The 55,733-nt window shown below is 67.1% G+C and carries 50 protein-coding genes (1 of these 50 running past the window's edge); 27 read left to right on the top strand and 23 right to left on the bottom strand.

Translation table 11 applies throughout. The annotated features are described in order from the left end of the window. On the top strand, positions 1–317 hold a 317-nt coding region (gene bamE / locus SLW56_RS14850; protein WP_320695056.1), incomplete at its 5' end, for an outer membrane protein assembly factor BamE. Between the two features lie 132 nt (positions 318–449). On the opposite strand, the gene SLW56_RS14855 is transcribed toward bamE, so the two are convergent. The 3 genes from SLW56_RS14855 to SLW56_RS14865 all read right to left on the bottom strand — a co-directional run bounded on the left by SLW56_RS14855 (position 450) and on the right by SLW56_RS14865 (position 3,137). Further along, on the bottom strand, positions 450–1,817 hold the full coding sequence (locus SLW56_RS14855) for an XVIPCD domain-containing protein (protein ID WP_320695057.1): 1,368 nt from the start codon (positions 1,815–1,817) through the stop codon (positions 450–452). 11 nt (positions 1,818–1,828) lie between these two features. After that, positions 1,829–2,434, bottom strand: coding sequence for a hypothetical protein (locus tag SLW56_RS14860; protein WP_320695058.1), 606 nt, complete (start codon positions 2,432–2,434; stop codon positions 1,829–1,831). Between the two features lie 139 nt (positions 2,435–2,573). Continuing rightward, on the bottom strand, positions 2,574–3,137 hold the full coding sequence (locus SLW56_RS14865; RefSeq protein WP_267084840.1) for a hypothetical protein: 564 nt from the start codon (positions 3,135–3,137) through the stop codon (positions 2,574–2,576). Positions 3,138–3,374: 237 nt separating this feature from the next. Between SLW56_RS14865 and SLW56_RS14870 the strand changes: the two genes are divergently transcribed. Both SLW56_RS14870 and SLW56_RS14875 read left to right on the top strand, forming a co-directional pair. Next, entirely contained in the window at positions 3,375–3,836 is a 462-nt protein-coding gene (locus SLW56_RS14870) for a DUF4262 domain-containing protein (RefSeq protein ID WP_267103331.1), read from the top strand. Beyond that, positions 3,836–4,132, top strand: a complete 297-nt coding sequence (locus tag SLW56_RS14875) for a hypothetical protein (RefSeq protein ID WP_295928584.1) — start codon at positions 3,836–3,838, stop codon at positions 4,130–4,132. The genes SLW56_RS14870 and SLW56_RS14875 overlap by 1 nt, the downstream gene beginning before the upstream one ends. Positions 4,133–4,305: 173 nt before the next feature. On the opposite strand, the gene SLW56_RS14880 is transcribed toward SLW56_RS14875, so the two are convergent. The 4 genes from SLW56_RS14880 to SLW56_RS14895 form a co-directional block, all read right to left on the bottom strand. Continuing rightward, a complete protein-coding gene (locus SLW56_RS14880; protein WP_320695059.1) occupies positions 4,306–6,510 on the bottom strand; it encodes a methyl-accepting chemotaxis protein in 2,205 nt (734 codons plus the stop codon). A gap of 383 nt (positions 6,511–6,893) precedes the next feature. After that, a complete protein-coding gene (locus SLW56_RS14885; RefSeq protein ID WP_320695060.1) occupies positions 6,894–8,486 on the bottom strand; it encodes a choice-of-anchor Q domain-containing protein in 1,593 nt (530 codons plus the stop codon). Between the two features lie 286 nt (positions 8,487–8,772). Next, positions 8,773–10,323 (bottom strand): cryptochrome/photolyase family protein, encoded by a 1,551-nt coding sequence (locus SLW56_RS14890; protein WP_267084843.1) that lies wholly within the window; start codon positions 10,321–10,323, stop codon positions 8,773–8,775. Between the two features lie 49 nt (positions 10,324–10,372). After that, the gene (locus SLW56_RS14895; protein WP_267084844.1) at positions 10,373–10,531 is read right to left on the bottom strand and encodes a DUF2256 domain-containing protein; all 159 of its coding nucleotides are present in this window, start codon (positions 10,529–10,531) and stop codon (positions 10,373–10,375) included. Positions 10,532–10,731: 200 nt separating this feature from the next. On the opposite strand from SLW56_RS14895, the gene SLW56_RS14900 reads away from it, so the two are divergent. Next, positions 10,732–11,640 (top strand): DUF6624 domain-containing protein, encoded by a 909-nt coding sequence (locus SLW56_RS14900; protein ID WP_320695061.1) that lies wholly within the window; start codon positions 10,732–10,734, stop codon positions 11,638–11,640. A gap of 36 nt (positions 11,641–11,676) precedes the next feature. On the opposite strand, the gene SLW56_RS14905 is transcribed toward SLW56_RS14900, so the two are convergent. Continuing rightward, positions 11,677–12,039: a hypothetical protein gene (locus tag SLW56_RS14905; RefSeq protein ID WP_017907949.1), complete on the bottom strand. Its 363-nt coding sequence runs from the start codon at positions 12,037–12,039 to the stop codon at positions 11,677–11,679. Between the two features lie 76 nt (positions 12,040–12,115). Here SLW56_RS14905 and SLW56_RS14910 point away from each other — a divergent pair, with 76 nt between their 5' ends. The 4 genes from SLW56_RS14910 (at position 12,116) to SLW56_RS14925 (ending at position 15,064) form a co-directional block, all read left to right on the top strand. Beyond that, positions 12,116–12,256, top strand: coding sequence for a hypothetical protein (locus SLW56_RS14910; RefSeq protein ID WP_320695062.1), 141 nt, complete (start codon positions 12,116–12,118; stop codon positions 12,254–12,256). A 55-nt stretch (positions 12,257–12,311) separates the two neighbouring features. Then, complete coding sequence (gene ttcA, locus SLW56_RS14915; RefSeq protein WP_320695063.1) at positions 12,312–13,187, top strand: tRNA 2-thiocytidine(32) synthetase TtcA; 876 nt, start codon at positions 12,312–12,314, stop codon at positions 13,185–13,187. A gap of 112 nt (positions 13,188–13,299) precedes the next feature. Continuing rightward, positions 13,300–14,205 carry a recombination-associated protein RdgC gene (locus SLW56_RS14920; RefSeq protein ID WP_017907953.1) on the top strand — a complete coding sequence of 302 codons (906 nt, stop codon included), beginning with the start codon at positions 13,300–13,302 and terminating at the stop codon, positions 14,203–14,205. A 67-nt stretch (positions 14,206–14,272) separates the two neighbouring features. Continuing rightward, positions 14,273–15,064 carry a SprT family zinc-dependent metalloprotease gene (locus tag SLW56_RS14925; RefSeq protein WP_148828610.1) on the top strand — a complete coding sequence of 264 codons (792 nt, stop codon included), beginning with the start codon at positions 14,273–14,275 and terminating at the stop codon, positions 15,062–15,064. A gap of 44 nt (positions 15,065–15,108) precedes the next feature. On the opposite strand, the gene SLW56_RS14930 is transcribed toward SLW56_RS14925, so the two are convergent. The 4 genes from SLW56_RS14930 to hemH form a co-directional block, all read right to left on the bottom strand. Further along, a complete protein-coding gene (locus tag SLW56_RS14930) occupies positions 15,109–15,321 on the bottom strand; it encodes a hypothetical protein (protein ID WP_320695064.1) in 213 nt (70 codons plus the stop codon). Positions 15,322–15,793: 472 nt separating this feature from the next. After that, the gene (locus SLW56_RS14935) at positions 15,794–17,989 is read right to left on the bottom strand and encodes a methyl-accepting chemotaxis protein (protein WP_017907955.1); all 2,196 of its coding nucleotides are present in this window, start codon (positions 17,987–17,989) and stop codon (positions 15,794–15,796) included. Between the two features lie 227 nt (positions 17,990–18,216). Next, positions 18,217–19,059 (bottom strand): alpha/beta hydrolase, encoded by an 843-nt coding sequence (locus SLW56_RS14940; RefSeq protein ID WP_320695065.1) that lies wholly within the window; start codon positions 19,057–19,059, stop codon positions 18,217–18,219. After that, the gene (gene hemH / locus SLW56_RS14945; RefSeq protein WP_017907957.1) at positions 19,056–20,015 is read right to left on the bottom strand and encodes a ferrochelatase; all 960 of its coding nucleotides are present in this window, start codon (positions 20,013–20,015) and stop codon (positions 19,056–19,058) included. The genes SLW56_RS14940 and hemH overlap by 4 nt, the downstream gene beginning before the upstream one ends. A gap of 167 nt (positions 20,016–20,182) precedes the next feature. Between hemH and SLW56_RS14950 the strand changes: the two genes are divergently transcribed. From SLW56_RS14950 to tatC, 4 genes are all read left to right on the top strand, one after another. Next, on the top strand, positions 20,183–21,082 hold the full coding sequence (locus SLW56_RS14950; protein ID WP_148828608.1) for a YSC84-related protein: 900 nt from the start codon (positions 20,183–20,185) through the stop codon (positions 21,080–21,082). Between the two features lie 125 nt (positions 21,083–21,207). Continuing rightward, positions 21,208–21,438: a Sec-independent protein translocase subunit TatA gene (gene tatA / locus SLW56_RS14955; RefSeq protein WP_010340619.1), complete on the top strand. Its 231-nt coding sequence runs from the start codon at positions 21,208–21,210 to the stop codon at positions 21,436–21,438. A gap of 15 nt (positions 21,439–21,453) precedes the next feature. Next, entirely contained in the window at positions 21,454–21,975 is a 522-nt protein-coding gene (gene tatB, locus SLW56_RS14960; RefSeq protein ID WP_320695066.1) for a Sec-independent protein translocase protein TatB, read from the top strand. Continuing rightward, a complete protein-coding gene (gene tatC / locus SLW56_RS14965; RefSeq protein WP_017907961.1) occupies positions 21,972–22,712 on the top strand; it encodes a twin-arginine translocase subunit TatC in 741 nt (246 codons plus the stop codon). The genes tatB and tatC overlap by 4 nt, the downstream gene beginning before the upstream one ends. Before the next feature lie 149 nt (positions 22,713–22,861). On the opposite strand, the gene SLW56_RS14970 is transcribed toward tatC, so the two are convergent. The 3 genes from SLW56_RS14970 to SLW56_RS14980 form a co-directional block, all read right to left on the bottom strand. Beyond that, positions 22,862–23,761: a BPSS1780 family membrane protein gene (locus SLW56_RS14970; protein ID WP_017907962.1), complete on the bottom strand. Its 900-nt coding sequence runs from the start codon at positions 23,759–23,761 to the stop codon at positions 22,862–22,864. A gap of 48 nt (positions 23,762–23,809) precedes the next feature. Then, complete coding sequence (locus SLW56_RS14975) at positions 23,810–24,580, bottom strand: glutamine amidotransferase (protein ID WP_081613595.1); 771 nt, start codon at positions 24,578–24,580, stop codon at positions 23,810–23,812. A 103-nt stretch (positions 24,581–24,683) separates the two neighbouring features. Then, a complete protein-coding gene (locus SLW56_RS14980; protein ID WP_267102771.1) occupies positions 24,684–26,504 on the bottom strand; it encodes a GspE/PulE family protein in 1,821 nt (606 codons plus the stop codon). Between the two features lie 76 nt (positions 26,505–26,580). Between SLW56_RS14980 and glyQ the strand changes: the two genes are divergently transcribed. Together glyQ and glyS are read left to right on the top strand one after the other, a co-directional pair. Beyond that, positions 26,581–27,489, top strand: coding sequence for a glycine--tRNA ligase subunit alpha (glyQ, locus tag SLW56_RS14985; RefSeq protein ID WP_010340858.1), 909 nt, complete (start codon positions 26,581–26,583; stop codon positions 27,487–27,489). 188 nt (positions 27,490–27,677) lie between these two features. Then, a complete protein-coding gene (gene glyS, locus SLW56_RS14990) occupies positions 27,678–29,849 on the top strand; it encodes a glycine--tRNA ligase subunit beta (RefSeq protein ID WP_320695067.1) in 2,172 nt (723 codons plus the stop codon). A gap of 941 nt (positions 29,850–30,790) precedes the next feature. On the opposite strand, the gene rep is transcribed toward glyS, so the two are convergent. Continuing rightward, positions 30,791–32,767 carry a DNA helicase Rep gene (rep, locus tag SLW56_RS14995; RefSeq protein WP_010340793.1) on the bottom strand — a complete coding sequence of 659 codons (1,977 nt, stop codon included), beginning with the start codon at positions 32,765–32,767 and terminating at the stop codon, positions 30,791–30,793. 132 nt (positions 32,768–32,899) lie between these two features. On the opposite strand from rep, the gene SLW56_RS15000 reads away from it, so the two are divergent. Then, positions 32,900–33,520 (top strand): thymidine kinase, encoded by a 621-nt coding sequence (locus tag SLW56_RS15000; RefSeq protein ID WP_017907968.1) that lies wholly within the window; start codon positions 32,900–32,902, stop codon positions 33,518–33,520. A gap of 165 nt (positions 33,521–33,685) precedes the next feature. Beyond that, entirely contained in the window at positions 33,686–34,450 is a 765-nt protein-coding gene (locus tag SLW56_RS15005; protein ID WP_017912190.1) for a sel1 repeat family protein, read from the top strand. 203 nt (positions 34,451–34,653) lie between these two features. On the opposite strand, the gene SLW56_RS15010 is transcribed toward SLW56_RS15005, so the two are convergent. The 4 genes from SLW56_RS15010 to SLW56_RS15025 form a co-directional block, all read right to left on the bottom strand. Beyond that, positions 34,654–36,258, bottom strand: a complete 1,605-nt coding sequence (locus tag SLW56_RS15010) for a glucan biosynthesis protein D (RefSeq protein WP_039726155.1) — start codon at positions 36,256–36,258, stop codon at positions 34,654–34,656. A 399-nt stretch (positions 36,259–36,657) separates the two neighbouring features. Then, positions 36,658–37,470, bottom strand: a complete 813-nt coding sequence (mutM, locus tag SLW56_RS15015) for a bifunctional DNA-formamidopyrimidine glycosylase/DNA-(apurinic or apyrimidinic site) lyase (protein ID WP_267084857.1) — start codon at positions 37,468–37,470, stop codon at positions 36,658–36,660. A 136-nt stretch (positions 37,471–37,606) separates the two neighbouring features. Then, the gene (locus SLW56_RS15020) at positions 37,607–37,948 is read right to left on the bottom strand and encodes an EF-hand domain-containing protein (protein ID WP_267084954.1); all 342 of its coding nucleotides are present in this window, start codon (positions 37,946–37,948) and stop codon (positions 37,607–37,609) included. Positions 37,949–38,007: 59 nt separating this feature from the next. Then, a complete protein-coding gene (locus SLW56_RS15025) occupies positions 38,008–39,204 on the bottom strand; it encodes a fatty acid desaturase (RefSeq protein WP_017907974.1) in 1,197 nt (398 codons plus the stop codon). A gap of 135 nt (positions 39,205–39,339) precedes the next feature. On the opposite strand from SLW56_RS15025, the gene SLW56_RS15030 reads away from it, so the two are divergent. Beyond that, positions 39,340–40,182: an ATP-binding cassette domain-containing protein gene (locus SLW56_RS15030; RefSeq protein WP_320695068.1), complete on the top strand. Its 843-nt coding sequence runs from the start codon at positions 39,340–39,342 to the stop codon at positions 40,180–40,182. Between the two features lie 121 nt (positions 40,183–40,303). On the opposite strand, the gene SLW56_RS15035 is transcribed toward SLW56_RS15030, so the two are convergent. Beyond that, complete coding sequence (locus SLW56_RS15035; RefSeq protein WP_267093186.1) at positions 40,304–40,756, bottom strand: helix-turn-helix domain-containing protein; 453 nt, start codon at positions 40,754–40,756, stop codon at positions 40,304–40,306. Between the two features lie 133 nt (positions 40,757–40,889). On the opposite strand from SLW56_RS15035, the gene SLW56_RS15040 reads away from it, so the two are divergent. From SLW56_RS15040 to SLW56_RS15085, 10 genes are all read left to right on the top strand, one after another. Then, complete coding sequence (locus SLW56_RS15040; protein WP_320695069.1) at positions 40,890–41,795, top strand: NAD(P)H-binding protein; 906 nt, start codon at positions 40,890–40,892, stop codon at positions 41,793–41,795. Between the two features lie 436 nt (positions 41,796–42,231). Beyond that, entirely contained in the window at positions 42,232–43,425 is a 1,194-nt protein-coding gene (locus SLW56_RS15045; RefSeq protein ID WP_320695070.1) for an STY4528 family pathogenicity island replication protein, read from the top strand. Between the two features lie 65 nt (positions 43,426–43,490). Further along, positions 43,491–43,775: a HigA family addiction module antitoxin gene (locus tag SLW56_RS15050; RefSeq protein ID WP_128421243.1), complete on the top strand. Its 285-nt coding sequence runs from the start codon at positions 43,491–43,493 to the stop codon at positions 43,773–43,775. A gap of 642 nt (positions 43,776–44,417) precedes the next feature. Next, positions 44,418–45,281 (top strand): phage integrase N-terminal domain-containing protein, encoded by an 864-nt coding sequence (locus tag SLW56_RS15055; RefSeq protein WP_320695071.1) that lies wholly within the window; start codon positions 44,418–44,420, stop codon positions 45,279–45,281. 137 nt (positions 45,282–45,418) lie between these two features. Continuing rightward, positions 45,419–45,715 carry a helix-turn-helix transcriptional regulator gene (locus SLW56_RS15060; protein WP_128421241.1) on the top strand — a complete coding sequence of 99 codons (297 nt, stop codon included), beginning with the start codon at positions 45,419–45,421 and terminating at the stop codon, positions 45,713–45,715. Positions 45,716–45,775: 60 nt separating this feature from the next. After that, positions 45,776–47,368: a class I SAM-dependent DNA methyltransferase gene (locus SLW56_RS15065; protein WP_320695072.1), complete on the top strand. Its 1,593-nt coding sequence runs from the start codon at positions 45,776–45,778 to the stop codon at positions 47,366–47,368. Continuing rightward, on the top strand, positions 47,358–48,620 hold the full coding sequence (locus SLW56_RS15070) for a restriction endonuclease subunit S (protein ID WP_211288333.1): 1,263 nt from the start codon (positions 47,358–47,360) through the stop codon (positions 48,618–48,620). Before SLW56_RS15065 ends, SLW56_RS15070 begins: the two co-directional genes overlap by 11 nt. Beyond that, positions 48,617–49,363 carry an abortive infection family protein gene (locus SLW56_RS15075; RefSeq protein ID WP_320695073.1) on the top strand — a complete coding sequence of 249 codons (747 nt, stop codon included), beginning with the start codon at positions 48,617–48,619 and terminating at the stop codon, positions 49,361–49,363. Before SLW56_RS15070 ends, SLW56_RS15075 begins: the two co-directional genes overlap by 4 nt. After that, entirely contained in the window at positions 49,363–52,545 is a 3,183-nt protein-coding gene (locus SLW56_RS15080; RefSeq protein ID WP_320695074.1) for a type I restriction endonuclease subunit R, read from the top strand. Before SLW56_RS15075 ends, SLW56_RS15080 begins: the two co-directional genes overlap by 1 nt. A gap of 58 nt (positions 52,546–52,603) precedes the next feature. Further along, on the top strand, positions 52,604–53,656 hold the full coding sequence (locus SLW56_RS15085) for a virulence RhuM family protein (RefSeq protein WP_320695075.1): 1,053 nt from the start codon (positions 52,604–52,606) through the stop codon (positions 53,654–53,656). A 99-nt stretch (positions 53,657–53,755) separates the two neighbouring features. Here the strand turns inward: SLW56_RS15085 and SLW56_RS15090 are convergent, their stop codons facing one another. Continuing rightward, complete coding sequence (locus tag SLW56_RS15090) at positions 53,756–54,961, bottom strand: tyrosine-type recombinase/integrase (RefSeq protein ID WP_320695076.1); 1,206 nt, start codon at positions 54,959–54,961, stop codon at positions 53,756–53,758. A gap of 184 nt (positions 54,962–55,145) precedes the next feature. After that, positions 55,146–55,733: the final stretch of a tRNA uridine-5-carboxymethylaminomethyl(34) synthesis GTPase MnmE gene (mnmE, locus tag SLW56_RS15095; RefSeq protein WP_267084861.1), read on the bottom strand. The gene runs 756 nt beyond the window's last position; the window shows 588 of its 1,344 coding nt (coding positions 757–1,344); the start codon falls outside the window, past its right edge; its stop codon occupies positions 55,146–55,148.

Consider the following 55,733-nt stretch of genomic DNA (forward strand, 5'->3'; position numbering starts at 1 on the left):
ACAGCCGCGACCTGGGCAACGAGGCCTTCGCCCAGCGCTACGTGGTCGCGCAGGATCCCACGGCGAAGCTGGCGGCCTACCCGCCGAAGATCCGCGAGGCGATCGCCGCCAACCGCGTGACCAAGGGCATGACCCGCGAGCAGGTGCTGATGGCGCTGGGCTATCCGATCACCAGCGAGAACCCGAGCCTGGACGCGCCGCTGTGGCGCTACTGGCTCGACAGCTTCAACGAGTTCCAGGTGTCCTTCGACGGCGCCGGTAAGGTCGAGAAGGTCACCGCCGATCCGAAGACCCAGAACCTGGTCTGGCAACCGTAAGCCCAGTGTGCCCTGGCGCCGCGCTCCCGACGCGATGGGAGGCGGCGCGAGCGGCGCGCCGTGACCGCGGCCTGCCGCGACCATGGCCCACCGAGACGGCAGTACCGCACGCGCACTGCCACCCTGCTGCGCTCAGCGGCTCAGCACCTGCGGCGGATCGCTCCGCGTCGGGCCCTGTTGCGTGGCCTGCAGCGCCTGTTCCTGCTCCTGCGCCTGGCGCTGCGCCTGGCCCTGCTGCGCGCCCAGTTGCTGCAGCTGCTGGTAGGTCTCCTGCGCCGGCCGCGCGATCGCCTCGCTGGTGGGCATGTGCGCGCGGTTGGCGTAGGGATCGGGCGAAACGTCGCCGCCATTGCGGTACACGAACGCCAGTTCGCCGCCCTGGTGCGCGGCGGTGGGCCGGTTGAAGCCTACCGCCAGCTGATCGCGCTCGCTGAAGCCGTTCTGCCTGGCCAGCAAGGTCAGGCTGGCGGTCATGCGCTCGCTGTTGTCGTCCCAGCCCTTGCCGATCGCCTGTTCGGCCTGGGCCACGCCGCTGCGGACCCGCTCGTGCAGGGCGCGGTCTGCGGCACCCGGCGCGGCGGCCGGCTCACTGGCGCGCGGCGCAGGCGGTTCGGGTGTCGGCGCCGGTGCGGAGCCATCGCGGAATCCCGCCGGCAGCACATCGCGCGGCACCTGCGCGGCGTCGATGCCGAGCGCCTTCAGGTCGGCATGCACCGCCGGCGGCGTGCGCTCGGGGTGCTGCGCCTGCGCCCGGTCCTCGGCATCGGCGATCTGCGCCAGCGCGCGCTCGCCATAGTTCTGCGGATAGCCGCGCGCGTCGTAGAACAGCTTGCCCATCGCCTCCACGTTGCGCGGATTGTCGGCGTCGATCTTCAGATCCTTGCCGAAGCTCAGCCCGTCCTTGGCGGTGTAGGTGGCCTTGCTGCCCACGCCCTGCTTGTCGATGTAGCTCGCCATCTCGCTGCTGGCGTTGTACAGGTCCTTGAGCGTGGCCTTGGGATTGTTGCGGGTGACGTAGTCGGCCAGCGTGTTGACCCCGGCGATCTCGTCCTTGGCCTCGCGGGTGCGCTGTTCCTGCCCGTAGGCCTTGAGCGTGGCGGTGTAGTCGTGCGGCGAGGGCGAGGCGGCGATGCCGTCGACCTTGGCGGCGAACGCGGCATCGCTGCGGTCGATGGCGGCCTTGTTGATGGCATGGCCGATCTCGTGGCCCAGCACGATGCGGGCGGTGTTGGCCGAATCGTCGCGCGGCGCGTTCATCCTGGCCGTGGCCAGCACGTCCATCGGCAACTCGATCTGCCCGGTGCGCGGGCTGTACGCGCCGGTGCCCGCCTCGGGACTGGGCGCAAAGCCCGACAGCTGCTGTTGCCCGATCGCCTGCTCCACGCGCGAGCGCAGCTCCGGCGTGTTGTCCAGCATCTGCCGCAGCGCCTGGCCTTCCTTCGGATGCGCCTGCGCGAACGTGTCGACCATGCCCTTCAGGCGTTCGTCGTCGTGTGCCATCTCCGCGCTCCTTAGCCGTCGACCAGGATCTGCAGCATCTCCACGCACGCCTGCGCATCGTGCTCGCCGGCGTCCTTGCCGACGAAGGCGTACACGGCGACCGCGCCGCGTTCGAAATGCCAGCGGCCGGCGCTGCCCTGGCGCGGCGGCGCAATCCAGCGCGGCACGAAGCCGGCCGCGACCAGTGCCTGGCGATACGCGTCCAACGATTGCGTGCACCGCGCCGGCGCCGCGCCCGGCGCGGGGGTGAAGCGCAGGTCCAGCCGCGACGGCGGGGCATCGTCGGCATCGGCGACCGATTCCAGCGTGTAGCCGCCACCGCCGGCGAGCGTGCCAGATGCGCTGAACGTATGCCCGCCCTCGTCCTCGACCTGCAGACCGGTCTGCGCCGCGACCTGGGCGGCGACCAGGTCCTGCCTGCCGCCGATCGCCAGGATCAACCGTACTACGCCTTGTGCCAGGTGCTCTGGCGTCATCTCCGACATGGTCCGCTCCGTGTGTGCAGGGGTGATCGAGGGGGAAGAGGACTGCGCGCCGGCACACGCGGCCAGCAGCGCGGTGGCCAGCAGCAGGGCCGTACGCGGCGCCGGGCGCATGCCGGCTGCGCGGCGCGGCATGCGGCCATTGCGATGAAACATCCGCTCCATGAATCGCCTCTCCGTCGAGCGCCTGCCGCGCACCGCAGCGCGGCCAGGCTTGGGTGTGCGATTGTAGCCAGCGCACCAGGGTCGCGCAGCCCGCCGCTGCGCTGGCGCGTCAGTCCCAGTCGGCGCGGCGCTGCCAGACGAAGCCGGGCAGATCGATACGCTTGCGCGGCGTGCCGTCCCAGTCCACGGTGAAGCCCGCCGCACGCAACGCCGCGGCGACCTGCTGGCCGACCACCAGGTCTGCCTCTTCGCGCCCCTCCAGATCGCCGAATGCCAGCATCAGCCCGCCGCCGTCGATCGCGCGCTCCATGTCCTGGCCGTGATAGAAGCAGTAGCCGTGGTAGCGCCGGTCCGGCGTGTCGGCCACCGCCTGGTTCACTTCGACGTGACCGTCGGACATGGTGTAGCCGGCATTGGCCAGCGCGCAGATGCCGGCGTCGTGCAGCCGCTCGAACAGCGCCTCGAGCCGGTCGCAATCGGTCTGCGCCGGCCAGGTCTGTTCCGCCTGCTGCTTGGCCTGCCACTGGCTGGCGACCGAGGCGCGCAACATGGCCTCGTCGCAGTCGTCTTCGAGGATGTCCTCGAGCATCTCCTGGATCTCGTCCTGGGAGTAGAACCCGGACCAGACCCATTTGCGGATCTCGTCGTACACGTAGGCGTCGGATTCGTTCATGGTCGCTCCTGCGGTCTTCGGCGCATGCCGCGCGCACTGTAGCAGGGCCATCCAGTCGCGTTGCTGACGATCCGGCGCTAGCGAGTTCGCCTGGCATCTGCTACGCAAGCATCACCCACGGCCTCTGCGACCACCATGACCCTGTTGTTCCTATCGGCTTTGGAATTAGACTGATACGCGAGATCTTTCAACACACCCGTGCCGCTCGGCGCGCTCCTCTCGAATACCAGCACCGACATGAATCGAATGGAGCAGCGGATACTCAACAACGTCGAGAAATTCGGTTGTCACATCACCTCCGTTTTCGATCCGAGTCAGATCCAGCAGCCCTTCTCCTACTCCATCGGTTTGGCAAAAACCCTCGGTATCCCAGAGGTCATTGTCGTCGGGGTTCGCTCCGACCTTGGCAGCGCCTTGATCAACCGTTACATGGAGCGTGCTCGCAACGGCGAGCTTTTCGTAGCGGGCCTCCCATATACGGGCTTTCTCGAAGGGTTTCCGGTGCAGTTCCGCCAAGTCCTGGAGGTTCATCGCGAGACCTACATGCTGTCTGCAACCTGGTTTCATGGTGGTACCGACTATGCTGCCCTGCAGATTGTCTATCCGACACTTGGAGGAGTCTGGCCTTGGGATCCAGACGCTTCCGATGACGTTCGCCAGAGTCAGCCGCTGCTGGATGGTGCGGGGATCAGCATTTGATGAAGAGCGTCGTCGGCTGGCTGTTGCTCTTTTCCAGCAGTTGGATGCTGGGAGCCGTCCTGAACGACCTCGCATCGAGTGATGGCCTGATCAACCTAGCCCACGATCGCCGTGGCGAATGGTCCGCCTTGACGACACCCATCATCGCGAGTGTCGGTGTGTTGTTGAGTTACTGCGGTGCGCGTTGGCTGATCCTGAAGAAGACCTGCAGGCCATGGCACGTCGCCGGCACTGCCGTTCTGGTGGTGTCCCTCTCATTTTGGCCGCTGACGTCGCACTTCCACCCCGCCGTCTGATGATGGACGTTCAACCGCGCACAGCGTGGCACCGCCGGAGCCGTTGGCGGCGGTGTCGTTGCGGACCACGCTTCCGCGCTGCGAACATACGCCGTGCAGCCTTCTCCCCGGGGAACCCGGGGAGAGGCGTGGCGAGCGCGCTGCGGTCAGCGGCGCGCGCCGTGTCTACGCCCTTAGCAGGCGTGTTCGACCAGCAACGGCGCCACCTGACGCGGACCACGCCGCGAGGTCGAGGTACCGGCCTTGCCCAAGAGCTTGGCCTGGCTCCGCGCCGGCATGTCGCCGTTGCTGCCCGCCACGCGGAACAGCGTCACCGCCTCGCCGAGCTGGATTGCCTGCTCTTCCATCGCCTGGGCCGCCGCCGCGGCTTCTTCCACCAGGGCGGCATTCTGCTGGGTGGCCTGGTCCATGTGAGTGATGGTCTGGGTAACCTGTTCGATGCCGCTCGACTGCTCCTGCGAGGCGGCCGAGATCTCGGTCATGAAGTCGGTCACGCGCTGCACGCTGACGACGATCTCGTGCATGGTGCTGCCGGCGTTGTTGACCAACAACGAGCCTGCGTCCACCTTGCTCACCGAGTCGTCGATCAGCTGCTTGATCTCCTTGGCGGCCTCGGCCGAGCGCTGCGCCAGCACCCGCACTTCGCTGGCGACCACGGCAAAACCGCGGCCCTGCTCACCGGCACGCGCCGCCTCTACCGCGGCGTTGAGCGCGAGGATGTTGGTCTGGAAGGCGATGCCGTCGATCACGCCGATGATGTCGGCGATCCGCCTGGACGAGGTCTGGATGCCGTTCATCGTGTCGATGACCTGGGCCACCACCGCGCCGCCTTGCGACGCCACCGCGGTCGCGCCGATGGCCAACTGGTTGGCCTGGCTGGCGCGTTCGGCATTTTGGCGCACGGTGGAGGTCAGCTCTTCCATCGAGGCGGCGGTTTCCTCCAGGCTGGCGGCCTGTTGCTCGGTGCGACGCGACAGATCGGTGTTGCCGGCGGCGATCTCGCCGGCGGCGCCGGTGATCTGCCCGGACGCATGCTGGATGCGGCCGACGATCCCGGTCAGCTGGGCCACGGTGGCATCGGCATCCTCGCGCATCTGCGCGAACACGCCCTGGAACTGCCCCTCCATGCGCGTGGTCAGGTCGCCGCTCGCGATGTCCTGCAGCAGTTTGGACAGCGCCTGCAGATTGCCGTCGGTGGTCGCCATCAACTGGTTCAACCCCTCGACCATGTCGCGGAAGTCGTACTGGAAGCGCGCAGTGTCGCCGCGCACGGCGAAATCGCCGGCGGCCGCGGCGTCGACCAGTTGCCCGATCTCGGCATTCATCGCCGACAGATTGCGCTTGACCTGGTCCATGGTCTCGGTGAGCGCGGCCTGCTCGCCAGGCAGGCGATCCATGTCCTGCGACAGGTCGCCGATCGCGTAGCGTCCCATGATCTCGAGCAGGCGCTGCTGGAGACTCACGTGCATGTCGAGCAACGCATTGCTCTCCCGCACCATGCGTGCGTATTCGCCGGGGAACGCGTCCTCGTCCATGCGCTGGCTGACGTCGCCGCGCTCGTGGTGCCTGGCCACCTGCGACTGTGCCGCCATCACCGCCTGCAGCTGCGCCTGCATGCGGTCCATGCTGGTCAGCAGGCGGCCAGTCTCGTCCTTGGGCTGCGGCGGGATCCGATGGTCCAGCCGGCCCTGGGCGATGGATTCGGCGATTTCGGTCGCGCGCCCGAGCGGTCCGGCCAGGCTGCGGGTGATCAGCACGCTCAAGATCGCGCCGAGCACCGCCGCCAGCAGGCCGAACCCGATCAAGGCACGATTGCTGAAGACCAGGGCCGCCTGGATCTGCTCGGAGCTGAGCGCGTTCTGCCGGATCTGCAGATCGACCGCGTTCTGGATCACCTGCACGCGCCGCGCCAGCAACGGCGCGGCGTCGCCGTACAGCAGCTGCTTGGCCGCCTCGATCTCGCCGGAACTGGCCAGCGCCAGCACCCGGCTGTTGACCGACCGTGCGGCCGCCTGCGCGTCATGGATCTGCTTACGCATGGCAAGACCTGCCGGCGTGCCCGGCAGGGCGTCCAGCGCCTTGCGGCGGCGATCGTTGTCGACGCGGATCTCCTGGATCTTCGCGGCGAGCGCCGGGCGCTTGTCGGCCGGCGACAGCATCATGTCGCGCAGATAGCGCTCCGCGCTCATATTGTTGCGCAGCATGGTGTACAGCAGTTCGGTCTTCAGGTTGTTCTCGTGGACGATCTTGTCGACCGCCTGGCGCACGTTGTGTAACTGGTAGAGCGCCAAGGTAGAGGAAGCGCCAAGCAGTACGATCAGCAGGCCGAACGACAGCGCAAGGCGCTGACTCACCTTGAAGGAGTGAAAGAAGTGCATCGTGGGGGACTCGCGAGGGGGGGTACCTCTATCGGTCTCAGCCCCGCGAACTTGACCCCAAGCGAGCGACCCAGGTCCCAAATCCGGACATTCGCAGGCGCAGATGTCGCTGGCGTCGCATCACCGCGCTGCACCGCCGATGCCCAGGAAAGCAGATACGCCACCGTATCGTCCGCAGCGCGCGCGGCAGGCGCGAACGGCGTTGTTGGCGCACACCAAAACGCGCGTCATGCCTGCAACGGCGCGGTCTGCGCGGCATCGGCCGTCGCCTGGCACGCGTCGTCAGGCGCACCGGACAAGCTGCGCGCATGCAGAGCGCGCGGTCGCAGCGGCCAAGCCGGCGCGACCGCGCGGTGCCATGCACGTCATGACCGTGAATCGGCCTACTTGACCTCCACCGCGCCGAGATCGCACACCGCGGTATTGCGGGGATTGCCGCGCTGGTCGATGGCGGCGCAGCCGCTGCCGGCATTCAGCGCCGGGCTGTTGGCCGCAGGCAGCTGGGTGAGCGTCGGCCCGCCGTTGCTGGCCGGGGCCGACAGCAGCGGATCGGCCGCTTTCAGGGTGCCCGCGGCCAGGCAGGCATTCGGCCACACCGCGCCCTTGGCCGAGTACTCGATGAGGTTGTTGCCGGTGTTGCTCTGGTTGTTGCAGAACACGCGCTCGGTCTTGGAGTACAGGATGCTGTTGCGGAGGTCGAACCTGTCGCCGAACAGGGTCACCCACGGCGTGTTTTCGGCGAAGGTGACGTTGTTGAAGCGCACGCTGGGGCTGCCCTGGTCGCCGTTGGCCGGCTGCCAGCCGACGTGCTGGATGGCCGCGCCCACGCCTTTCGCGTAGTTGCCGTAGAAAGTGCTGTTGCTGACGTCGCAGGCGCCGTAGCAATCCAGGTACAGCGCGCCGGCGTTGCCCTGTTGGGCCTTGTTGGACAGGAAGCTGGTCTCGGCGACGTTGATGGTGCCCGGCGTGGTGATGGCGGTGCCGGCATGCGAGGTGTCGGTGAAGCCCATGCTGATGCGCGCGCCGCCGCCGGGGCCGCCGGTGGCGACGTTGTTGGCGAAGGTGGAGTACTTCACGTCGATGGTGTCCGGCGCGTACGCCCACAACGTGGCGCCGCCGGAGCCATTGGCGGCAACGTTGTTGCGGACCACGGTGCCGCACACCGCCAGCGTGCCGCCACTGCCGACGCCGCCCTTGAGATAGCCGGCCAGCGATGCGCCGTCGGTGTCGATCGCCCCGCCACCGCCGAAGTTGCCGGCATCGGGGAAGCCCTGCGGCGCATTGATCGCCTGGTTGTTGGCGAATTCCGAGCCGACGATGGTGAGCCGGCTGAGCTGGGTGTACAGCGCGCCGCCGAGCCAGGAGCTGTTCTTGTAGAAGCCGCTGCGGACGATGGTCACCTCGGCGTCGCTGCCGGCGAAGATGGCGCCGCCGCCGATGCTGCTGCGGTTGGCCAGGAACTGGCTGTTGATGACTTCCAGCTTGCCGCGGTAACCGACCTTGATCGCGCCGCCACCCCAGGTGCCCGGGTCGTAGGCCTGGTTCGATGCCGGCTGCACGGAGCTGCCGTTCTGCAGTTTCAGGTTGCGCACCGACAGCGCGCTGCCGGCATTGACCAGCAGGATCCGGGCGGACTGGCGGCCGTCCAGGGTGATCCTGCCCTGGCCGTCGATCACCGTGGGCGTCGTCGCCGCGATGACGATCGAACGGGCGACGGCGATGCTGGTCGGCTTGCTGCCGCAGTTGAAGGTGATGTAGCCGCCTTGCGCCGCAGCGGTGGCCAGCGCACTGGCGGTGCAACTGGCCTGCGTGCCGGTGCCGACCACGGTGGTCGCGGTCGGCAGCACCCAGGCCTGCGGCACGCTGCATTGCGGCGCGGCGGGGACGGCGGCGATCGCCGTGGCGGCGGTCATGAGAGCGAGGACACCCAGCGCGCGTGCGCTGGTGGTGAGGGAGAACGTCGTGGTCATGATCATGCTCGATAGGGTTGCGGGGGAACAACACGACGCGCGACAGTCATCCGACCGTCATCCACGTCGCTGACACCTCGAGTGCAACCGGCGGCCTGCGCCGACCGGCGGCATAGGGTGCTTGAGCGCGTGTGGAGCGACCACAACGCAGGTAGCAGATCGCGCGATTGCGTGCGCCGGGCATGCGACAGCGTGTCGATGCGCGGCGTGCGGCACGCTTTGGGTGCGTCGCAGGACACGTTCCTGCATCGCGTCCAGCCGCTGCGGATGCGCGCGAGGCGCCTGGCCAGCGCTACAGCGTGTCCAGACGTTCGCGCAACTGCTGCGCCTGTGCGCGCAAGGCCTGCAGTTGCGTGGCCGGCAGCTTGCGCAACTGGCGGTAGACCATGTCCAGGCGACGATTGCGCCCCAGCGTGTCCTGGTGCCGCGCGAAGAAGTCCCAGTACAGCGCGTTGTACGGACACGCACGCGCGCCGGTCTTCTGCTTGCGGTCGTAACGGCAGCCCTGGCAGTAATCGCTCATGCGGTCGATGTAGGCCGCGCTGCTGACGTAGGGCTTGGTCGCGAGCAGGCCGCCGTCGGCGAACTGGCTCATGCCGACGGTGTTGGGCAGTTCGACCCATTCGAACGCGTCGATGTAGACGCCCAGGTACCAGCGATGCACCGCCGCCGGATCCAGGCCGGCGAGCAGGGCGAAGTTGCCGATCACCATCAGCCGCTGGATATGGTGCGCGTATGCATCCTGCAGCGATTGGCCGATGGCGTGCTGCAGGCAGCGCATGTGCGTGTCGCCGGTCCAGAACCAGGCCGGCAGCGGCGTGTCGTGGCCGAGCGCATTGCGCGCTTCATAGCCAGGCATGTGTGCCCAGTAGATGCCGCGCACGTACTCGCGCCAGCCCAGGATCTGCCGCACGAAACCTTCCACCGCTGCCAGCGGCGCGGCGCCAGCGCTATAGGCCGCCAGCGCGCGCTGCACCACGTCCTGCGGCCGCAGCATCTTGGTGTTGAGGGCGAAGGAAAGCTGCGAATGGAACAGGCGCGGACTGCGCGTGCTCATCGCATCCTCGTAGCGGCCGAAATGCGGCAGGGCGTCGACGATGAAGCGATCGAGGCAGGTCAGCGCCTCGGCCCGGTTCAGCGGCCAGCGCAACGTCTCTGCCTGCGGTTGGCCGAAGCTGGCGACGCCGGCGGCCTGGATGCTGGCCCACAGCGCGCGGTGATCGTGGGTCGGGCGCGCATCGGGCGGTGGCGGCGGCTCGCCATGCCAGGGCTGGCGATTGTCGTGGTCGTAGTTCCACTGCCCGCCCTCGGGCGTGCCGTCCGCCGCCAGCAGGATGCGGTGGCGCTTGCGCATGTGCCGGTAGAAATGCTCCATCAGCCACTGCCCACGTCCGCGGAAAAAGTCCGCCACTTCGTTGCGACGCGTGTAGAAGTGCGCGCTGTCCACCGCCTCGGTGGCGAAGGCCTGCATCGCCCCCCACTGCCGCAGCTGTTGGTCCAGACGCCATTCGTCCGGATCCTGATACTGCAGGCGCTGCGCACCGTAGTGCGCCATCAGCGCCTCGAGATTGGCGGGGATGGACTGGCGATTGCTGGCGTCATCGATCGCCACGTAGCGCACGCGGTGGCCCGTCGCCCGCAGCTGGCGGGCGAAATCGCGCATCGCGGCGAACACCGCCAGGATCTTCTGCGCATGGTGCAGGACGTAGTCGGTCTCCTGCCGCACTTCCATCAACACATACACCACGCCGGGATCGCGCACGTCGAACCAGGCGTGCTCGGGATCGAGCTGGTCGCCGAGCACCAGGCGCAGGGTGTGGGCGGTGGGGGGCAGCGGACTCATGCGGGGCGGCACGCCTGCTGGCATGCGGTGCGCCAGCGCACGACCCGGCTCATTGCGCCTCCGGCGCGCGCACGCGCTTGCGCTCGCCACGGCAGCGGTCGGAACAATACTTCACCTCGTCCCAGACCTTCTCCCACTTCTTGCGCCAGCGGAACGGCCGGCCGCAATGCAGGCAAGGCTTTTCCGGCAGATCCTGTTTCTTGCGCATGCGCGATCCCGCGGCGATATGGGACGGACCGGCGCGGCCGGGGCCGGCAACCGAGTGCATAGTGTGCCCCGCCAGGTCCCCGACGGGACACTCCCGCCGCGACCCAGGCGCAGTCGCGACCGCGTGCTGCCGATGACACCGGACTGCGCTACTGTCCGCCCAGGCTACGCGCCGCGCGGCCCCGCCAGAGTGGATCGTTTATGCACCAGGGATACGCGCTGTTTGTCGCATTGCTGGCCGCGAGCGCGGCGCCTGTCTCCGCTGCGGCGCCTGCGCGGTTGGACGATGCGCTTGCGGCCTACGATGCGAAGGACTACGGCACTTGTGCCGATACCTTGGCGCGCATCGACGCAGCGCCGGCCGGCCTACCGAGCGGAGGCGATCTGTTCTACGTCGAATGCCTGGCCGCTGCCGGGAGAACGGATGCGGCCTTGGCGGTACTCGACGCGCGGTTGGCGCAAGGCCGCATCGATATACAGGAACTCACGCACAAGGACCGACCCGGCCTGAACCGGCTGCGCACCTTACCGTCGTGGTCATCGCTGATCGCCCATGCCGAGACGCTCGATGCCACACGCCAGGCGCGCCTAGACCAGCCACTGCGGCAGGCATTGCTGGCGCGTGTGGAGAAGGATCAGGCCGTCCGACAGAAGGCCATCGACGAGGGAAACACCCCCGCGTCATGGCAGCAGACGGTAGTGGTGGACCAGGACAACACGACTTGGCTGAAGACCATAGTGGCGAAGAAGGGATGGCCGACGCGCACATCGGTGGGCGAAGACGGATCCAAGGCCGCGTTCCTGATCGCCCAGCACGCCACCCTGGACCCCGCCTTCCAGGAGCATGTCCTCGCGTTGATGCAGGCCGCCCTGGCGCAGAAGGAGGCGGATCCTTCCGACGTGGCAATGCTGCAGGATCGCGTGCTGCTGCACCAAGGCAAGCCGCAGCTTTACGGTACGCAGTTCAAAACCGAGCCGGACGGCACGATGGCCCTGGACAGGACCCAGGACATCAACGGCCTGGATGCGCGCCGCGCGACGATGGGCCTGCCGCCGATCGCCGAATACAAGGCCTTTCTGTCCGAGGTCTACCACGCGCCGGTACAATGAACGGACCTAACGTGCATGGCATCTACCCGGGCGCCCTCACTCCTGCGCCGGCCACTCGCGGAACACCACGCAGACCGTGGTCGGGTCCAGCATCGCGAACTCGCGTGCCCCCCAGGGCTTGAGCGCGACGGTACGGCAATTCGGATGCAGCCACTGCGGCGCACGTGCGGACAACTCCGCATAGATCGTGTCGATGCTGTCGGTTTCGATGCCCAGTTCCGGCCGGTCCTTCGCCGCCCACTCGGCGTTTTCCACCAGATAGGCCTTGGCGCCGTCGCGCGCGATCACCGCCATCGTGGCGTCCTGGTACAGCACCTGGAATCCCAGGCCGCCGACGAAGAAATCCAGCCCGTCCTGCATGCGCGCGTAGAAGATCTTGGGAATGAGGTTCTTGAACATGGAGCGACCTTGCGTCGGTGACCAGTGGCGAGTGTACTGGCAGTCCGGGACGCGACATGAGCGCGGAAGACGACCGATGCCGGACGCGGTGTTCTGGTGCACCGCAGACGGCCTGTCCTTTTGCGCGAACACCAGCGAGGGACTGCTCTGCCTCGGCACCGTCATCGCCCGCCTGACCAGCACGTTCGGGACGGTCGAGGTGGCGGAACTGGAATGACCGGCAACGCCGACCGCGCGGTGCTGCGCCGGCCGCGCCGACTACACTACCGCCGATGACCTCGCCCCTGCCCCTGCCGCCGCTGCACCCGCTCGCCGATCCCGCACCGCCTGCCGCCCGCAACGCCGTGGCTTTGGGCAAGCGCCTGTGCCGGCAGGTGGGCCAGGCCATCGCCGATTTCGGCATGATCGGTGCCGGCGACAAGGTGATGGTGTGCCTGTCCGGCGGCAAGGACAGCTACACCCTGCTCGACATCCTGCTGCAGTTGCAGCGCAAGGCGCCGGTACCGTTCGAGCTGGTGGCGGTGAACCTGGACCAGAAGCAGCCGGGCTTTCCCGCCGACGTGCTGCCGACCTACCTGCGCCAGCGCGGCGTGCCCTGGCATGTGATCGAACAGGACACCTATTCGGTGGTCACCCGGGTGGTGCCGGAAGGCAAGACCCTGTGTTCGCTGTGCTCGCGGCTGCGCCGTGGCGCACTGTACCGCTACGCGGCGGAGAACGGCATCACCAAGATCGCGCTGGGCCACCACCGCGACGACATCGTCGCCACGTTCTTCATGAACCTGTTCTTCCACGCCAAGCTGGCGGCGATGGCGCCGGTGCTGCGCAGCGACGATGGCCGCCACGTGGTGATCCGGCCGCTGGCCTACGTGCGTGAGGACGACATCGCCGCCTATGCGCAGGCGCAGGGCTTCCCGCTGATCCCCTGCACGCTGTGCGGCAGCCAGGAGACGCTGCAGCGCCGCCAGGTCGGCCAGCTGCTGCAGCAGTGGGACCGGGAGCATCCGGGGCGGGTGGAGCAGATCGCCCGCGCGCTCGGCAACGTGCATCCGGCGCAGCTGGCCGATCGCGCGCTGTTCGACTTCGCCGCGCTCGGCGGCGCGGCCACGGCCACGGCCGGCGCCTGGGCGGACGACCCGCCGGGCTGATCCATCTCGCTGAACCGCCCGATGCGGTGCCGGGGCGGGCGCGATGCGACAATGGCCGCCGCTCTCCGGCGCATGCCGCCGGACCGTTCCGTTTCCTTCCGCTGGATGCTCGATGTTCTTTCGCAATCTGACCCTGTTCCGCTTTCCCACCACGCTCGATTTCTCCGAGGTCGAGACGCTCCTGCCGGAGGCCCAACTCAAGTCGGTCGGCCCGCTGGAAATGAGTTCGCGTGGCTTCATCTCCCCGTTCGGCCGCGACGAGCAGGAAGCACTGTCGCACCGCATCGCCGACTTCCTGTGGCTGACCGTCGGTGGCGAGGACAAGATCCTGCCCGGCTCGGTGGTCAACGACCTGCTCGCGCGCAAGGTCGCCGAGATCGAGGAGAAGGAAGGCCGGCGCCCCGGCGGCCGCGCACGCAAGCGGCTCAAGGACGACCTGATCCATGAGCTGCTGCCGCGCGCCTTCGTCAAGTCCTCGCGCACCGACGCCATGCTCGACCTGCAGCACGGCTACGTCGCCGTGGACACCTCCAGCCGCAAGACCGGCGAGAACGTGATGTCGGAGATCCGCGGCCTGCTCGGCAGCTTCCCGGCGTTGCCGCTCAACGCCGAAGTGGCGCCGCGCTCGATCCTCACCGGCTGGATCGCCGGCGAGCCGCTGCCCGAAGGCCTGAGCCTGGGCGAAGAATGCGAGATGAAGGATCCGATCGAAGGCGGCGCGGTGGTCAAGTGCCAGCACCAGGAGCTGCGCTGCGACGAGATCGACAAGCACCTGGAAGCCGGCAAGCAGGTCACCAAGCTGGCGCTGGTGCTCGACGACCACGTGTCCTTCGTGCTCGGCGACGATCTGGTGATCCGCAAGCTGAAGTTCCTCGACGGTGCGCTGGACCAGCTCGAGCATGCCGACCAGGACGGCGTGCGCGCCGAACTGGACGCGCGCTTCGCGCTGATGAGCGCCGAAGTGCGGCGCCTGTTCCTGTTGCTGGAAGCGGCGCTGAAACTGAGCAAGGCCGACTGATGCCGCGGCGCAAGCGGGTGCACGCGGCTGTCACCGTGCGCACCCGCGCCGGCGGTATGCTGTGCCCATGCCCGATCTGCTCCGTCGCCTGATCGCGCCGCCCCCGGCGGCCGTCGAACGCGACCTCGTCCGCTTCCGCCTGGACGAGCGCGAGGTCGAGGTGCTGCGCGTGCGCGACCCGCGCGCGCGGCGCATCAAGCTCAGCGTGGACGAACGCGGTGCGCGATTGACCCTGCCGCTGCGGGCCAGCCTGATCGCCGGCGAGCGCTTCCTGCTGGAGAACCGCCAGTGGCTGGCGCAGCAGCTCTCGCGCTATGTCGCCGCCGAGACGCTGACGCCGCTGCGCCCGGGCGAGGCCGGCGAACTGCCGCTGCGCGGGCAGTCGCTGCCGGTGGCCTGGCACGACGCCCGCTACGCGCGCATCGAGGTCGCCGACGGCGTGGCCCACCTGCACCTGCCGCCACGCGGCGGCGATGCGGCGCTGCGCCGCGCGCTGCGCGATTTCTACGAAGCCCAGGCCCGCGCCGACGTCGGCCGCTGGCTGCCGCAGTACCTGCCATCGCTGCCGCGCGCCCCGCGTGCGGTGCGCTACAAGGTCATGTCCTCGCAGTGGGGCTCGCTGGCGCCCGACGGCAGCATGGCGCTGGATCTGGCGCTGGTGCTGGGGCGGCCCTCGGCGTTCGAGTACGTGCTGGTGCACGAACTCTGCCACCTGATCCAGGCCAATCATTCGCCGGCGTTCTGGCACGAAGTGGAAGCGCGCTTCCCCGACTGGCGCGCCGAGCGCACCTGGTTCCACCAGCACGGTCGCCAGCTCAAGGCGCATCTACGCTGGCTGCTGCGGCCGGATCGCGACTGAAGGGCCCATCCACGAACGGTGGGAAACACTCTGTAGAAACAGCTTCAGCCGCGATGCGCGTTCTCGGCAAAGCGCATCGCGGCGGAAGCCGCTCCTGAAGGACAGGCTGCATCCGACAGATCGGCTTGGGCGAGAGCACGTTCGTCGAAGCGCTCGAAGACGCTGCGGCGGGTGCGCCCGGACCGCGGCTGAACACCGAACATCGCGGCGCGATCGACGGCTGCGGCGAGGCTGTGGTCGAGCGGCGAATCGGGCACGCATGCTGCGCTGCGGCACGACATGGCGCAAACAGGGATGCGAACAAGGGGGAATGAGCAGGCGGGTGGGCACGCCGATGCGGTCGCATCGCGGTGTGTTGGCCCAGCGCTGCGGAAGCAGAACTCCATGCAGCGCCCGGCAGGCCCCCTCTCCTCCCGCCTACCGCGAATCAGGCGCGACCTCCGGCGCCAGCGAGGCGGTACGGTCCGTGCGGCACTACGCCGGCATGTCAGGACGCCGGGATCGAGCCGCGTACACAGGACGTATCGCGTCTACGCCTGTTGACGGCAGGCGTGGGCGCAACTTAAGCGAAAATTTTTCTACACACAAGCTTCACGATGGGTGTGTAGGGAACGCACCTACAGGCCTGTCCGCATGCCCCCGACGTGGGTGCGTTCGGCGTGGCGATGGACGCCGTAGCGGTCGTCAACCGCACTGCCCGCGGCGCCCCGCCCTGCGAACGCTTCCGCATCAGGCGCTGCGCGCATAGTCGAAGCCGGCTGGCGCAGGCTGGATCGCCAGCACCGGCAACGCCTGCTCCGGCAGCGGGACCGACGGTGCCGCATCGGCCAGCCGGAACACCGCCACCGCCTCGCTCAGACTGCCGGCCTGCTGCTCCAACGCGCGCGACGCGGCCGTGGCCTGCTCCACCAGCGCCAGGTTCTGCTGGGTGCTGCGGTCCATCTGCGCCATCGCCTGTCCGACTTCGTCGATGCCGGCGGCCTGCTCCTGCGAGGCCGCCGCAATGCCCGCCATGAGGGCATTGACCTCGTCCACCGAGGCCAGCACGCGCCCCATGGTGCGGCCGGCGTCGTGCACCTGCGCCGAGGCCACCGCGACCTGGTCCACCGAGGCCTCGATCAGGCGCTTGATCTCCTTGGCCGCATCGGCCGAGCGCTGCGCCAGCGCACGCACCTCGCTGGCGACCACCGCGAAGCCGCGGCCCTGCTCGCCGGCACGCGCGGCCTCCACCGCGGCATTGAGCGCCAGGATATTGGTCTGGAAGGCGATGCCGTCGATCACCGCGATGATCTCGCCGATCTTGCGCGAGGCCGCTTCCACGCCCTGCATCGCACCGACCGCCGCATCGATCGAAGCACCGCCCTGGCCGGCCACGGTCGCCGCGGCGTCGGCCAGCTGGTTGGCATGGTGCGCATGGGTGGCGTTCTGGCGCACGGTGTCGGTCAGGCGCGCCGCCGCACGGGCGGTGCGCTCCAGCGTGCCGGCCTGTTCGGCGCTGCGCTGCGACAGGTCCTGGTGGCCGCCGGCGATGGCGCCGGCCTCGGCATCGATCGCCGCGGCCGCATGCTGGATGCCGGCCACGATCGCCGCGAGCTGGTCTGCACTGGCGTTGGCGTCGTCGCGCATGTCAGCGAACACGCCATGGAAATCGCCGTGCATGCGCACGCCGAGGTCGCCGCTGGCGATGGCGCGCAACAGCCCGGACAACTCGCCCAGGTTGCCGTCCACCGTCGCCATCAGCTGGTTGAGACTCTCGAGCATGATGCGGAAATCGTGCTGGTGCGCGCCGAGATCGGCACGCGCGCTGAAGTCGCCGGCCGCGGCGGCCTCGGCCAGATGCCAGATGTCGCGGCTGAGCGTACCAAGGTTGGCCTTGATCGCATCCATCGCCTCGGAGATCGCGGCCTGCTCGCCGGGCAGGCGCGGCATGTCCTCGCTGAGATCGCCGATGGCGTAGCGCCGCATCAGCGCCACCATCGACTGCGCGGTGCCCACGTGCAGGTCGACCAGCGCATTGGCGTCACGCAGCAATTGACCGTAGTCGCCCGGGAAGGCGGCCGCATCGCCGCGGCAGGCGATGGCGCCGTCCGCATGTCGTTGCGCCATCCGCCGCTGCTCGGCCAGCACCGCGCGCAGTTGGGTCTGCATGGTCTGCATGCTGCGCAGCAGCTCGGCGGCCTCGTCGTTGCCCTGTGCCGGCAACACCGCGTCGAGTTGGCCGGCGGCGATCGCCGCGGCCACGCGGGTGCCTTCGCGCAGCGGCCGCACCAGGCTCTGGGTGATGCACCAGCCCAGCCACGCACTGACCGCCAGCAGCAGGCCGCCGCCGAGCAGCAGCAACCAGCGCGCGCGGGCCATGGTGGTCACCGCCTGCGCATAGGAGCCGTCGCTGAGCGTGCGCAGGTGCGCGGCGTTGCGCTGGATCGCCTGCTGCCACTGCGCCAGCAGCGGCTGCAAGGTGTACAGGTGCAAGGTCTGCGCATCCAGGTTCTGGTTGTCGGCGGCCATCGCCAGCACCTGCGACTGGAACGGCTGCACCTGCACATAGGCCTTGTCGATCGCCGCGCGCAGCTGCGCGCCGGTGCGGTCGGCCGGGTCCAGGCGCAGCGCGAACAGCTTGCGCCGTGCCTGCGCGTAGTCGCGCTGGGCCTGGCCGATCGCGCGCACCACCGCCTGCTTCTCGTCGGGGTTGGTCAGGATGACGTCGTTGAGCAGGCCGATCTCCAGCCGCGCCTGCGCCGCGACCATGGCGTTGGACAGGCGGATCTTCTCCATCTTGTCCAGGGCGATGTCGTCGAGCTGCTGGCGCGCCAGCGCCATCGACGCGAGGCTGGCCACGATCAGGGCGCCGCAGATCAACAGCAGGGCAGCGAAGGCGAAGGTCAGGCGTGGGCCGACCCGGTAGCGGCGAAGGAGGCGGATCATGGAAGCGCGGCGTCAGGGCGAAAGGTGCGCGCTACGCTGTGCGCCGAAGTTTTCCGAACCGCGACGGCACGGCGACAACATGTCGAACTGTGACGCCGCGAAAGGAACAATTGCGGCGGCCTGCGCAGCACCGGCGCCCACTGCGTCGCAGTGTGCGTGCGCGATGCCCGGATGCGATGGTCGCGGCAGCGCAGACGCATGGCGACGCGGTCAGCGCCGCGTCTGCGTCAGAGGAAGCCGTGCAGCAACGCGGCCACCGCCGCCGGTTGTTCCATGTGCAGATGGTGGGTGCCGGGCAGCGTGTGCACGCGGCCGTCGCGCAGGCACGCCGCGCGCTGCAGGCGCAGCGGCTCGGGCAGGATGTCCTGCGCCGGATCGGCGAACACCACCGCGGTCGGGCACTCGATGCCGGCCAGCAGCGCCTGCATCTGCGGCTCGGTCGGGCGGATCGCGGTGGGCAGGGTCAGCCGGCGGTCGCTGCGCCACACGTAGCCGCCGTCCACCGCGCGCACGCCGCGTTCCACCAGCAGCCGCGCGGCCGGCTCGCTGAGCTGGTTGGCCAGCATCCGCGCCCGCACCGGCGCGGCCAGATCGGGAAACACGCGCAACGGCGTGGCGGTGGCACGGCGGGTACTGGCGACGCTGTTGCGCAGCCGTTCCACCGCGCCCGCCTCGCTCTCGGCCAGGCCGCCCAGCATCTCGATCGCCACGAACTTCTCGATGCGTTGCGGCGCCGCGGCGGCCAGCAGGCTGGCGATGGCCGCACCCATCGAATGGCCGATCAGCACGAAGCGCTCCCAGCCCAGCGCATCGGCCGCGTCCAGCACCGGGTGCAGGGCGCTGGCCAGCAGGTACTCGGCGCCATCGGGCAGGTCGCTGCTGTGGCCATGGCCGGGCAGATCCAGCATCACCAGGTCCAGCTGCGGCAGGTGCCGGCTCAGCGGCACGAAGCTGGCGGCGTTATCGAGCCAGCCGTGCAAGGCCAGCGCCTTGGGCCCCTCCGGGTCGCCGCTGCGTAGTCCGGCCAGCGCGCCCACCCGCGACGGGCAGGCAAAAGCACGCAAACTCATGCCGCGCGGGCCGCCAGCTGCGCCAGGGCACGCGCGTGCGCCGGGGCGTCGTTGAGACAGGGGATGTAGCGCACCTGCATGCCGCGTTCGGCGCAGGTCTCGACGAAGCCCATCGCCACTTCTTCCAGGGTTTCCAGGCAGTCGGTGGCGAAGCCGGGACAGAGTACGTCCACCTGCTTGACCCCCTGCCCGGCAAGCTCCCACAGCCGCGGCTCGGCGTACGGGCGCAGCCAGCGCTCGGCGCCGAAGCGCGACTGGTAGCCGAGCTCCCACTGCCCGGCCTCCAGGCCCAGCGCAGCGGCGATCGCCTGCGCGCTGGCTTCGCAGCGCTGCGGGTAGGGATCGCCGTTGTTGGCCACGCGCTGCGGCAGGCCGTGGAAGGAGAAGAACAGGCGCTCGCCGCGGCCATGCTGCGCCCAGTGCGCACGCACGCTGTCGGCCACCGCCGCGACCCAGGCCGGGTCGGTCGGGTAGTCCTCGATCAGGTGCACCGGCAGCTGCGGATGGCGCGCCTGCCAGGCCTGCACCACGTCCTCGATCGAGGCGGTGGTGGTGGTCGAATACTGCGGGTACAGCGGCAGCACCACGATCCGGCGCACGCCCGCCTCGCGCAGCGCGTCCAGGGCCGGCGCCAGCGCCGGCGCGCCGTAGCGCATCGCCCAGGCCACGCGGTGCCCGGGCAGCTCGCGCTGCATGCCCTCGGCCAGGCGGCGGGTGTACACCGCCAGCGGCGAGCCGTCCGCCAGCCACACCTGGGCGTACTTCTCCGCCGATTTCGGCGAGCGCCGCGGCAGGATCACCCAGTGCAGCAGTGGCCACCAGAACAGCCGCGGGATCGCGACCACGCGCTTGTCGCCGAGGAACTCGGCCAGGTAACGGGCGACCGCAGGCGCGGTCGGCGCCTCGGGCGTGCCTAGATTCACCACCAGGATGGCGGTCTCGGGTGCGTCGGACATGCGCGCATTGTGGCAGAGCGCGCGCGTTGCGGCGTGTCGATCCGTTCGATCGCGGCGATCGACGGCGCCTGCATGCGGTGCCGGCACCACTCATTGCCGATTCATTGCCCTGTGACTAAGTTCAAGGACTTGCAGTATCTTGCTGCGGACCTATTTCGGAGCCCGCCATGCCCCTCCTGCCGCGCCTCGCCCTGTTGTTGAGCACCCTGTTGTTCGTCGGCCACGCCGTGGCCGGACCGGAAGAGGACGAGCGCGCCCGCAACGCGCTGCGCGTGCTGACCGACATCCAGAAGATTCCCGAGCAGGCCATCCCCGACAAGCTGCTCGACGAGGGTCGCGCCATCGTGGTGATCCCGGATACGCTCAAGGCCGGCCTGGTGATCGGCGGGCGTCGCGGCCACGGCCTGATGTCGGTCAAGCGCCCCGACGGCACCTGGTCCAACCCGGTGTTCGTCAAGCTCACCGGCGGCAGCATCGGCTTCCAGGTCGGCGTGCAGTCCTCCGACGTGGTGCTGGTGTTCCGCAACGACCGCAGCCTCGACAACATCGTCAACGGCAAGTTCACCCTCGGCGCCGATGCCGGCGTCGCCGCCGGCCCGGTCGGGCGCAACGCCGCCGCTGCCACCGACGGCCAGCTCAAGGCCGAGATCTGGTCGTGGTCGCGCGCGCGCGGCCTGTTCGCCGGCGTCGCCCTGGATGGCGCCGCGCTGCAGATCGACGATGCCGCCGACCTCAACGCCTACGGCAGCAACACCACCCCGCGGATGATCTTCGAGGGCCGCACCACCAACCGGCCGTCCAACGACATCGTCGCCTTCCGCGACAAGCTCGAGGAAGCCACCTACGCCGCGCGGCAGAGCCGTGGCACCGACAGCAACGGCAGCCCGGGCGCCGCCCCGGCACCGGCGGCCATGCCGGCACCGCAGGCCACGCCGGAACCGACCGCCGCGCCCGACGCCGCTGCCAGCACCGTCCCCCTGCAGGGCCAGGCGCAACCGGCGCAGCAGGGCTTCCAGCCGGTGTCCGACGGCGAGATCCGCACCGAGAAGCTCGACGGCGATCGCTGAGCGCGGTTCCCAACGCCACCTGTCCATCGCGCCGTGCAGGCAGGCCTGCACGGCCGGGAAAGGTAACGCGGCGCGGCGCGGTGCGTTATCCTGCGGGTTCCTTACGACTTTTCTGCGAGCGGATCATGGGCAGTCTTAGCATCTGGCACTGGCTGGTGGTGCTGGTGATCGTGCTGCTGGTGTTCGGCACCAAGCGGCTGACGAGCGGCGCCAAGGATCTGGGCAACGCGGTCAAGGAATTCAAGAAAGGCATGCGCGACGACGACAAGCCCGCTGGCCAGCTCGGCGACGAGACGCGCAGCAGCAGCGAGCCGTCCCGCCAGACCCAGGCCGAGCGCGACCGCGACGCGCACTGACGGGACCCCGCCGGCGTGTTCGATATCGGATTCAGCGAACTGCTGGTGATCGCGGTGGTGGCCCTGGTGGTGCTCGGTCCCGAGCGCCTGCCCAAGGCGGCGCGCTTCGCCGGATTGTGGGTGCGCCGCGCCCGCGCGCAGTGGGACTCGGTGAAGCAGGAACTGGAACGCGAACTGGAAGCCGAGGAACTCAAGCGCAGCCTGCACGACGTGCAGAGCTCGCTGCGCCAGGCCGAGACCCAGTTTCGCGATGGCAGCGAGGAGCTGCAGCGGCAGACCGAGGCGCTGCGCCGCGAGATCGATCCGAACCCGCCGGTGCCGCCTGCCGACAGCGCGCCGTCGACCGTGCCGCCAGCGACAGCCGCCGCAATCGACGCCCTGACTGCGCATGCTCCCGAGACGGACACGCCCCTGCCCACGCACTCTGCCGCGACGGTGCCCGCCGCCGCGCGCGGTGCCGCCGCACCGCATCCGGCGTCCACCGCCACGGCGCACACCGGCCAGCCGCCCTCCATTGATCCGGAGGCGCCGCGATGAACGTGGAAGCCGAGAGCAGCCTGATCGAACACCTGATCGAACTGCGCGCGCGGCTGATGCGCGCGCTGATCGGCCTGGGCGTGGTGGTGGTGGCGCTGCTGCCCTTCTCCAAGCGCCTGTACTCCTGGCTGGCCGAGCCGATGCTGGCGCAGTTGCCGGTGGGCCAGAGCGTCATCGCCACGCACCCGGCCGGCGCGGTCATCGCCCCGCTGAAGCTGGCGTTCTTCCTGGCCCTGTTCGTGTCCGCCCCCTGGCTGCTGTACCAGGCCTGGGCCTTCGTCGCCCCCGGCCTGTACCAGCGCGAGAAGCGCCTGGCGCTGCCGCTGCTGGCCTCGGCGGTGCTGCTGTTCTACCTCGGCTGCGGCTTCGCCTACTTCCTGGTGTTGCCGGCGGTGTTCCACTTCCTGACCACGTTCAAGCCGGACGTGATCCAGCTCACCCCCGATGCCGGCGCCTACCTGGACTTCGTCCTGGCGATCTTCTTCGCCTTCGGCGCCAGCTTCGAACTGCCGGTGGCGCTGGTGATCCTGGCCCTGCTCGGCTGGGTGACCCCGCAGCAACTGCGCGAGGGCCGCGGCTACGCGGTGGTCGGCATCTTCGTGCTGGCCGCGGTGCTGACCCCGCCGGACGTGGTCTCGCAACTGATGCTGGCGATCCCCATGTGCCTGCTGTACGAGCTGGGCATCATCGCTGCAGCGGCGGTGACCAAGAAGCCGGGAATCGAGGCACGGGAATAGGGAATCGGAACAGCGGTTCGCTGCATACCCACCATTACCACGCGGCTTGACGGCAATCTGCCGCACACAGCAAAACGGCCCCGAGGGGCCGTTTTTGCTGTTGCTGTGGCTCTTAGCGATTCCCGACTCCCGATTCCCCAATCCCGGCGCTACGCCACAAAGACGTTGGAGGGCGGCGGCGGCACCGCCGGCGCCGCATCGCCGGCGTGCACGAACATCTGCTTCCAGGCCGCGTACACGATCCCGGCCAGGACCGGCATCAGCAGCGCCATCAGCAGCAACTGCGCGACCAGCGCGGCCACGGCGGTGCCGACGAGGAGCTGCAGCACCAGCATCACCACGGTCAGCGCGAAATAGAACGCGAACATGGCCAGGAAGGCGAGGACGAAGAACACCAGCATCGCCGGCAGGTTGTGCAGGCAGGCGCGCAGGCCGTGCCCGATGGCGGCGATACCGTTGCGGCCGTCGAACATCACCTGCGGCGCGAACAGGAACAGGGTCAGCGCCACCGCCACGAACCCGACCGCCACCAGCATCAGCCACAGCAGGATGCGCAGCGCCGGCAGGGTTGCGACCAGTTGCTCCACCTGCAGCGGATCCGGCTGCGCGCCGGACTGGCCCAGCTCGTTGAGCTTGTTCATCACCGTGGTCAGCTGCATCCACCCATCCGGACCGATCACCACCACCGCCAGCAGCGCCAGCGCCAGCCCGACCACCACCTGCGGCAGCAACGCCACCAGCAGGTTCGGCGTGCGACCGCCGTGCAGGCCCTGCAGCAGGTGCGCCGGCTCGGCGCTGCGGCCCTGGTCGACCTCGCGCACGGCCCACACCAGCCCGCCGAACAGCAATGGCCCGGCCAGCCCCATCAGCAGTTGCGCCAGCATGCCCAGGGTCGGGTTGAGCACGCCCAGGAACAGGGCGATCAGCGCCGCCAGGCCCCAGATCAGTCCGAGCCGGCCCAACGCCCACGGCGCCCGCCGCAGCAGGGACATGCCGGCCAACAGCCATTCCGCGCCGGCCGAGGCCGGCAGCTTGCGAATCTCGATCATTGCCAATCCGAAGTGGGGGACGCCGTACAGCGGCGGCGACTGCACAGATTATCGCGGTTTTGCCTGGCCGCTGCTGTGCTGCCCGCGTGCGTGCTGAACGAAGCGCCGCAACAGTTTGCGTGCCAGCGGTGCGGCGCTGACCTCGCGGGCGATGGTACGGGCGCAGCGTCCGGCGCTGCGTAGACAGTCCGCGCGCGCCTGCACGTAGCCGCGCATGTGGTGGGTGGCGAACTCCGGATGGAACTGCAGGCCCCAGGTCGCCTCGCCCCAGCGGAACGCGTGGCACTGGTCCTGCGCCGAGTGCGCCAGCACCGTGGCGCCGGACGGCGCGCGCAGCACCGTCTGCAGATGCGTGGCATGCGCGGGGAAGCGAGGCGGCAGGCCGGCGAACAGCGGATCCTCGGCGGCGGGCGGGTGCAGTTCGATGTCCACCGTGCCCGATTCGCGCCCGGCCGGGTTGTAGGCGACCTCCCCGCCCAGCGCGTGCGCCAGCAACTGGTGGCCGTAGCAGATGCCCAGCAGCGGCGTGCCGTCCTCGGCGGCTTCGCGCAACCAGGCCGCCGAGCGTTCGCTCCACTCTGCCCGGTCGGTGACGAACGCCGCCGAGCCGGTGACGATCACCCCGGCGAAGTCGCCCCTTGCCGGCAACGCCTCGCCGGCGGCGACGTTCGTCACCACCGTCTCGCGCTCGGCCAGGCCGGCGGCGACGCGGATCCAGTGCGGGAAGCGTCCGTAGCGGCGCATCGTCGCCACCGGCTCACCGGTTTCGAGGATCAGGAAGGGCGCAGCACGGCGACGGACGGGAGAAGCGAACGGCATGGTGGGATTCTAGACGCCGTCGCCGTGGATTGTTCAAGGCCGCGCGGCGGTGGCGGCATAGCCATATAACTGGCGATCATGAGACGGGAAAGCGCCCCGCGCTTCACTCCCGCGGCGGCAGCACCGACAGCACTTCCTCGATGGTGGTCAGGCCGGCGGCCACCTTTTCCAGGCCGGCGCGGCGCAGCGTGCGCACGCCCTCGTCCTGGGCGGCGCGGCTGAAGCCGGCCAGGTCCATGTCGGCGCGGATCAGGGTGCGCAGGCGCGGAGTCACCGGCAGCAGTTCGTACAGGCCCACGCGGCCCAGGTAGCCGGTGCGGCGGCACTCCAGGCAGCCGACCGGGGCGTAGGGCTGCAGCGGCTCGGGCAGGGCCTCGCCCGGCTCGCGCAACGCGTCCCACTCGTGCGCTTCCAGGGTGTGCGGGCGCTTGCAGTGGCCGCACAGGGTGCGCACCAGGCGCTGCGCCAGCACGCCGTTGAGGGTGGAGGCCACCAGGTAATGCGGCACGCCCAGGTCGAGCAGGCGGGTGATCGCCGAGGGCGCATCGTTGGTGTGCAGGGTCGACAGCACCAGGTGCCCGGTCAGCGAGGCCTGCACCGCCATCTGCGCGGTTTCCAGGTCGCGGATTTCGCCGATCATGATGATGTCCGGGTCCTGCCGCAGCAGGGTGCGTACGCCGCTGGCGAAGTCCAGGTCGATGTTGGTCTGCACCTGCATCTGGTTGAACTCGGTGGCGATCATCTCGATCGGATCTTCCACGCTGCACACGTTCACGTCCGGCGTGGCCAGGCGCTTGAGCGTGGAGTACAGCGTGGTGGTCTTGCCCGAGCCGGTGGGGCCGGTGACCAGCACGATGCCGTGCGGGCGCTCCACCAGCGCGTTCCAGCCAGCCGCTTCCTGCGCGCTGAAACCGAGCTGGTCCACGCTCTTGAACGCGGCATCCGGGTCGAAGATGCGCATGACGCACTTCTCGCCGAAGGCGGTGGGCATGGTCGACAGGCGCATCTCGGTCTCGCGCCCGCCGGGCGAGCGGGTCTTGATGCGCCCGTCCTGCGGGCGCCGCCGCTCGGCCAGGTCCATGCGCCCGAGCACCTTGATGCGGCTGACGATGGCGGTCATCACCGCCGGCGGCACTTCCAGCACCTTGTGCAGCACGCCGTCGATGCGGAAGCGCATGCGCCCGGCCTCGCGCCGCGGCTCCAGGTGGATGTCGCTGGCGCGCTGCTCGTAGGCGTACTGCAGCAGCCAGTCGACGATGTGCACGATATGGTGGTCGTCGGCGTTGACGTCGCCGCCGCGGCCCAGTTCCACCAGTTGCTCGAAGCTGGGCAGGCCGCTGCTCTGTTCGGTGCGCCCGTCCTTGGCGCCGCGCACCGAGCGGGTCACGCCGAAGAACTCCATCGTGTAGCGATGCAGGTCCAGCGGGTTGACCACCACCACCTCGATGCGGCGCCGCGCCAGGTGCTGCACGTCGCCGAGCCAGTCCAGCGCCAGCGGTTCGCTGGTCGCCACCAGCAGGCGCTCGGGCTGCAACGCCAGCGGCAGGATCCGGTGGCGGCGCGCATAGGCGTGCGAGACCACGCCGGTGACCGCGGCCACGTCGACCCGGGTCGGATCGATGCGCAGGTAACGCAGGCCGCAGCGCTGCGCCAGCCACTCGGTCAGCCGTTCCAGGCTCAGTTCGCTGCCGGGCGGGCGGGTGGCGGCCAGTTTCAGGTTGGACAACAGCACCAGCGGATGCACGTCGCTGACGGTGCGTGCGGTCTGTGCCGAGAACTGCACGCGGCCGCGTTCGGCCGGTGCGACCAGGCCGTCGGCGAGCAATGCGGCGGCCACGCGCTCGAAGCTCAACCGGCCCGGCGGCAACGCCACGGTGGGTTCGGCGGGCGACGACGCGGGCGGCGCGGCAGGGCGCGAATCCATGGTCCAGGTCCGGTGCGCGGAAGTCCCCGCGAGTCGGTCGCTATACTAGCGCACCCCTCAACCGGCCCCCTGCGAGATGTCCGTTTCCCGGTCCGTTCCGATCACGTTCCAGGGTCTGATCCAGACCCTCAACCAGTTCTGGGCGCAGCACGGCTGCGTGCTGATCCAACCGTTGGACCTGGAAGTGGGCGCCGGCACCTTCCATCCGGCCACCTTCCTGCGCGCGCTCGGGCCGGAGCCGTGGAACGCGGCCTACGTGCAACCGAGCCGGCGCCCCACCGACGGCCGCTACGGCGAGAACCCGAACCGCCTGCAGCGCTACTACCAGTACCAGGTGGCGATGAAGCCGAACCCGGACAACATCCAGCAGTTGTACCTGGACTCGCTCAAGGCACTGGGCATCGATCCGCTGGTGCACGATCTGCGCTTCGTCGAGGACAACTGGGAATCGCCGACGCTCGGCGCCTGGGGCCTGGGCTGGGAGGTGTGGCTCAACGGCATGGAAGTCACCCAGTTCACCTACTTCCAGCAGGCCGGCGGCCTGGAGTGCAAGCCGGTGCTGGGCGAGATCACCTACGGTCTCGAGCGCTTGTGCATGTACCTGCAGAACTGCGACAACGTCTACGACCTGGTGTGGACCTACGGCCCCGACGGCACCCCGGTCACCTACGGCGACGTCTACCACCAGAACGAGGTGGAGCAGAGCGCGTACAACTTCGAACACGCCAACGTGGCCGAACTGTTCCACCGCTTCGACGCGTGCGAGCAGGAAGCGCAGGCGCTGGTCGAGGTCGGCCTGCCGCTGCCGGCCTACGAACAGGTGACCAAGGCCAGCCATGCCTTCAACCTGCTCGACGCACGCCGCGCGATCTCGGTGACCGAGCGCCAGCGCTACATCCTGCGCGTGCGCGCGCTGGCGCAGGCGGTGGCCAAGGCCTACTACGCGCAGCGCGAGAAGCTGGGCTTCCCCGGCGTCAAGAAGTGATGCAAGCCCCTCTCCCCCCGGCGACCGAAGGAAGTCCCGGCGGGAGAGAGGGGTTGGGGTGAGGGTACGCCCTCGCGGATAACCCTCACCGCACCCAAAGCCGCAACGCTCCGCCGCACCCTCATCCGCCCCTTCGGGGCACCTTCTCCCGCAGGGAGAAGGGAAAAACCGCTAGCAAGGTCCGACACATGAGCCAACACCTTCCCCTGCTGATCGAACTGGGCACCGAGGAACTGCCGGTCAAGGCATTGCCGGGCCTGGCCCAGGCGCTGTTCGACGGCGTGATCGCCGGGCTGGAGAAGCGCGGCATCGCGGTCGAGCGCGGCGACGCCAGGCCGCTGTCCACGCCGCGCCGGCTGGCGGTGCTGCTGCCGGGCGTGGCCGTCGAACAGCCGGAGCAGCGCGCGGAAGTGCTCGGCCCCTACCTCAACATCGCGCTGGACGCGGATGGCCAGCCGACCAAGGCGCTGCAGGGCTTCGCCGCCAAGGCCGGGATCGACTGGACCGCGCTGGAGCGCACCAGCGACGCCAAGGGCGAGCGCTTCGTGCACCGTGCGGTGAACCCAGGCGCGCGCACCGCCACGCTGCTGCCGGAGATCCTGCGCGAGGCGATCGCGGCGATGCCGATCCCCAAGCCGATGCGCTGGGGCGATCACGACTATGGCTTCGCGCGGCCGGTGCAGTGGCTGGTGCTGCTGTTCGGCAGCGAGGTGGTGCCGATGCCGCTGTTTGGCGTGGAGGCGGGGCGCGACAGCCGCGGCCACCGCTTCCTGCACGACGCGCCGGTGCCGCTGGCGCAGCCGGGCGACTACGTGGCCGCACTGCAGGCCGCGCAGGTGCTGGTGGACCCGGACGTGCGCCGCGCGCGCATCGTCGCCGAGGTCGAGCAGGCCGCGCGTGAGGCCGGCGGCAGCGCGCGCATCGCCGAGGACAACCTGGAGCAGGTGGTGAACCTGGTCGAATGGCCATCGGCGGTGCTGTGCAAGTTCGAGCCGGCGTTCCTGGCGGTGCCGCAGGAAGCGCTGATCGAGACCATGGAGAGCAACCAGAAGTTCTTCCCGGTGCTGGACGACGGCGGCAAGCTCACCGAACACTTCATCGGCATCGCCAACATCGTCTCGCGCGATGTGGCCGAAGTGGCCAAGGGCTACGAGCGGGTGATCCGCCCGCGCTTCGCCGACGCCAAGTTCTTCTTCGACGAAGACCTCAAGCAGGGCCTGCAGGCGATGGGCGCCGGCCTGGCCAGCGTCACCTACCAGGCCAAGCTCGGCAGCATCGCCGACAAGGTGCAGCGCGTGGCCGCGCTGGCCGAGGCGATCGCCGCGCAGGTCGGCGTGGACCCGGCGCAGGCGCGCCGCGCCGCCGAACTGAGCAAGAACGACCTGCAGTCGCGCATGGTCAACGAATTCCCGGAACTGCAGGGCATCGCCGGCCGCCACTACGCGCTCGCCGCGGGCGAGCCGAGCGAGATCGCCCTGGCGATCGACGAGGCCTACCAGCCGCGCTTCGCCGGCGACGACATCGCGCTGTCGCCGCTGGGCAAGGTGCTGGCGATCGCCGAACGTCTGGATACGCTGGCCGGCGGGTTCGCCGCGGGGTTGAAGCCCACAGGCAACAAGGACCCGTTCGCGCTGCGGCGCAATGCGCTGGGGTTGGCGCGGACGGTGATTGAGAGTGGGTTTGATGTGGATGTGAAGGCGCTCCTGTCGACGGCTGCGACCCAGGCGATGGAGGCAATTCGGCGTTCCGCCCTGCTGAAGAAGCTGGATGCAGCAGCAGAGGCGAAGCGCGAAGGTGCTGAGACTGCACCCGGGCAACATCAGGTGGGCACGGTTTCGCTGGAGCAGGTCGAGGAGATCTTCGACTTCATCCTCGACCGCCTGCGCGGCTACTACGCCGACAAGGGCGTGCCGGCGACGCAGTTCAACGCGGTGGCAGAACTGAAGCCAGCCTCCCTGTACGACTTCGACCGCCGCATCGACGCGATCGGCACCTTCGCCGCGTTGCCGGAGGCCGAGGCGCTCGCCGCGGCCAACAAGCGCATCCGCAACATCCTGCGCAAGGCCGAGGGCGAGATTCCGGCACAGGTCGACGCGGGCCTGCTGCGCGAGCCGGCCGAGCGCGCACTGGCCGAGGCGGTGGAAGCGGCGATCGCCGAGACCGACGGCGCGCTGCGCCAGCACGACTACGTCACCGTGCTGAACTTCCTGGCGCGGCTGCGCCCGCAGGTGGACGCGTTCTTCGACGGCGTGATGGTCAACGCCGACGACCCGGCGCTGCGTCGCAACCGCCTGGCCCTGCTCAAGCGCCTGGGCGAGCGTCTCGGCAGCGTCGCGGCGATCGAACACCTGTCGGCGTAAGCAGCAGAAGCGTCGAACCGGAGACGGGCCGCCTTGCGCGGCCCGCTCTCGTTTTGCGGGTGGAGCTCCTGCGGCAATGCACTGCGCCAATGGCTTCGGCGCAGCGCAATGCGTCGGGACTGAAGTCCCTCCCACAGTGCAAGCTCACTGCTGTCCGCAAGGCCCTGCAGGCGCGTTGCTTGCGTCCGTCACAACAAGCGTGTGCAAGCACCCGCCCTAAGCCCCTCTCCCCTCGGGAGAGGGGTTGGGGTGAGGGTACGGCGCGAAGCGACCTGCGGAGTGTGAGTGCACGAGGCTCCGCCCGACCCTCATCCGCCCCTGCGGAGCACCTTCCCCCAAAAAGGGGGCCGTGGTCCCGAAGGGAGAAGGAACAGCTGACTAGCCCCTCTCCCTCCGGGAGAGGGGTTGGGGTGAGGGTACGGCGCGAAGCGACCTGCGGAGTGTCAGTGCACGAGGCTGCGCCTGACCCTCATCCGCCTCTGCGGAGCACCTTCCCCCAAAAAGGGGGCCGTGGTCCCGAAGGGAGAAGGAACAGCTGACTAGCCGTCTCCCTCCGGGAGAGGGGTTGGGGTGAGGGTCCGGCGCGAAGCGACTCGCGGAGTGTGAGTGCACGAGGCTTCGCCCGGACCCTCATCCGCCTCTGCGGGGCACCTTCCCCCCAAAAGGGGGCAGTGGTCCCGAAGGGAGAAGGAACAGCCGACTAGCCCCTCTCCCTCCGGGAGAGGGGTTGGGGTGAGGGTCCGGCGCGAAGCGACATGCAGAGATTGAAGACACGAGGCTTCGCCCGTACCCTCATCCGCCCCTACGGGGCACCTTCTCCCGCAGGGAGAAGGAACAGCCGACTAGCCCCTGCGCACATCCGCACGCCCCCTCCCAGCCACAGCGCTCACAACGTACCCCGCCATTACGAATCCCCAATCCCGACTCCCCAATCCCGGCCTTCAATCAAACAACGCCTGGATCGCCGCCAACCCTGCATTCGCGCGTTCCTTCTTGCGCGCCGCGTCGGCCACCGGGTCGGCGCCGTCGCGCTGCATTTCCTCAGCCGGGATCTCGTCGAAGAAGCGGCTGGGCTTGAGCCGGATGTGCTCGCCGAACTTGCGAGTGAGCTTGCTGTAGCTCATCCACAGCTGCTCCTTGGCGCGGGTGATGCCCACGTACAGCAGACGCCGCTCTTCCTGCAGATTGCCCTCTTCCAGGCTGACCTCGTGCGGCAGCACGCCGTCCTCGCAGCCAACGATGAACACGTAGCGGAACTCCAGGCCCTTGGACGCGTGCATGGTCATCATCCGCACCTGGTTGCCGCCGTCGTCCTTGTCGTTGCGCGACAGCAGCGCCAACTGCGCGGCCAGGTCGCCGACGGTGGCGCCGCGCGGGCCGCCCTCGAACCACTTGGCCAGTTCCTCCAGGTTGCCGCGGCGACGCTGGAAACTCGCTTCGTCCTTGCACTGGCTGCGCAGCTCGCGGATCAGCCCCGACTGCTCGGCGAGCTGGCGCACCACGTCGGCCGAGGACAGCGTGGTCGAGGCCGCGCGCAGTTCGTGCAGGATGTCGACGAAGTCGCTCAGGCCGTTGGCCGCGCGCGGCGGCAACTGCTGCAGCGCGCCCACCGACTCGGCCGCGCGCGACATCGGCAGGTGCTTGGCAGAAGCCAGTTCGGCCAGCTTGGCCAGCGAGGTCGCGCCGACCTCGCGCTTGGGCGCCTGCACCGCGCGCAGGAACGCCGCGTCGTCGTCTGGATTGACCAGCAGGCGCAGCCAGGACAGCACGTCCTTGACCTCCTGCCGCTCCAGGAACGCGGTGCCGCCGGTGATGTGGTACGGCACGCTGGCCATCTGCAGCGCCTTTTCCAGCGGCCGCGACTGGAAATTGCCGCGGAACAGGATGCAGAAATCGCTCCACGGCACCTGCTTGGCGGTGCCCAGATAGGCGATCTCGGCGGCCACCTTCTCCGCCTCGTGCTCGCTGTCGCGGCACTCCCACACGCGGATGCGCTCGCCATCGGCTTGGTCGCTCCACAGCGTCTTCAGATGCTCGTGCGGGTTGTGTGCGATCAGGGCGTTGGCCGCGCGCAGCACCCGGTTGGAGCAGCGGTAGTTCTGCTCCAGCTTGATGATCTGCAGGGCCGGATAGTCGCGGCCCATCTGCATCAGGTTTTCCGGGTTGGCGCCGCGCCAGGCATAGATGCTCTGGTCGTCGTCGCCCACGCAGGTGAAGTTGCCGCGCGGGCCGGCCAGCATCTTCAGCAACCGGTACTGCGCATCGTTGGTGTCCTGGCTCTCGTCCACCAGCAGATAGCCGATGCGTTCGCGCCAGGCCATCACGATGTCCTCGTTTTCCTCCAGCACCTGCACCGGCAGGCGGATCAGGTCGTCGAAGTCCACCGCGTTGAAGGTGCTCAGCCGCGCCTGGTAGCGCTCGTACAGGCTGGCCGCCTCCTGCTCGCGGTTGCTGCGGGCCGCCGCCATCGCCTGCTCCGGCGACAGCCCGGCGTTCTTGGCGCGCGAAATCAGGTTCTTGGCGTCCTCGATGGCATCGGGCTTGGCGCCGGGCATCAGGTCCTTGATCTGCGCGGCGGCATCGTCGGCGTCGAAGATCGAGAAGCCGCGCTTCAGGCCCACCGCCGCGTGTTCGATCTGCAGGAACTTCAGCCCCAGGGCGTGGAAGGTGCAGATGGTCAGGCCGTCGGCGGCCTCGCTGCGGATGCGCTTGGCCACGCGCTCGCGCATTTCCTTGGCCGACTTGTTGGTGAAGGTGATCGCGGCGATGCGCTTGGCCGGGTAACGGCCGCTGGCGATCAGGTGCGCGATCTTTTCCACGATCACGCGGGTCTTGCCGCTGCCGGCGCCGGCCAGCACCAGCAACGGACCCTCGCAATGCAGGACCGCGGCGCGTTGGGGAGGATTGAGACCGTGCATGAAGACTTCCCTTGGCCGCGCATTGTAACGGGCGCCGGCCGGCGCCGACGCCCCACCGCCGCGCCGGCGCTGAACCGGTTCGCGAACCGCCCGGCGGCCGGGGCGCGCGGCCGCCGCGCTAGAATCGGCGGCATGGCGAAACTGTATTTCTACTATTCGGCGATGAACGCCGGCAAGACCACCACGCTGCTGCAGTCGGCGCACAACTATCGCGAGCGCGGCATGCGCACGGCGATCCTGACGCCGCGGCTGGACCACCGCGCCGGCAGCGGCGTGGTCGCCTCGCGCATCGGTCTGCGCGCCGACGGCATGCCCTTCGTCGCCGACACCGATCTGCTGGCCACCCTCGAGGCCGACATCGCCAGCCACGGGCCGCTGCATTGCGTGCTGGTGGACGAGGCGCAGTTCCTCAGCCGCGCCCAGGTCTGGCAACTCAGCGAAGTGGTCGACCGGCTGCGCATCCCGGTGCTGTGCTACGGCCTGCGCACCGATTTCCGCGGCGAGCTGTTCGAGGGCAGCCAGTACCTGCTGGCATGGGCCGACGAGCTGCAGGAGATCAAGACCATCTGCCACACCGGCAGCAAGGCGACGATGACCGTGCGCGTGGACGAGAACGGCCATGCGGTGCAGGACGGCCCGCAGGTGGAGATCGGCGGCAACGAGCGCTACGTGTCGGTCAGCCGCCCCGAGTTCAAGAAGATCATGCGCGGCGAAGGGCGCATCGATCCGCTGCAGATCGCACTGCCGCTGTAACTCGCATGCAACGCGCGACGCACCGCACTGGTGCGTCGGATCGGACCGCGATGAACCGCCGCTGACGATTGCCGCGCAGGCGCCCGTGCCTATGCCATCAGTCTATGGAGCGCGCCCAGGCGGCATGCCTAGAATCGCGCCGATCGCACTCATGGGATGAGGAACATGCTTTCGTTCAAAGGATTTTTTGCCGGCAGCGGCACCGCACTGGCCTGTGCCCTGCTGCTCGCCCTGCCTGGCCCCGCCGCTGCGGCCCCGGGCGACCACACCTTCCAGGACATCCCGGCGCAGGTGCTCACCGACGGCTTCCTTGAGGCGCACCTGGACCTGTTCTATCGCCGCGCCGGTATCCGCGCCGACAAGAAGGGCGAGTACGCCGAGGCCAGGAAGCAGTACCAACTGGCCGCACGCTATGCCGACAAGCCGTCGCAGGCGCGGTTGGGCGAGATGTACTGGGAAGGCCAGGGCGGCGCCGCCGACCATACGATGGGCTTCCTGTGGATGGCGCTGGCCGCCGAGCGCGGCTACGACCAGTTCGGCGCGCGCAAGATGGAGTACTGGAACCAGCTGACTCCGGACGAGCGCAAGCGCGCGGCCAAGCTCGACAAGTCGATGCTCGCCGACTACGGCGATCAGGTCGCCAAGCCGCGCCAGGAAGCGGTCCTGCGGCGCGAAGCGATGCGCAGCACCGGCGGCCTGCTCGGCCACTCCGGCGCGGCCGGCCCGCTGTCGATCAACGGCCCACGTGGCGGCAGCATCGATCCGGAGGTGTTCTACGCCAAGCAGTTCTGGGAACCGAGCGCGTACTGGAAGCTGCAGGACCAGGTGTGGGACGGCCGCACCCCGGGCCGGGTCGACATCGGCGATGTCGAGGACATCAGCACGGAAGGCGCACCGCCAACGCCGCCGCAGGAGCCGGGCAAGCACTGAACGCGGAGCCATTCCCGCGTCGGGACTGAAGTCCCTCCCACAGCAGCTCAGTGCCGGGCCTGTGCGCCCCTGTGGGAGTGGCTCAGCCGCGACGCGCGAGGCGCACCGCACTCGCACCCCCGACTGCGTCGGGACTTAAACACCCGCGCAACCGCCCCATCCAACGAGCGCCCGATGCCGGCCGGCGCCGAGCGCTTCGCGGCTCAGTACAACTTGCGCTCGGCCGCCGGCGGCGGCGTCCACTGGTAAAGCCAGGTCTCGGTCAGCGGGCGCTCGCCGCTGCGCAGGTACAGGCGGATGTCGATCTGCTCGGTGCCGTCGTCCGGCGGCACCACGTCGAACATCGCGCGGTAGCCGGAAATCTCGTGCAACGGCCGCGCCGAAACGATCTCGGTGCGGCCGCGGTTGAGCTGCAGCACCGCCTCGACCTTGGCGTCCTTCTCCTTGCCCAGCTTGGCCAGTTCGCCGCCGACGAAATCCACCGCGAAGCGCCACGAGAAGTAATGCCGCTTCTGCCCGACCACGCCGCCCAGGCCGGTACGCGTGGCCACGCAGTGCGCCAGCGGCGAGGACGCCGGCGCCTGTGCGCCCCAGTACAGGCGGTAGCCGAACAGCAGCTCCTGGCCGGGCTGCGGCTTGTCCTGCGGATTCCAGAACGCGACGATGTTGTCGAAGGTCTCGTCGACGGTGGGGATCTCCACCAGTTGCACCGAGCCCTTGCCCCAGCCCTGCTTCGGCTCCACCCACAGGCATGGGCGCTTCTCGTAGAACACGCCGTCGTCCTGGTAATGATCGAAGTTGCGGTCGCGCTGCAGCAGGCCGAAACCGCGCGGGTTCTCGTCGACGAACATGTTGAAGCGCAGGTGCGGCGGATTGCACAGCGGCCGCCAGATCCACTCGCCGCCGCCGGTCCACATCGCCAGGCCGTCGGTGTCGTGGATCTCCGGGCGCCAGTCCCAATCCATGCGGCGGTCGTTCTCGCCCACCTGGTACATGCTGGTGCACGGCCCCAGGCCCAGGCGCTCGATGGTCTTGCGCGGATACAGCGCGCTGTCGATGTCCATCAGCAGCACGTCGCCGTTGGTGATCGCGAAGCGGTAGGCACCGGCCACGCTGGGCGAATCCAGCAGCGCGTACACCACCACCGTGTCCGAGCCGGCCTTGGGCTGCTCCAGCCAGTAGGCGATGAAGTCCGGGAACTCCTCCGGGCCGCCGGTGCCGGTATCGATCGCCAAGCCGCGCGCCGACTGACCGTACTGGCCCTCCTTGCCCACCGCACGGAAGTAGCTGGCACCGAGGAAGGCGGCGAAGTCGCGCTCGGTGTCCTGCTTGGTGTTGAGGCGGAAACCGGCGAAGCCCAGTTCCTTCGGCAGCGGCTTGCCCTTCAGCCCGCTGCTGCCGTAATCGAACGCCGCGCTGTCGTAGGCCAGTTCCTGCGCCTGCCCGTCGACCAGGTCGAACATGTGCACCGGCGTCTTGAAGTACAACCCCAGGTGGAAGAACTTGGCCTGGAACTTCGGGCCCTGCTCGGCCGCCCACAACGCATGGTCCTGGCGGTAGCGGATCGACTGGTACTGGTCCCAGGTCAATCCCTCCACCGGCGCCGGCAGCGCCCGCTTGTGGCTCTGGTACGGCGCATCGGCCATGGCCCGCGCGTGGCCCTTGAGCCAGGCGTAGTCGAACGGCTGCGGCTTGCCCAGGCGGCGCAGGCCCACCGCAGGGGCCGCCTGGCCGAGCATCGGCATCGCTGGCAAGCCCATGGCGGCAAAGGCGGCGGCAGCGTTCTTGAGGAAATCGCGTCGTTGCATGGCCGGGATCGAAACGGAAAAGGACGCCCATCATAGACAAGCGGCGCCGAAGGTGGCGGTGATGGTGTCCGTGGGAGTGCGTCCCGGGCGCAGACGTGCAGGAGTGGGCCGGCAGGCCCGGGAGACACGCTTTGCCGACCCGACCACATCGGCGTCGCGATGCCCGAGTGGGCAAGGCGCCTTCGGGAGCCGCTAACGACGCGACAAGGCCCGCTGAAAAGCCCAGCGACATGTGCGCTTGAGCCGACGCGTTACCGGCAAGGCCCGTCGCGGCTGAAGCGCGTTCGCGGTCGCGACGGCCCATCGTGCCGAGACGCTGCAAGAAGCGCGGTGCTGCCGGTGTCCCTGCGGGCCCCGGACCGCCTTCGCCGGTGCGTGCAGCGCGATCGCGTTCGTTGCTCAGCGCTGGCAGTGGCCACACCAGACGCTGGCGCGTTGGCCGATGCTGGCGTGGCGCAGCGTGCGTCCGCAACGCTTGCAGGCCTCGCCCTCGCGGCCGTAGACCGACAGCTCCTGCTCGAAGTAGCCCGGCGCCCCGTCCGGGCTGATGAAATCGCGCAAGGTCGTGCCGCCGCGCTGGATCGCATAGCCCAGGATCGCCTTGGCCGCCTCGGCCAGGCGCGCATAGCGGGCGCGCGAGACCTCGCCCGCCTCGCGCAGCGGACTGATGCCGGCCTGGAACAGGCTCTCGGCCGCGTAGATGTTGCCCACCCCGACCACGATGCGCTGATCCATCAGGAAGGTCTTGACCGGCGCGGTGCGGCCGCGGCTGAGCCGGAACAGATGATCGCCGTCGAACGCATCGGACAGCGGCTCCGGCCCCAGTTCGGCGAGCAGCGGATGGATCTCGCCCGGCGCCTGCCACAGCAGGCAACCGAACCGACGCGGATCGTTGAAGCGCAGCACGCGCCCGTCTTCCAGGCTGATGTCGACGTGATCGTGCGCCCGCGGCGGCGTGTCGCCCGGCAGCACGCGCAAACTGCCGGACATGCCCAGATGCAACAGCGCACTGCCGACCGCGGTGTCCAGCAACAGATACTTGGCCCGCCGGCGAATGCCGTCGATGCGTTGCCCGGGCAACCGCTCGGCCACCTCCGGCGGAATCGGCCAGCGCAGATCCGGCCGCCGCAGGATCACCCCATGGATGCGCCGCCCCGACAGATGCGGCTCCAGGCCGCGCCGGGTGGTTTCGACTTCGGGGAGTTCGGGCATGGCTTCGGTGAATGTCGCGGGTAGATGGACAAGCTTAGCTGGCGCGAGGTGCGCTTCCGCTGAAGCTGGGGATCGCTGAGGGGAAACAGCCCCGGCTGCGCGACGGAATGCACAGCGCGCATGGCGCTGGCGGCCCTCACTGCGGCGGTGCCGCCAACTCCCGCGCGCTGAGGTAGCCGTCGCCGTTGGTGTCCTGCTTGCGGAAGCGGGCGGTCAGGGTGGCGAGGTGTTGCGCGCGGGTGATCGGCGGGCCGCGGCCGCCGGGCAGTTCGGCCGGGCTGAGTACGCCGTCGTGGTCGAGGTCGCGCGCGTCGAAGGCGTAGCTCATCCAGGCCAGGTATTCGTCCAGACTGACGCGGCCGTCTCCGTCGCGGTCCATGCGCTGCAGGTAGCTGGCGGTGCTGTCGATCGCCTGCGCACGCACATCGATGCCGGCCAAGGTCGCGACGCACGCGATGCCCAGCGTCAGCCCGGCCATCAACGACGAACGCCGCGCAAGGCGGCGTTCGTGCGACGGGATATGCGGTGCGCCGCGGCTCATGCCAGGGCGTAGCCCTTCAGTCGTGCGGCGTAGGCCTGCAGCGCGGCGATGCCGCTGGCTTCGGCGTCGTGACACCAGGCCTGCAGGTGCTTGAGACGCTCGCTGGCATCGTGGGTGCGCGCTTCGAGCAGGGCCGCCAGGCGGGCGCGATGCTCGACCAGCGTGCGCATGCGCGGCCGCTGCGCCACCCAGTGCTGCAGCTGTTCGCGCGCGTCGGGCTTGAGCCAGCGGCCATCGTCGACCAGGCCCTTGCGCAGGCGCCGCGGCAGCAGCTTGCGCAGCTTGGCGCCGGCCTGGGCGGCTTCTTCCTTGAGCGCGGGCTTGAACACGTTGCGCTGGTAATCGGTCATCGCCTGGAAGCGATGCGACAGCAGCGCGCGCAGGGTGTCGGCGTCGGGCACGGCGATGTTCGGGCGTACGTCCAGGGTCGGCGCCACGCGCAGGATCTTGGCCAGACGCAGCGCGGCCAGCGCGCGGATCGCGATCCAGCCGATGTCCAGTTCCCAACGGCGCATCGAGAAGCGCGCCGAGCTGGGGAAGGCATGGTGGTTGTTGTGCAGTTCTTCGCCACCGATCCACAGCGCCCACGGCGTCAGATTCGTCGAGGTGTCGGCGGACTCGAAGTTGCGGTAGCCCCACCAGTGGCCCAGGCCGTTGATCACGCCGGCGGCCCAGAACGGGATCCACGCCATCTGCAGCGCCCACAGCGCGATACCGGGCAGGCCGAACAGCGCGAAGTTGACCGCGAACAGCGCTACCGGCCCCAGGTTCGCGTACGGGGTGTACAGGTGCCGCTCGATCCAGTCGTCCGGCGCGCCCTTACCGTACTGCTCGATGTCGCCGCGCTGGGTGCGCGCTTCGCGGTACAGCTCCACGCCGCGCCAGAACACGCGGGCGATGCCCTTGGTCTGCGGGCTGTGGGGGTCTTCCTCGGTCTCCACCTTGGCGTGGTGCTTGCGATGGATCGCCACCCACTCCTTGGTGATCATCGAGGTGGTGAACCAGGTCCAGAAGCGAAAGAAGTGCGACAGCAGCGGATGGAAGTCCACGCCGCGATGCGCCTGGCTGCGGTGCAGGTACAGCGTCACCGCGAAGATGGTGAGTTGGGTGAACAGCAGCAGCACGGCCAGCATGCCCCACCAGCCGACGCCGAGCAGGCCGTTGCCGAGGAAGTCGAGGATCGCGTCGAACATTGCCAGAAGCTCCAGAGCGTAAGACGGCGTGAGGGGATGACGACATGATGGGGGTTGCGGGCGCAAACTTCACCCGGCGCTCGCGTATGGTATTCAGCCGCCAAGCGCTTCCGATCACAGAACGGTTTCGGTTCCATGTCAGCCGCCTCTTCCCAAGCAACCCCCGTGCCAGCGGCCGCGCCGTTGATCGAACTCGATCGCGCCAGCGTCGTCCGCGGCCAGGTCCGGGTACTGCATTCGCTGAGCCTGCGCATCGCGCTCGGCCAGCACACCGCCATCCTCGGCCCGAACGGCTGCGGCAAATCCTCGTTCATCAAGCTCATCACCCGCGAGCTGTACCCGCTGGCGCGCGCCGGCGAAGAATCGGCGGTGCGGGTGCTCGGCCAGAGCCGCTGGCAGGTAGACCGACTGCGCAGTCAGTTGGGCATCGTCACCGGCGACCTCAGCGTCAATCTCGCCGACATGCCTGGGCTGGACGTGGAAAGCGCCGTGCTGTCGGGGTTCTTCGCCAGCTATGTGGTGCCGCCGCACCGCGAGGTCACCGAGGCGATGCGCGACCGCGCGCGCGAGGCGCTGCAGGCCGCGCACGCGCTGCCATTGCTGCGGCGTCCTTATGCCGAGCTGTCGGCCGGCGAGACCCGGCGCGTGCTGATCGCGCGCGCTCTGGTCAATCGGCCACAGGCACTGCTGCTGGACGAACCCAGCACCGGCCTGGACCTGGTCGCGCGCGAGCACCTGCTGGCGACGATGCGCGACCTCGCCCGTCAAGGCATCACCCTGGTGCTGGTCACCCACCACATCGAAGAGATCGTGCCGGAAATCGCACGGGTGATCCTGTTGCGCGAGGGCCAGGTGTACGCCGACGGCGCGCGCGAGGAACTGCTGGCCGATGCGCCGTTGTCGGCGGTGTTCGGCGGACCGGTACGGGTGCAGCGCGACGGCGACAGCTACAGCGCGCGGGTGGTTGCGGAGAGCTGATCCTCGGTTGCCGAATTCGGGCGTTTGCGGCCGTCGGGGTTGCGGGTAATGCGGGAATGTCCGTAGGTGCGGCTTCCGCTGCGACCGGGCGTTCTCGGTAAAGCCGCTCGCACGGGACGCGTCAACCGTACGCAGCGCCCACCGCCCGCGCCGGTGCATCGGCCTCGAACGCGGCGCGCGCGCCACGGATCTGCGCGTGGTGATCGGCAGCCCAGCGCACCAGCGGTGCCAGCACCACGCTCAACGAGTGCCCCAGTGGGGTGAGCCGGTACTCCACGCCGGGCGGCACGGTCGGCAGCACCTCGCGGGCGACCAGCCCTTCGCGCTGCAGGTCGCGCAGGGTCTGGGTCAGCATGCGCTGGGAGATGTCCGGCACCGCGCGGCGCAGTTCGCCGAAGCGGTGCGGGCGTTCGGCCAGCAGCATCACGAACAGGGTGCTCCACTTGTCGCCGATCTGCGCCAGCACGTCGCGCACCGGGCACTGGTCGATGGCCATGCCGGCACGCTGGTAGTCCTGCAACTGCTGGCTCAACAGCGCGTCGCAGGCGGCGACCGGCGGTACGACGGTGTCCATGGTGGTTACCTCGGGGTAAGCAGGGGCGGAAAAAGTGCCGTCTTTACAGGTCGGCCAAGGTCTCTAGGATAGACCAGGTTCCTTTTCCAGACCATGGCGTCCTGCGACGCCGCCCTTCCTCAGGAGACCCGTCATGTCCGCATCTTCCGATTCCCTGCTCGTCACTGGCGCCGGCGGCCAGTTCGGCCAGCGCGTGCTCGCGCACCTGCTCGACACCCTCAAGGTGGCGCCGGCGCGGGTGGTGGCGATGACCCGCCAGCCCGAGCGCCTGGCCGCCTGGGCCGCGCGCGGCGTGGCCGTGCGCCACGGCGATTTCGACGACGCCGCTTCGCTCGACACCGCATTCCGTGGCGCCGGCCGCGTGCTGCTGATCAGCACCGACGCGCTGGACCGCCCCGGCCACCGCTTGCAGCAGCACCAGGCCGCGATCGCCGCCGCCGAGCGTGCCGGCGTCGGCCACCTGGTCTACACCTCCTGCCCGGAACCACACGACTCGCCGCTGCTGCTGGCCACGGATCACGCCGGCACCGAAGACAGCCTGGCCGCCAGCGCCCTGCCCGCCTGGACCGTGCTGCGCAACCACTGGTACTTCGAGAACCTGTTCATGAGCCTGCCGTCGGTGCTGGCCTCGGGCCACTGGTACAGCGCGGCCGGCGACGGCGGGATCGCCCATATCGCGCGCGACGACCTGGCCCGCGCCGCCGCGGTCGCACTGGCCAGCGGCGACGTCAAGCGCACGCTCACCCTCAGCGGCGCGCGCGCCTACACCACCGCCGAAATCGCCGCGCTGGTCGCGCAGGTGCTGGACGTGCAGATCCAGGTCGTGCCGGTGCCGGTCGAAGGCCTGGTGCAGGGCATGGTCGGCGCAGGCCTGCCCGAACCGGTCGCGCGCATCTATGCTTCGTTCGACACCAACACCGCGGCCGGCCACGTCGCCACCGTCACCAGCGACTACCAGGCGCTGACCGGGCAGGCGCCGCTGCCGTTCGAACAGTGGCTGCAGGACAATCGCGCGCAACTGGCGGGGCTGAAGCCGTAAGCGCACTCAGCGGCGCGACGGGCTATTTGCCGATGCAGAAGTGGCGACTCCTCTACAGGCCATTGATTTTCAATTGAATTTTTGAAGCCCATCGACGCGCTTGGATCTATTCTTGGATCCAAAGCATCACTGTGTCCTTCGGTGGACGTGCATGGTTCGGCTTGGACGTTGTGGGCATGACCGGCACCGTGAGATGAGCGGAACGATACCTCGACCAAGAGCGACGAACATGGCCATCGGCTTCCAGTGACGGCTGCAGCGACTGCGACAGGATCCTTCTTGCACTTCCTGCTTCAGCATCCCGAGGATGATGTGCCCTATTTCAGCCTGAAAAAGCGAGCCTAGCGCGATTCGGATTGTTGGCTGCGGCAGCGGTGATACCAAGGTGACATGACGGCTCCTTCGGCCATCCGGCCGATCACGATGGAGCATCGCCATGTCTCACGAACCGTCCGACATCATCACCCCGAAAGCCCTGTTGCTCGATGAGCGGCTGACGCCGCTGGAGCGCAACGCCTGGCTGACCTTCCGTTCTCTGGCCGGCAGCGACCGCACCGTGGTCATCAGCTACGACGCACTACGCGGATACCTGCCCAGTGCGCCGGGTAGCAAGCGCGCCGCCCTCGAAACTGTGTCCAGGGCCGTGCTGTGCCTGCGGCTGTCCACGTGGATTGCACTGGTCGAGTACCGCCGCAACCCCATGACCGGCTTCTCCATGGCCAGCCGTTATGCCGTGCGGAATCAACCGCTGGCCTTCGTTGAAGCCTGCCTGGAAGACGACGATTACCTGCCGTTGCTCGAACGGGCGCTCGGCCATGCTAGTGCGACGATCCGCAAGTTGGCGAGGTCCATCCTCAACGAGGCCGTGCGTTCTCCCGACAGGCTGCAGATGTTACCTGCGGCGGTGCGTGAGCGGTTCGAGCGGCTGCGGCGCAATGATGATGACCACGATCCTGGTAGCCCGGGTAGGCCAATTCCACGCGACGGTCGCCAGACCATCCAGAACGGGCACGTCGAAGCCGGGGAGGACATTCCGAAGTCCGCATCGGCATCCACTGCAGCAGTACGTACTGTAGAAAAAGAATTATTAAAAGAAGTACATACGTACCTGCCACAGTCCGAAGTGCAGGCATGCAGGTCGGATTTGCCAACTCGCTTTCGGCAACTGCCGCAAGATCAGCAACAGATCCTCTTGGCCCGCCTCAAGGGCCTGCCTCTGGAGCAACGCCAGGCCGTGCTGGCTGAGTGGGACGTGCGTTGCGAAACGGGTTGTGTGCATAACACCATCGCCTACCTTTATGGGCTGATCAAGAAGGCGGTAAACGGTGCGTTCAAGTTGTGGGCGGCGCGCAAGCCTGCCCCACACCAGGCCCCTGCACAGGCGGTCGCCAGCGGATTGCCCGCCTCGGCGCCTACTGCTCCTTCACCGCCCGTCGTCCAACCAGCCAAACCCGCGTCTCGCGAGGTAGTGCAGCGACACATGGAACAGATTCGGCGCATCCTGCAGACGCCACCCAAATCGGTCGGCAGATCATCGAGGACCTGGCTTGCAACGGAATGCAGCCTACACGGACCAAGGGTTTGTGCGTCACTGAAAAGCTCGGATCACTTGGCACAACGTAAGGCATGACCTTACACTGAGAACATGGTGAAACCAGCGTCTTGGCCGGTTCCTGTCACGGGAGAGTTCACGCCATGCCCATGTACGATCCACCGCATCCTGGCGAGTCCCTGCGCGAGGACGTGTTGCCTGCCATCGGCCTGAACATCACCGCCCTGGCCGAACATCTTGGCTATTCACGGGGCCAGCTCTCCACTGTATTGAACGGCCGCGCGGCCATCAGCGCCGACTTGGCCCATCGGCTGGAACTGGCGGGGCTGGGCAGTGCGAGCCAATACTTGAGGGAGCAGATCGCCTACGACCTGTGGCAGGCCAGACAGCGGCCCCATCCGCTGATCAAGCGCCTGCGCGCCAAGTGAAATCGCTGGCTGCGCCAACCGATTCGGTTGAAGGTCTGCTGCAGCTGGCGACTTCCGCTTTGGGGCCGTCACTGCCCGCCGCAGTGACGGCCCGGCGAACTGCAGCAGAAATGCGGGTTGGCGCAGCACCATATTGATGGCTGCGCACATGACGATGCCCCGGCACACTGGCCCAGCAATGACCTGCCGGTGGGTATGAACACCGGAACCCTCTGGCGCAGGTTCGTTCAAGCGCCGACCCGGCTCGCCGGACGGAACCATCCCAGACACACCTCGGCTCGCTCGGTGTGTCGTCCTACCCATGGGCAGAGCCTTCCTCATCCCCGGCGTGGTTCGTCCCGCCATCGACGCAACACACGTCCGCCGTTCTAGCATTCGTCGCTGGTCGCCGTTCTCGCTCGGCCTGCCGACACATCTTCCATCACTGAACAACAGGAGGTACCCATCCCAGCACATTGCGTTGTCGTCCCTTGCCATTCCTCTGCCCAGTCTTCCCACAGGAAGCAAGGCGGACGCCTCATTCGAGGCCACAGGTGAACTGAGCATCTGGCCCTTGCCCTTCGGGGATCTCGCCTTGGCGAGTTGGCAAAAACACTGACCAGCTTGCTTCTCAGCCCCGACAACCGACGAAACAACACTACGATGGATGACCTGACCTACACCCTGCGCCAACTTTGTCAGCGCAACCGCGACGGCAGCCATGCCACCCAGGCTGACCGGCAACGGTCGCTGAGCCTGGCCGCTCGCCAACTGCGCGAAGCGGGCTTCCGCCAGATGCGGGCCACCTCGCTCAAGGGCAAGCATGTCGAAACCCTGTTGCAGCGCTGGCAGGCCGAAGGCCTGTCGGCTGGCACGCTCAAGAACCGCATGGCCTACCTGCGCTGGTGGGCAGAGAAGGTCGGCAAGGCAGGCATCCTGCCAACGGACAACACCAAGTTGGGCATCCCTGACCGCCGATATGTGACCAACGAAAGCAAGGCCAAGGAACTGGGCGATGGGCTGGACAGAATCACCGATCCATACGTCCGCATGAGCCTGCGCCTGCAAGCGGCCTTTGGCCTGCGGCGGGAAGAGTCCATCAAATTCCAGTCCCGCTATGCCGACCGTGGCGACCACATCGCCATCAAGGGATCATGGGCCAAGGGCGGGCGCGACCGGACGGCGCCGATCACGACGCCGGAACAGCGTGCGGTGCTGGACGAAGCACACCGTCTGGCAGGTATGGGCTCGCTGATCCCCGTGAACAAGACCTACATCCAGCAACGGCATGTCTACGACGGGCAATGCAAGGCAGCGGGCCTGAGCAACATGCACGGTCTGCGGCATGGCTATGCCCAAGCGCGCTATCTGGTGATGACAGGCTGGAAGGCTCCGGCGGCAGGCGGTCCTTCGACACAGCAACTGACACCTGCACAACTGGACCAGGACCACGTTGCGCGACAGACGATCAGCCGTGAATTGGGACATGAGCGACTGCAAATCACGACGGTGTACTTAGGTCGATGAATTGATTCTCTTGACGCCAGCCTTGCGGCTGGAGCGCGAGCTATTGGCTCGGATGTCTTCGATGAGAAAAATGCTCTTTAAGCATTAATATTGATGTACAATGCTTATTAAGCATATTTACGCCACCAAGATACCCTATGGTCAACAGCGTCGCTGATCTCATTCGGGCCGCCCGCAATGGGCGAACCCAGGCGGAGTTCGCCACTGTTCTGGGCGTTTCGCAGTCCCAGTTGAGCCGGTATGAGCGGGGGGAGTACGACCCACCCGCCAAAGTGATCAATGCCTGTATGCGGGAGGCGCATATTGGCAATGGGGTATCGGCGCCATCGGCTGACGACTTGGCCCAGAAGGTGCGCACGATGTTGGCCAGCCCAGATAAGGAGCAGGTACGCTCCGCCATCGCCGGCCTGTTAGCGGTGCTTGCTCATGAATAGCGATGGCAAAAAATTTCTGGTCGTACTGAACGGTCCGGCACGCACATAGGACAGGAAACAATGGCACAGAATGACAACAACGGTGGCAACCTCGGCTTCGAGGCGGAGCTGTTCAAAGCCGCCGACAAGCTTCGCGGCAACATGGAACCCAGTGACTACAAACATGTCGCGCTGGGCCTGATCTTCCTCAAGTACATCTCTGATGCCTTCGAGGCCCGTCACGCCGAACTGCTGGCCGAAGATGCCGCTGCCGCCGAGGACAAGGACGAATACCTGGCCGACAACATCTTCTGGGTGCCTAAGGAGGCGCGCTGGTCGCATCTACAAGCCAACGCCAAGCAGAGCAGCATTGGCACACTAATCGATGATGCTATGCGCGCCATCGAGAAGGACAATGAATCGCTCAAAGGCGTACTACCCAAGGACTATGCCCGCCCCGCGCTCAACAAGGTGATGCTGGGCGAGTTGATCGACCTGATTTCCGGCATTGCCCTGCATGATGGCAGTGACAAATCCCGTGACGTGCTAGGCCGTGTCTATGAATACTTTCTCGGCCAGTTCGCGGGTGCGGAAGGCAAGCGTGGCGGCGAGTTCTACACGCCGCGCTCTGTGGTACGGACACTAGTGGAAATGCTGGAACCGTACAACGGGCGCGTGTATGACCCTTGCTGCGGCAGCGGCGGCATGTTCGTGCAGAGCGAAAGGTTCGTCACTGAACATGGCGGTCGAATCGGCGACATCGCCATCTATGGACAGGAGAGCAACTACACCACTTGGCGGCTGTGCAAGATGAACTTGGCCGTGCGCGGTATTGATTCCAAGATCTTCTGGAATAACGAAGGCAGCTTCCACAAGGACGAGCTCGCTGCTCAGCGCGGCCATGATGGCGCACCGATGAAAGCCGACTTCATCCTCGCCAATCCTCCGTTCAATATTTCCGACTGGGGCGGCGAGCGCCTGCGTGAAGACGTGCGCTGGCAATTCGGCACTCCGCCAGTGGGCAACGCCAACTATGCGTGGTTACAGCACATCTTCCATCACCTTGCACCGCATGGTGTCGCGGGCGTGGTGCTGGCCAATGGCTCGATGAGCTCGCAGCAGAGCGGCGAAGGCGAGATCCGAAAGGCCATGCTTGAAGCCGCTAAAGGCGCAGGCGTGGTGGACTGCATGGTCGCTATGCCCGGCCAACTGTTCTATTCCACGCAGATTCCGGCTTGTCTATGGATTTTGGCGAAGGGTCGTAGCAATGGTTTGGTAAAGAAGACCAAGCTGCGCGACCGTCGCGGTGAAGTACTGTTCATCGACGCCCGCAAAATGGGCGTATTGGTGGACCGCACGCGGCGAGAACTGACCGATGTCGAAATCAAGCGCATCGCCTCCACCTACCACGCGTGGCGTGGTGAAGCCGATGCGGGTGAATATTCAGATATTCCCGGTTTCTGTAAATCCGCCACTCTCGAAGAAATCCACAAACATAACTATGTGTTGACACCTGGCCGCTACGTCGGCACAGAAGCGCAGGATGCGGACGACGAGGCATTCGCGGGCAAGATGCAACGCTTGACCACACAGTTGTTTGAACAGACGAAGCGCGGCGCGGAACTGGATGCCGTCATCCATGAGAAGTTGGAGGCGCTGGGTTATGGCGTCTAGCGCGTATCAAGCCGAACTTGAGGCGATCTGCCCCGAAGATTGGAAAGTTGTTCCGCTGACTGATGTCGCATTCTTTCAGGAAGGGCCTGGTATTCTTGCAAAGGACTTTCACGATAGGGGCGTACCGCTGATTCGTCTGAAAGGCGTCGAAGGTGACTTCGTCACGCTTGAAGGCTGCAACTTCCTAGCGCCAGAAAAAGTTGCGAACAAGTGGAATCACTTTCGTCTTGAACGCGGCGACTTGGTTATCAGCACCAGTGCATCCTTTGGTCGCATAAGCGTAGTCACCGAAGAAGCCGAGGGCGCGGTTCCATACACAGGCTTGATTCGCTTTCGGCCAAAGAACAGAGATATTGATTCGGGTTTTCTGCGGGCGTTTCTTGGCTCTTCTGCCTTTATGCAGCAAGTCGAGGCAATGGCATCTGGCAGCGTCATCCGGCATTTTGGCCCAATGCACCTCAAACAAATGGCGCTGCCGTTGCCGCCTATTCACGAGCAACGCGCCATTGGCGAAATGGCAACACTTCTTGCCGTCCGCATCAACAACCTGCGTCAGACCAACGCCACGCTGGAAGCCATTGCTGCTGCGCTGTTCAAGTCGTGGTTCGTGGATTTCGACGGCGTGCCACCTGAGGACATGCAGGAATCGGAGTTGGGCTCGATTCCGAATGGGTGGCGAGTGGGGATATTGGGCGACTTGTGCGAACTCAACGCCGCGAAGTGGACGGACAAGAAACATCCACCGACCGTGCGCTACATAGACCTCAGCAGCGTTTCGGCCAACCGCATTGAAGCGGTGAATGAGTTTGCGTTCGACGCAGCACCCAGCCGCGCACGGATGCAACTGCGCGAAGGCGACACCATCGTCGGAACGGTGCGTCCCGGCAATCGTGCATTCGCCTACATCCATGCACCAACCCCGAACCTCACTGGCAGCACTGGTTTTGCCGTACTGTCGCCTAAGCAGCCTCACCACGCCAGCTTCATCTACTTGTCCGCCACGCGCGACGAAGCGATTCAGCGCCTCGCCAACCTCGCCGATGGCGCGGCGTATCCCGCCGTGCGCTCCAATGTCGTCGCCGAAACGCCGTGTGCCATCGCGCCCGATGAAGTCATCGCCGAGTTTTCCATCGTCACGAAGCCGATGCTCGAACGCATCGAGCAAAACAACCAGCAAGCCGCTACTCTCGCCAATCTGCGTGACGCACTGCTGCCACGCCTTCTGTCCGGCCAATTGAGGGTGAACCAATGAGTCTGGATTGGTGCCCCGGTATCCGCGAAGCCTGCGGGCATTGGCGCGACGCGCCGATGTTGCAGCAGACCTTTGAGGCGCTGGAGCGCACCCTGGAGCAGGACAACGATGCGTGCATCGACTGCGCGAAATCCATCGTCGAAGTGTTCTGCCGCATCGTTGTCGATGAACTGGATTCGCCCGCTCAGCCCGTCAAGCCGACAGATGCGGCCCCGAGTTTTAGCGTATGGGTCAGCGCGGCAGTGCGCGTGCTCAAGCTTGGCGAAAACCAGAACAACAAGTTCCTCAAGCTGGTGTCGCAGCACCACAAACTGACGACGGCACTGAGTGATCTTCGGAATGAATCGGGGCCAGTCAGCCACGGTCGGGACGGATTCCTCGCCAAGCTGTCTGTCCATCATCGGCGCTCAGCGGTCTTGTCGGCAGACGCGCTGGTGATGTTTCTGCACCAAGCCTATCTGGAAGCGCAGCGCGATCCAGTCAGTTCGCGTGAGCCATGGGAACGATTCGAGGCGTTCAATCAACTGATCGACGCAAACGTAGGACTGGAGTTGGTGACGGATGATGACGGCAACCCGGAACTTCGGGTTCTGCTGCCCGGCGGCGAGTATCTTTCCCTCAATGTTCCCGTCAGTCGCCTGCTCTATCAGCTCGACCGGGATGCCTACATCGAAGCCCTGAACGCCGCGCGTGGCGTTCCCGCGGCCATCGTGGAACAAAACGAAGAACAAGGGGAAGCCTGATGGCCTTTCTGTCCGAAGCCGCCATCGAACAAGCCCTGCTCGATCAGTTGCGCGAGCTGGGCTATGCCATTGCCTCGGACGACACCATCGGCCCGGACGGCAGCGCGCCGGAACGCGACAGTCACGATGTTGTGATCCTGCAAAAGCGGCTGGAGGATGCCGCGCTGCGGCTCAATCCGCAGCTTCCACCGGAAGCGCGGGCGGATGCCATCCGCAAGCTCACGCAATCCGTCTTTCCCGCTCTGTTGGAAGAAAACCGTCGCATCCACGCGCTGCTGACCGAAGGCGCAGATGTTGAATACTACGGCGACGATGGCGTGCTGACGGCGGGCAAGGTTCAGCTTCTGGACTTTGATTCGCCCGAACGCAACGACTGGCTGGCGGTGCAACAGTTCGTGGTCATCAACGGTCAGGTCAACCGCAGGCCGGACGTGGTGCTGTTCGTCAACGGCCTGCCGCTGGCGGTGATCGAACTGAAGGCGCCGGGCAGCGCGGGCGGGCATCTGGCCGGCGCGTTCAATCAGTTGCAGACTTATAAGCAGCAGATTCCAGCACTGTTTCAAACCAATGCGCTGCTGGTCACGTCTGACGGCATCGCGGCGCGCGTGGGGTCGCTGTCGGCCGATCTGGAACGCTTCATGCCGTGGCGCACGACGGATGGTAAGGCTATTTTGGAAAAAGGCTTGCCGGAACTTCCGACGCTGATCGAGGGCTTGTTCGAGAAGCAGCGGTTCCTCGATCTGCTGCGCCACTTTACCGTTTTCGGCGAAACCGGCAGCGGCCTGGCGAAGATCGTGGCGGGCTATCACCAGTACCACGCGGTCAACCGCGCCATCGAGTCCACGATTCGCGCCTCCGACCCACGGCACGGCGTAGCCGAGGAACCGGCATCCTACGGGCTGCCCAGCGTGGCGACGCAGCTCCAGGGCGACAGGCGCGCGGGGGTGATCTGGCATACGCAAGGTTCCGGCAAGAGTCTGCTGATGGCCTTCTACGCCGGGCGACTGGTGAAACACCCCGCGATGGAGAACCCGACGCTTGTCGTGCTGACCGACCGCAACGACCTGGACGACCAGTTGTTCGCCACCTTTTCCATGTGCCGCGACCTGATCCGCCAGACACCGGTGCAGGCCGAAAGCCGCGAGCATTTGCAGCAACTGCTGGCTCGGGCTTCGGGCGGCGTAATCTTCACCACCTTGCAGAAGTTTGGAGAAGTGAATGAGCCGCTGACCACACGCCGCAACGTGGTGGTCATCGCCGACGAAGCGCATCGTTCGCAATATGGCTTTCGCGCCAAAGTGGATGCCAAGACCGGCGAAGTCTCCTACGGGTTCGCCAAGTACATGCGCGATGCGCTGCCCAATGCCTCCTTCATCGGCTTCACGGGCACGCCTATCGAGGCCACCGACGTGAACACCCCGGCGGTGTTCGGCAATTACATCGACATCTACGACATCAGCCGCGCGGTGGAGGACGGTGCGACGGTGCCGATCTACTACGAATCGCGGCTGGCGCGCATTGAACTGGATGAGGACGAGAAGCCCAAGCTCGATGCTGAGGTGGAAGCGCTGACTGAGGACGAGGCGGTCCCCGAACAGGAAAAGCTGAAGGCGAAATGGGCGACAGTCGAGCAACTGGTCGGCAGCGAAAAGCGCGTCGCGCTAGTGGCGAAGGACTTAGTGGCGCACTTCGAGGACAGGCTGGCCGCGCTGGATGGCAAGGCGATGGTGGTGTGCATGAGCCGCCGCATCTGCGTGGCGCTGTATAACGAGATCGTCAAGTTGCGCCCGGACTGGCACAGCTCCGATGACAATGCCGGAGCCATCAAAATCGTGATGACGGGCGCGGCCAGCGACCCACCCGAATGGCAGCAGCACATCGGCAACAAAACGCGACGCGATCTGCTCGCCAAGCGCGCCCGCGATGCCAAAGATCCGCTCAAGCTGGTCATCGTGCGCGACATGTGGCTGACCGGCTTCGACGCCCCGTGCATGCACACGATGTATGTGGACAAGCCGATGCAGGGCCACGGACTGATGCAGGCCATTGCTCGCGTCAATCGTGTGTTCCGCGACAAGCCTGCGGGTCTGATCGTGGACTACATCGGCATTGCTCAGAGTTTGAAGTCGGCACTGGCGCAGTATTCGGCGCGCGACCAGGAAACCACGGGCGTCGATGAAGCGCAGGCTGTGGCCGTACTGCTGGAAAAGTACGAAGTGGTGCGTGACATGTACCACGGCTTCGACTACGTCACAGCCTTGAGCGGCACGCCGCAACAGCGGCTGGCGATGATGGCCGGAGCCATCGAGTGCATTCTGGACAGGCAGCAACAATGGGCGGCGGCGGAGACCACGGAGGGAGGCAGGAAGAACGCTCAGCGGCGTTATCAGGACGCAGTGCTGGCCTTGTCGAAGGCGTATTCGCTGGCGTCAGCCTCCGACGAGGCGCGCGGCATCCGCGAGGAAGTCGGCTTCTTCCAAGCTATTCGCGCCGCGCTGGTCAAATCGAGCACTGGCTCTGGCGTGACCTCGCAAGAGCGTGACTTCGCCATCCAGCAGATTGTCAGCCGTGCGGTGGTCAGCACCGAGATCGTGGACATCTTGAAAGCGGCAGGCATCCGGTCACCGGACATTTCCATCCTGTCTGACGAATTTCTGGCCGAAGTGCAGCAGATGCAGAAGAAGAACCTTGCGCTGGAAGCCCTGCGCAAGCTCATCAACGATGGCATCCGCTCGCGCAGCAAGGCCAATATCGTCGAGACGCGGGCGTTTTCCGAACGGCTGGAAGATGCCGTGGCCCGCTACCACGCCAACGCTATCACCACCGCCGAGGTGTTGCAGCAACTCATCCAGTTGGCGAAGGACATTCGAGCGGCGCGACAGCGTGGGGAGGAGTCCGGGCTCAGCGACGAAGAAATCGCCTTTTATGACGCGCTGGCTGAAAACGAATCGGCAGTGCAAATAATTGGCGATGACAATCTCAAGGTGATTGCCCATGAATTGCTAGTCAGCCTGAAAAGCAATGTCTCGGTTGACTGGGCACATCGCGATTCGGCGCGTGCCCGGATGCGCGTGTTGGTTAAGCGTATCTTGCGCAAATACGGCTATCCGCCTGATTTGCAGGATGCCGCTGTCCAGACAGTGTTGCAGCAGGCGGAAGCACTGTCGGCCGGGTGGGTTTAGGGGGCAGATGGATGACGGATCTTCCTGCTCTCCTGCAAATTTCGCGCGGGTACTGCTCATGACCGACCAACTTCAGCCTCTACCCGGCGAATTCCTGCTCTACGAAACCGAGGACGGACGTACCCGCGTCGAATGCCGCTTCGTGGCCGATACGCTGTGGCTGCCGCAGGCAGGCATGGCCGAACTATTCCAGACCAGCAAGCAGAACGTCGCCAAGCACCTGAAGGCGATCTTTGCCGAGGGGGAGTTGCGGCCCGAGGCAGTTGTCAACCATTGGTTGACAACTGCCTCTGATGGCAAGAACTACCGGGTGGCCTACTACAGCTTGGAAGCGATTCTGGCGGTTGGCTACCGGGTGCGCTCGCCACGGGGCACACAATTCCGCCGCTGGGCCACGGAGCGCTTGGCGGAGTACTTGGTCAAGGGCTTCACGCTGGACGACGAACGCCTGAAGAACCCGCCCGTCGCCGGTTCCGCCGTTCCCGACCGCTTCGATGAGCTGCTCGAACGTATCCGCGACATTCGGGGCAGCGAACGCCGGATGTACCTGCGGGTGCGCGAGATTTTCTCGATGGCGGCGGACTACTCGCCCACGTTGCCGGAAACCACCCAGTTCTTCCGCTTCATTCAAAACAAGCTGCACTTCGCCGTCACCGGCAAGACCGCCGCCGAACTGATTACCGAGCGTGCCGACAGCCGCCTGCCCAACATGGGGCTGACGACCTGGAAATCCGGCAGCGTACAGAAGGCCGATGTGACCGTTGCCAAGAATTACCTGCGGGAATCGGAAATTAGCGAACTCAACCGCATTGTCACGATGTGGCTGGACTTCGCCGAGGATCAGGCTCGCCGGCGTAAGGAAGTGTTCCTGAAGAACTGGGCGGAGCGGCTCGATGCCTTCCTGACCTTCAACGAACGCGATGTACTCACCGACGCAGGCCGTATCTCCAAGAAGCAGGCCGACGCCCACGCTGAGAACCAATATGAGCAGTTCGCCGTCCAGCGGCGGGCCTTGTTGGAGGCCGAAGGTGCAGATGCCAATGTGCGGATGCTGGAGGACGCTGCCAGGACGCTGCCCAAGCCGGGAAAAAGCAGCAATAAGCGAAAATGAATTGCCGGGCTTTTGGCCAGCCAAAGGGAAGAGGGAAAAGCAACAAGAGAATGGCACGCAAGGGACAACGGCCCTACCCAGAAAAGGAAAAGGCCGCCGTCACGCCGAGCCGGCACCGATCACCAGATTTCCCGACGGCACCAGCCCGTCGATGTAGTCCGACCACGCCTGCAACATCTCTCGCCTTTGCTCGGCGTATTCCGCCCGGTTGTAGACGCCCCGCACGCCGCCGATGGTGTGGTTCAGCGCCTTCTCCACCACATCCGAAGGCCAGCCCTGCTCGTGCAACAGGGTCGAAGCAGTGCGCCGCAGGTCATGGATGGTGAAGGCGGGGATCTCCTGCCCCTGCAATGACACCTTCAGCGCCTGGTTCAGCGCGTTGTTGGCAAAGGGCTTGGCCAGGGTGCCGCGCCCCGGCAACACCCAGACGCTGCTGCTGGCCAGCGGCTTGAGTTCCTTGAACAGGGTCTGTGCCTGCGTGGACAAGTAGACGATGTGCGGCTTGCCGGTCTTGGAGTTCTCGACCGGGATGTGCCATTCGCCTTCGTCCAGATGCACGTCCTTCCACTGTGCCAGCATCAGCTCGGACTTGCGCACCAGGGTCATCAGGATCAATTGGAAGGCGATCTTGAACTGGCGGCGGATGTTGGAGGTCTGCATGGTGCGCAGGAACTGCCGTATTTCGTCCGGCGTCAGTGCCCGGTCGCGGGCGGCGGCGCGGTAGACGTGCCGCATCGGCAGGGCCATGACCGGGTTAGCTTGGATCAGGCCGCAGGTCAGTGCGTAGTCGAACATGCGTTTGAGCAGCCCGCGCACCTGGCCGGCGGCGGCGTCGAAACCTTGCGCCTTCTTGCGCCAGATGACGCTGCGCACGTCCTCGGCGGTGATGTCCCTGATCCGCTTGCTGCCGATGTGCGGCAGGATGTCCTTTTCCAGGTAGCGGCGAGGCATGGTCATGTCCTTGCGGTCGCGTGACTGGATGTCCTTGAAGAAGCGCTCGGCAAATTCGGCCAAGGTAGCGTCTTCTGCTCCAGCCACTTTCTCCTGCTGCTTCTTCTTTGCCGGCGACTCTCCCATCGCCACTTGCTGGGCTGCCTCGTCCCGCTTCAAGCGCGCATTCTTCAGCGTCAACGCGGGGTATTTGCCCAGCGTCAGCTTCTCGTACTTGCCGTTTAGCCGATAGCGGTATCGCCAGACAACACCCCCGGTCGGGAAGACCTCCACATACAGCCCCCGGTCGTCGGTGACCGTATAGGTCTTGTCCCTGGACCTGAGTGCCTTGAGCGCAGTGTCGGTCAGTGCCATCTCATCCTCCGCATGTCCAAGTAGAAGGATGAAAGTGAAAAATCCAGCTACTTGGTGCCAAATTTGGACATAAAAACGAGTGGCTATGACGGTATCACCGAATCACTCAGTAGACAAAAATCCCTTTATCTATGGGGATTACAGGCACATCAGCAGACTTCAGTGGACATCCATAGACCCTATCTCACTTCCCGATGCAGAAACTGGAGAAGATCCGCCCGAGCAGATCGTCGGCGCTGAGCGTGCCGACGATCTCGCCGAGCGCGGCATGGGCCAGGCGCAGCTCTTCTGCGGCCAGTTCCAGGCGTTCGTGCTGCAGTTCGACCGCCGCCGCGTCGGCATGCGTCGCGGCGCGCTGCAGCGCGTCGACGTGGCGGGCGCGCGCGGAGAACTCGCCGTCGCTACCCTCGCCGGCCGCGGCACCGGCGATCGCGCGCAACTGCGCGTGCAACTGCTCCAGCCCGCTGCCGGTGGCGGCGGAAACGTAGACGCGCTCGGCGCTGGCGGCGGGCACGGCAGCGAGCAGGTCGCTCTTGTTGTGGATCCACAGGCGCTGCGGCACATCGGCGATGGCATCGGCGATCGCGGCCTGGCCGGCCTCGGCGTCGCGCGCATCCAGCACGATCAGCGCCAGGTCGGCGCGCTGCAGTTCCTGGCGCGCGCGGCGCATGCCCTCGCGCTCGATCGCATCGCCGCCCTCGCGCAAGCCGGCGGTGTCGACCAGGGTCAGTTCCACGCCGTCCAGGCGCACGGTCTCGTGCAAGGTGTCGCG

Source organism: Xanthomonas sp. LF07-6 (assembly GCF_034105445.1).
In the GTDB taxonomy this organism is placed as follows: domain Bacteria; phylum Pseudomonadota; class Gammaproteobacteria; order Xanthomonadales; family Xanthomonadaceae; genus Xanthomonas_A; species Xanthomonas_A sontii.

What these genes read in the sequence shown, in the direction of transcription:
- hemH (WP_017907957.1), bottom strand. Translation starts at nt 20,015, where the DNA reads ATGTCCGACGCACCCGAGACCGCCATCCTGGTGGTGAATCTAGGCACG.
- SLW56_RS15035 (WP_267093186.1), bottom strand. Translation starts at nt 40,756, where the DNA reads ATGGACACCGTCGTACCGCCGGTCGCCGCCTGCGACGCGCTGTTGAGC.
- SLW56_RS14935 (WP_017907955.1), bottom strand. Translation starts at nt 17,989, where the DNA reads ATGATCCGCCTCCTTCGCCGCTACCGGGTCGGCCCACGCCTGACCTTC.
- mutM (WP_267084857.1), bottom strand. Translation starts at nt 37,470, where the DNA reads ATGCCCGAACTCCCCGAAGTCGAAACCACCCGGCGCGGCCTGGAGCCG.
- SLW56_RS14890 (WP_267084843.1), bottom strand. Translation starts at nt 10,323, where the DNA reads ATGAGTCCGCTGCCCCCCACCGCCCACACCCTGCGCCTGGTGCTCGGC.
- SLW56_RS15060 (WP_128421241.1), top strand. Translation starts at nt 45,419, where the DNA reads ATGGTCAACAGCGTCGCTGATCTCATTCGGGCCGCCCGCAATGGGCGA.
- SLW56_RS14880 (WP_320695059.1), bottom strand. Translation starts at nt 6,510, where the DNA reads ATGCACTTCTTTCACTCCTTCAAGGTGAGTCAGCGCCTTGCGCTGTCG.
- glyS (WP_320695067.1), top strand. Translation starts at nt 27,678, where the DNA reads ATGAGCCAACACCTTCCCCTGCTGATCGAACTGGGCACCGAGGAACTG.
- tatC (WP_017907961.1), top strand. Translation starts at nt 21,972, where the DNA reads ATGAACGTGGAAGCCGAGAGCAGCCTGATCGAACACCTGATCGAACTG.
- SLW56_RS15085 (WP_320695075.1), top strand. Translation starts at nt 52,604, where the DNA reads ATGACCGACCAACTTCAGCCTCTACCCGGCGAATTCCTGCTCTACGAA.
- SLW56_RS14940 (WP_320695065.1), bottom strand. Translation starts at nt 19,059, where the DNA reads ATGAGTTTGCGTGCTTTTGCCTGCCCGTCGCGGGTGGGCGCGCTGGCC.
- SLW56_RS14950 (WP_148828608.1), top strand. Translation starts at nt 20,183, where the DNA reads ATGCCCCTCCTGCCGCGCCTCGCCCTGTTGTTGAGCACCCTGTTGTTC.
- SLW56_RS14885 (WP_320695060.1), bottom strand. Translation starts at nt 8,486, where the DNA reads ATGATCATGACCACGACGTTCTCCCTCACCACCAGCGCACGCGCGCTG.
- SLW56_RS15020 (WP_267084954.1), bottom strand. Translation starts at nt 37,948, where the DNA reads ATGGCCGGGCTGACGCTGGGCATCGCGTGCGTCGCGACCTTGGCCGGC.
- SLW56_RS15040 (WP_320695069.1), top strand. Translation starts at nt 40,890, where the DNA reads ATGTCCGCATCTTCCGATTCCCTGCTCGTCACTGGCGCCGGCGGCCAG.
- SLW56_RS14980 (WP_267102771.1), bottom strand. Translation starts at nt 26,504, where the DNA reads ATGGATTCGCGCCCTGCCGCGCCGCCCGCGTCGTCGCCCGCCGAACCC.
- SLW56_RS14865 (WP_267084840.1), bottom strand. Translation starts at nt 3,137, where the DNA reads ATGAACGAATCCGACGCCTACGTGTACGACGAGATCCGCAAATGGGTC.
- SLW56_RS14860 (WP_320695058.1), bottom strand. Translation starts at nt 2,434, where the DNA reads ATGCCGCGCCGCGCAGCCGGCATGCGCCCGGCGCCGCGTACGGCCCTG.
- SLW56_RS15030 (WP_320695068.1), top strand. Translation starts at nt 39,340, where the DNA reads ATGTCAGCCGCCTCTTCCCAAGCAACCCCCGTGCCAGCGGCCGCGCCG.
- SLW56_RS14910 (WP_320695062.1), top strand. Translation starts at nt 12,116, where the DNA reads ATGCCGGACGCGGTGTTCTGGTGCACCGCAGACGGCCTGTCCTTTTGC.
- SLW56_RS14920 (WP_017907953.1), top strand. Translation starts at nt 13,300, where the DNA reads ATGTTCTTTCGCAATCTGACCCTGTTCCGCTTTCCCACCACGCTCGAT.
- SLW56_RS14900 (WP_320695061.1), top strand. Translation starts at nt 10,732, where the DNA reads ATGCACCAGGGATACGCGCTGTTTGTCGCATTGCTGGCCGCGAGCGCG.
- SLW56_RS14895 (WP_267084844.1), bottom strand. Translation starts at nt 10,531, where the DNA reads ATGCGCAAGAAACAGGATCTGCCGGAAAAGCCTTGCCTGCATTGCGGC.
- SLW56_RS14875 (WP_295928584.1), top strand. Translation starts at nt 3,836, where the DNA reads ATGAAGAGCGTCGTCGGCTGGCTGTTGCTCTTTTCCAGCAGTTGGATG.
- SLW56_RS14925 (WP_148828610.1), top strand. Translation starts at nt 14,273, where the DNA reads ATGCCCGATCTGCTCCGTCGCCTGATCGCGCCGCCCCCGGCGGCCGTC.
- SLW56_RS15080 (WP_320695074.1), top strand. Translation starts at nt 49,363, where the DNA reads ATGGCCTTTCTGTCCGAAGCCGCCATCGAACAAGCCCTGCTCGATCAG.
- SLW56_RS15010 (WP_039726155.1), bottom strand. Translation starts at nt 36,258, where the DNA reads ATGCAACGACGCGATTTCCTCAAGAACGCTGCCGCCGCCTTTGCCGCC.
- SLW56_RS14870 (WP_267103331.1), top strand. Translation starts at nt 3,375, where the DNA reads ATGAATCGAATGGAGCAGCGGATACTCAACAACGTCGAGAAATTCGGT.
- ttcA (WP_320695063.1), top strand. Translation starts at nt 12,312, where the DNA reads ATGACCTCGCCCCTGCCCCTGCCGCCGCTGCACCCGCTCGCCGATCCC.
- glyQ (WP_010340858.1), top strand. Translation starts at nt 26,581, where the DNA reads ATGTCCGTTTCCCGGTCCGTTCCGATCACGTTCCAGGGTCTGATCCAG.
- rep (WP_010340793.1), bottom strand. Translation starts at nt 32,767, where the DNA reads ATGCACGGTCTCAATCCTCCCCAACGCGCCGCGGTCCTGCATTGCGAG.
- SLW56_RS14905 (WP_017907949.1), bottom strand. Translation starts at nt 12,039, where the DNA reads ATGTTCAAGAACCTCATTCCCAAGATCTTCTACGCGCGCATGCAGGAC.
- tatA (WP_010340619.1), top strand. Translation starts at nt 21,208, where the DNA reads ATGGGCAGTCTTAGCATCTGGCACTGGCTGGTGGTGCTGGTGATCGTG.
- SLW56_RS15070 (WP_211288333.1), top strand. Translation starts at nt 47,358, where the DNA reads ATGGCGTCTAGCGCGTATCAAGCCGAACTTGAGGCGATCTGCCCCGAA.
- SLW56_RS15075 (WP_320695073.1), top strand. Translation starts at nt 48,617, where the DNA reads ATGAGTCTGGATTGGTGCCCCGGTATCCGCGAAGCCTGCGGGCATTGG.
- SLW56_RS15055 (WP_320695071.1), top strand. Translation starts at nt 44,418, where the DNA reads ATGGATGACCTGACCTACACCCTGCGCCAACTTTGTCAGCGCAACCGC.
- SLW56_RS15045 (WP_320695070.1), top strand. Translation starts at nt 42,232, where the DNA reads ATGTCTCACGAACCGTCCGACATCATCACCCCGAAAGCCCTGTTGCTC.
- SLW56_RS15065 (WP_320695072.1), top strand. Translation starts at nt 45,776, where the DNA reads ATGGCACAGAATGACAACAACGGTGGCAACCTCGGCTTCGAGGCGGAG.
- SLW56_RS14975 (WP_081613595.1), bottom strand. Translation starts at nt 24,580, where the DNA reads ATGCCGTTCGCTTCTCCCGTCCGTCGCCGTGCTGCGCCCTTCCTGATC.
- SLW56_RS14970 (WP_017907962.1), bottom strand. Translation starts at nt 23,761, where the DNA reads ATGATCGAGATTCGCAAGCTGCCGGCCTCGGCCGGCGCGGAATGGCTG.
- SLW56_RS15025 (WP_017907974.1), bottom strand. Translation starts at nt 39,204, where the DNA reads ATGTTCGACGCGATCCTCGACTTCCTCGGCAACGGCCTGCTCGGCGTC.
- SLW56_RS15000 (WP_017907968.1), top strand. Translation starts at nt 32,900, where the DNA reads ATGGCGAAACTGTATTTCTACTATTCGGCGATGAACGCCGGCAAGACC.
- SLW56_RS15050 (WP_128421243.1), top strand. Translation starts at nt 43,491, where the DNA reads ATGCCCATGTACGATCCACCGCATCCTGGCGAGTCCCTGCGCGAGGAC.
- SLW56_RS14855 (WP_320695057.1), bottom strand. Translation starts at nt 1,817, where the DNA reads ATGGCACACGACGACGAACGCCTGAAGGGCATGGTCGACACGTTCGCG.
- SLW56_RS15090 (WP_320695076.1), bottom strand. Translation starts at nt 54,961, where the DNA reads ATGGCACTGACCGACACTGCGCTCAAGGCACTCAGGTCCAGGGACAAG.
- SLW56_RS15005 (WP_017912190.1), top strand. Translation starts at nt 33,686, where the DNA reads ATGCTTTCGTTCAAAGGATTTTTTGCCGGCAGCGGCACCGCACTGGCC.